This window comes from Ruegeria sp. G2, assembly GCF_056533505.1.
The window spans coordinates 110,946-167,361 of record NZ_JBQFON010000010.1; the positions used below are offsets into that span (position 1 = coordinate 110,946).

Annotated in this window: 56 protein-coding genes (2 of these 56 only partly in view); 32 read left to right on the top strand and 24 right to left on the bottom strand. The window is 57.0% G+C overall.

Annotated features, from left to right (window positions below):
* Positions 1–2,816, bottom strand: the 5' portion of a protein-coding gene (locus ACR0DU_RS17495; protein ID WP_480876227.1) for a [protein-PII] uridylyltransferase. Its footprint begins 4 nt before the window's first position; the window shows 2,816 of its 2,820 coding nt (coding positions 1–2,816); its start codon is at positions 2,814–2,816; its stop codon lies beyond the left edge, outside the window.
* The gene (locus tag ACR0DU_RS17500; RefSeq protein WP_010442869.1) at positions 2,776–3,948 is read right to left on the bottom strand and encodes a penicillin-binding protein activator; all 1,173 of its coding nucleotides are present in this window, start codon (positions 3,946–3,948) and stop codon (positions 2,776–2,778) included. Before ACR0DU_RS17500 ends, ACR0DU_RS17495 begins: the two co-directional genes overlap by 41 nt.
* A gap of 87 nt (positions 3,949–4,035) precedes the next feature.
* Here ACR0DU_RS17500 and rsmI point away from each other — a divergent pair, with 87 nt between their 5' ends.
* The 3 genes from rsmI to gshB all read left to right on the top strand — a co-directional run bounded on the left by rsmI (position 4,036) and on the right by gshB (position 6,260).
* Positions 4,036–4,893 (top strand): 16S rRNA (cytidine(1402)-2'-O)-methyltransferase, encoded by an 858-nt coding sequence (rsmI, locus tag ACR0DU_RS17505; protein ID WP_010442870.1) that lies wholly within the window; start codon positions 4,036–4,038, stop codon positions 4,891–4,893.
* 4 nt (positions 4,894–4,897) lie between these two features.
* Positions 4,898–5,266 carry a YraN family protein gene (locus ACR0DU_RS17510; protein ID WP_480876229.1) on the top strand — a complete coding sequence of 123 codons (369 nt, stop codon included), beginning with the start codon at positions 4,898–4,900 and terminating at the stop codon, positions 5,264–5,266.
* Between the two features lie 61 nt (positions 5,267–5,327).
* Positions 5,328–6,260: a glutathione synthase gene (gshB, locus tag ACR0DU_RS17515; RefSeq protein WP_480876231.1), complete on the top strand. Its 933-nt coding sequence runs from the start codon at positions 5,328–5,330 to the stop codon at positions 6,258–6,260.
* Here the strand turns inward: gshB and ACR0DU_RS17520 are convergent.
* Genes ACR0DU_RS17520 through cobU form a run of 4 tightly spaced genes read right to left on the bottom strand, consistent with a single transcriptional unit; the run spans position 6,257 to position 9,859 of the window.
* Entirely contained in the window at positions 6,257–7,771 is a 1,515-nt protein-coding gene (locus ACR0DU_RS17520; protein WP_480876233.1) for a YifB family Mg chelatase-like AAA ATPase, read from the bottom strand. The genes gshB and ACR0DU_RS17520 overlap by 4 nt on opposite strands.
* A 48-nt stretch (positions 7,772–7,819) precedes the next feature.
* Positions 7,820–8,704 (bottom strand): glutathione S-transferase, encoded by an 885-nt coding sequence (locus tag ACR0DU_RS17525; RefSeq protein ID WP_480876234.1) that lies wholly within the window; start codon positions 8,702–8,704, stop codon positions 7,820–7,822.
* Positions 8,705–8,762: 58 nt separating this feature from the next.
* Positions 8,763–9,341 carry a histidine phosphatase family protein gene (locus ACR0DU_RS17530; protein WP_480876235.1) on the bottom strand — a complete coding sequence of 193 codons (579 nt, stop codon included), beginning with the start codon at positions 9,339–9,341 and terminating at the stop codon, positions 8,763–8,765.
* Positions 9,338–9,859, bottom strand: coding sequence for a bifunctional adenosylcobinamide kinase/adenosylcobinamide-phosphate guanylyltransferase (cobU, locus tag ACR0DU_RS17535; RefSeq protein ID WP_480876238.1), 522 nt, complete (start codon positions 9,857–9,859; stop codon positions 9,338–9,340). Before cobU ends, ACR0DU_RS17530 begins: the two co-directional genes overlap by 4 nt.
* 101 nt (positions 9,860–9,960) lie before the next feature.
* Between cobU and ACR0DU_RS17540 the strand changes: the two genes are divergently transcribed.
* The 6 genes from ACR0DU_RS17540 (at position 9,961) to ACR0DU_RS17565 (ending at position 16,525) form a co-directional block, all read left to right on the top strand.
* Positions 9,961–10,839 (top strand): RNA polymerase factor sigma-32, encoded by an 879-nt coding sequence (locus ACR0DU_RS17540; RefSeq protein ID WP_480456213.1) that lies wholly within the window; start codon positions 9,961–9,963, stop codon positions 10,837–10,839.
* Positions 10,836–11,657: a ChaN family lipoprotein gene (locus ACR0DU_RS17545; protein WP_480876240.1), complete on the top strand. Its 822-nt coding sequence runs from the start codon at positions 10,836–10,838 to the stop codon at positions 11,655–11,657. Before ACR0DU_RS17540 ends, ACR0DU_RS17545 begins: the two co-directional genes overlap by 4 nt.
* Before the next feature lie 63 nt (positions 11,658–11,720).
* Positions 11,721–12,920 carry a bifunctional phosphopantothenoylcysteine decarboxylase/phosphopantothenate--cysteine ligase CoaBC gene (gene coaBC, locus ACR0DU_RS17550; protein WP_319546181.1) on the top strand — a complete coding sequence of 400 codons (1,200 nt, stop codon included), beginning with the start codon at positions 11,721–11,723 and terminating at the stop codon, positions 12,918–12,920.
* Between the two features lie 23 nt (positions 12,921–12,943).
* Complete coding sequence (dut, locus tag ACR0DU_RS17555; RefSeq protein ID WP_480876242.1) at positions 12,944–13,399, top strand: dUTP diphosphatase; 456 nt, start codon at positions 12,944–12,946, stop codon at positions 13,397–13,399.
* The gene (locus ACR0DU_RS17560; protein WP_480876244.1) at positions 13,399–14,457 is read left to right on the top strand and encodes a HesA/MoeB/ThiF family protein; all 1,059 of its coding nucleotides are present in this window, start codon (positions 13,399–13,401) and stop codon (positions 14,455–14,457) included. Before dut ends, ACR0DU_RS17560 begins: the two co-directional genes overlap by 1 nt.
* A 52-nt stretch (positions 14,458–14,509) precedes the next feature.
* Entirely contained in the window at positions 14,510–16,525 is a 2,016-nt protein-coding gene (locus ACR0DU_RS17565) for a M3 family metallopeptidase (RefSeq protein WP_480876246.1), read from the top strand.
* On the opposite strand, the gene ACR0DU_RS17570 is transcribed toward ACR0DU_RS17565, so the two are convergent.
* The 6 genes from ACR0DU_RS17570 to ACR0DU_RS17595 are packed head-to-tail and all read right to left on the bottom strand — an operon-like array spanning position 16,522 to position 23,081.
* On the bottom strand, positions 16,522–17,454 hold the full coding sequence (locus ACR0DU_RS17570; protein ID WP_010442883.1) for a 2-hydroxyacid dehydrogenase: 933 nt from the start codon (positions 17,452–17,454) through the stop codon (positions 16,522–16,524). The two genes, ACR0DU_RS17565 and ACR0DU_RS17570, sit on opposite strands and share 4 nt — an antisense overlap.
* A 10-nt stretch (positions 17,455–17,464) precedes the next feature.
* A complete protein-coding gene (rodA, locus tag ACR0DU_RS17575) occupies positions 17,465–18,604 on the bottom strand; it encodes a rod shape-determining protein RodA (protein ID WP_480876248.1) in 1,140 nt (379 codons plus the stop codon).
* Positions 18,601–20,550 (bottom strand): penicillin-binding protein 2, encoded by a 1,950-nt coding sequence (gene mrdA, locus ACR0DU_RS17580; RefSeq protein WP_170781191.1) that lies wholly within the window; start codon positions 20,548–20,550, stop codon positions 18,601–18,603. Before mrdA ends, rodA begins: the two co-directional genes overlap by 4 nt.
* Positions 20,547–21,083 carry a rod shape-determining protein MreD gene (locus ACR0DU_RS17585; protein WP_170781190.1) on the bottom strand — a complete coding sequence of 179 codons (537 nt, stop codon included), beginning with the start codon at positions 21,081–21,083 and terminating at the stop codon, positions 20,547–20,549. Before ACR0DU_RS17585 ends, mrdA begins: the two co-directional genes overlap by 4 nt.
* Positions 21,076–21,978, bottom strand: coding sequence for a rod shape-determining protein MreC (gene mreC / locus ACR0DU_RS17590; protein ID WP_170781189.1), 903 nt, complete (start codon positions 21,976–21,978; stop codon positions 21,076–21,078). Before mreC ends, ACR0DU_RS17585 begins: the two co-directional genes overlap by 8 nt.
* A gap of 56 nt (positions 21,979–22,034) precedes the next feature.
* Complete coding sequence (locus ACR0DU_RS17595; protein WP_010442888.1) at positions 22,035–23,081, bottom strand: rod shape-determining protein; 1,047 nt, start codon at positions 23,079–23,081, stop codon at positions 22,035–22,037.
* Positions 23,082–23,235: 154 nt separating this feature from the next.
* Here ACR0DU_RS17595 and ACR0DU_RS17600 point away from each other — a divergent pair, with 154 nt between their 5' ends.
* Entirely contained in the window at positions 23,236–24,021 is a 786-nt protein-coding gene (locus ACR0DU_RS17600; RefSeq protein ID WP_480876251.1) for a 23S rRNA (adenine(2030)-N(6))-methyltransferase RlmJ, read from the top strand.
* A 167-nt stretch (positions 24,022–24,188) separates the two neighbouring features.
* Here ACR0DU_RS17600 and ACR0DU_RS17605 read toward each other — a convergent pair whose 3' ends face one another.
* The gene (locus tag ACR0DU_RS17605; protein WP_480876253.1) at positions 24,189–25,757 is read right to left on the bottom strand and encodes a 2-isopropylmalate synthase; all 1,569 of its coding nucleotides are present in this window, start codon (positions 25,755–25,757) and stop codon (positions 24,189–24,191) included.
* A 276-nt stretch (positions 25,758–26,033) separates the two neighbouring features.
* Between ACR0DU_RS17605 and ACR0DU_RS17610 the strand changes: the two genes are divergently transcribed.
* The gene (locus ACR0DU_RS17610; protein ID WP_480876255.1) at positions 26,034–26,699 is read left to right on the top strand and encodes an SDR family NAD(P)-dependent oxidoreductase; all 666 of its coding nucleotides are present in this window, start codon (positions 26,034–26,036) and stop codon (positions 26,697–26,699) included.
* Positions 26,700–26,706: 7 nt separating this feature from the next.
* Here ACR0DU_RS17610 and ACR0DU_RS17615 read toward each other — a convergent pair whose 3' ends face one another.
* A complete protein-coding gene (locus ACR0DU_RS17615; protein ID WP_480876257.1) occupies positions 26,707–28,197 on the bottom strand; it encodes an MORN repeat-containing protein in 1,491 nt (496 codons plus the stop codon).
* A 147-nt stretch (positions 28,198–28,344) separates the two neighbouring features.
* On the opposite strand from ACR0DU_RS17615, the gene ACR0DU_RS17620 reads away from it, so the two are divergent.
* The 3 genes from ACR0DU_RS17620 (at position 28,345) to ACR0DU_RS17630 (ending at position 32,041) form a co-directional block, all read left to right on the top strand.
* Positions 28,345–30,003, top strand: coding sequence for an NAD+ synthase (locus ACR0DU_RS17620; protein WP_480876259.1), 1,659 nt, complete (start codon positions 28,345–28,347; stop codon positions 30,001–30,003).
* Positions 30,004–30,252: 249 nt separating this feature from the next.
* The gene (locus ACR0DU_RS17625; RefSeq protein ID WP_480876261.1) at positions 30,253–30,561 is read left to right on the top strand and encodes a hypothetical protein; all 309 of its coding nucleotides are present in this window, start codon (positions 30,253–30,255) and stop codon (positions 30,559–30,561) included.
* A gap of 148 nt (positions 30,562–30,709) precedes the next feature.
* A complete protein-coding gene (locus tag ACR0DU_RS17630) occupies positions 30,710–32,041 on the top strand; it encodes an NAD(P)/FAD-dependent oxidoreductase (protein ID WP_480876263.1) in 1,332 nt (443 codons plus the stop codon).
* A gap of 3 nt (positions 32,042–32,044) precedes the next feature.
* Here ACR0DU_RS17630 and ACR0DU_RS17635 read toward each other — a convergent pair whose 3' ends face one another.
* Positions 32,045–32,977 carry an MBL fold metallo-hydrolase gene (locus tag ACR0DU_RS17635; RefSeq protein WP_480607601.1) on the bottom strand — a complete coding sequence of 311 codons (933 nt, stop codon included), beginning with the start codon at positions 32,975–32,977 and terminating at the stop codon, positions 32,045–32,047.
* A gap of 140 nt (positions 32,978–33,117) precedes the next feature.
* Between ACR0DU_RS17635 and ACR0DU_RS17640 the strand changes: the two genes are divergently transcribed.
* Both ACR0DU_RS17640 and gltX read left to right on the top strand, forming a co-directional pair.
* Positions 33,118–33,528 carry a DUF1801 domain-containing protein gene (locus ACR0DU_RS17640; protein ID WP_480876265.1) on the top strand — a complete coding sequence of 137 codons (411 nt, stop codon included), beginning with the start codon at positions 33,118–33,120 and terminating at the stop codon, positions 33,526–33,528.
* A gap of 60 nt (positions 33,529–33,588) precedes the next feature.
* A complete protein-coding gene (gene gltX, locus ACR0DU_RS17645; protein WP_480876266.1) occupies positions 33,589–34,914 on the top strand; it encodes a glutamate--tRNA ligase in 1,326 nt (441 codons plus the stop codon).
* Positions 34,915–34,929: 15 nt separating this feature from the next.
* Here the strand turns inward: gltX and ACR0DU_RS17650 are convergent, their stop codons facing one another.
* The gene (locus ACR0DU_RS17650; protein WP_480876268.1) at positions 34,930–35,541 is read right to left on the bottom strand and encodes a gamma-glutamylcyclotransferase family protein; all 612 of its coding nucleotides are present in this window, start codon (positions 35,539–35,541) and stop codon (positions 34,930–34,932) included.
* A 94-nt stretch (positions 35,542–35,635) separates the two neighbouring features.
* Between ACR0DU_RS17650 and ACR0DU_RS17655 the strand changes: the two genes are divergently transcribed.
* A complete protein-coding gene (locus ACR0DU_RS17655) occupies positions 35,636–36,082 on the top strand; it encodes an RrF2 family transcriptional regulator (protein WP_010442480.1) in 447 nt (148 codons plus the stop codon).
* A 2-nt stretch (positions 36,083–36,084) separates the two neighbouring features.
* Here ACR0DU_RS17655 and ACR0DU_RS17660 read toward each other — a convergent pair whose 3' ends face one another.
* Both ACR0DU_RS17660 and ACR0DU_RS17665 read right to left on the bottom strand, forming a co-directional pair.
* On the bottom strand, positions 36,085–38,613 hold the full coding sequence (locus ACR0DU_RS17660; protein WP_480876269.1) for an ABC transporter permease: 2,529 nt from the start codon (positions 38,611–38,613) through the stop codon (positions 36,085–36,087).
* Positions 38,610–39,305 (bottom strand): ABC transporter ATP-binding protein, encoded by a 696-nt coding sequence (locus tag ACR0DU_RS17665; protein ID WP_170544437.1) that lies wholly within the window; start codon positions 39,303–39,305, stop codon positions 38,610–38,612. The genes ACR0DU_RS17660 and ACR0DU_RS17665 overlap by 4 nt, the downstream gene beginning before the upstream one ends.
* 30 nt (positions 39,306–39,335) lie before the next feature.
* Between ACR0DU_RS17665 and ACR0DU_RS17670 the strand changes: the two genes are divergently transcribed.
* Together ACR0DU_RS17670 and ACR0DU_RS17675 are read left to right on the top strand one after the other, a co-directional pair.
* Positions 39,336–39,995 carry an arylesterase gene (locus ACR0DU_RS17670; protein ID WP_480876270.1) on the top strand — a complete coding sequence of 220 codons (660 nt, stop codon included), beginning with the start codon at positions 39,336–39,338 and terminating at the stop codon, positions 39,993–39,995.
* Between the two features lie 9 nt (positions 39,996–40,004).
* A complete protein-coding gene (locus tag ACR0DU_RS17675; RefSeq protein ID WP_480876272.1) occupies positions 40,005–40,619 on the top strand; it encodes an SOS response-associated peptidase in 615 nt (204 codons plus the stop codon).
* On the opposite strand, the gene ACR0DU_RS17680 is transcribed toward ACR0DU_RS17675, so the two are convergent.
* On the bottom strand, positions 40,616–41,170 hold the full coding sequence (locus tag ACR0DU_RS17680; protein ID WP_010442475.1) for a L,D-transpeptidase: 555 nt from the start codon (positions 41,168–41,170) through the stop codon (positions 40,616–40,618). The two genes, ACR0DU_RS17675 and ACR0DU_RS17680, sit on opposite strands and share 4 nt — an antisense overlap.
* A gap of 166 nt (positions 41,171–41,336) precedes the next feature.
* The gene (locus tag ACR0DU_RS17685) at positions 41,337–41,543 is read right to left on the bottom strand and encodes a cold-shock protein (RefSeq protein WP_010442474.1); all 207 of its coding nucleotides are present in this window, start codon (positions 41,541–41,543) and stop codon (positions 41,337–41,339) included.
* Between the two features lie 327 nt (positions 41,544–41,870).
* Between ACR0DU_RS17685 and ACR0DU_RS17690 the strand changes: the two genes are divergently transcribed.
* Entirely contained in the window at positions 41,871–42,398 is a 528-nt protein-coding gene (locus ACR0DU_RS17690; RefSeq protein ID WP_480876274.1) for an REP-associated tyrosine transposase, read from the top strand.
* Between the two features lie 150 nt (positions 42,399–42,548).
* Positions 42,549–43,424, top strand: coding sequence for a hypothetical protein (locus tag ACR0DU_RS17695; protein ID WP_480876275.1), 876 nt, complete (start codon positions 42,549–42,551; stop codon positions 43,422–43,424).
* Between the two features lie 52 nt (positions 43,425–43,476).
* On the opposite strand, the gene ettA is transcribed toward ACR0DU_RS17695, so the two are convergent.
* Entirely contained in the window at positions 43,477–45,144 is a 1,668-nt protein-coding gene (ettA, locus tag ACR0DU_RS17700; RefSeq protein WP_170514038.1) for an energy-dependent translational throttle protein EttA, read from the bottom strand.
* Between the two features lie 138 nt (positions 45,145–45,282).
* Here ettA and ACR0DU_RS17705 point away from each other — a divergent pair, with 138 nt between their 5' ends.
* The 4 genes from ACR0DU_RS17705 to dacB all read left to right on the top strand — a co-directional run bounded on the left by ACR0DU_RS17705 (position 45,283) and on the right by dacB (position 48,546).
* Positions 45,283–45,768 (top strand): MOSC domain-containing protein, encoded by a 486-nt coding sequence (locus ACR0DU_RS17705; protein ID WP_480876277.1) that lies wholly within the window; start codon positions 45,283–45,285, stop codon positions 45,766–45,768.
* Between the two features lie 84 nt (positions 45,769–45,852).
* Complete coding sequence (locus ACR0DU_RS17710; protein ID WP_480876279.1) at positions 45,853–46,347, top strand: hypothetical protein; 495 nt, start codon at positions 45,853–45,855, stop codon at positions 46,345–46,347.
* Positions 46,348–46,379: 32 nt separating this feature from the next.
* Positions 46,380–47,000: a nicotinate-nucleotide adenylyltransferase gene (locus tag ACR0DU_RS17715; protein WP_480876281.1), complete on the top strand. Its 621-nt coding sequence runs from the start codon at positions 46,380–46,382 to the stop codon at positions 46,998–47,000.
* 67 nt (positions 47,001–47,067) lie between these two features.
* Entirely contained in the window at positions 47,068–48,546 is a 1,479-nt protein-coding gene (dacB, locus tag ACR0DU_RS17720; protein WP_480876282.1) for a D-alanyl-D-alanine carboxypeptidase/D-alanyl-D-alanine endopeptidase, read from the top strand.
* Here dacB and ACR0DU_RS17725 read toward each other — a convergent pair.
* Positions 48,543–48,965: a tellurite resistance TerB family protein gene (locus ACR0DU_RS17725; RefSeq protein WP_010442466.1), complete on the bottom strand. Its 423-nt coding sequence runs from the start codon at positions 48,963–48,965 to the stop codon at positions 48,543–48,545. The two genes, dacB and ACR0DU_RS17725, sit on opposite strands and share 4 nt — an antisense overlap.
* A 446-nt stretch (positions 48,966–49,411) precedes the next feature.
* Here ACR0DU_RS17725 and ACR0DU_RS17730 point away from each other — a divergent pair, with 446 nt between their 5' ends.
* From ACR0DU_RS17730 to ACR0DU_RS17745, 4 genes are all read left to right on the top strand, one after another.
* On the top strand, positions 49,412–49,546 hold the full coding sequence (locus ACR0DU_RS17730; RefSeq protein ID WP_010442465.1) for a hypothetical protein: 135 nt from the start codon (positions 49,412–49,414) through the stop codon (positions 49,544–49,546).
* A gap of 228 nt (positions 49,547–49,774) precedes the next feature.
* Complete coding sequence (locus ACR0DU_RS17735) at positions 49,775–51,349, top strand: lysine--tRNA ligase (protein WP_480876284.1); 1,575 nt, start codon at positions 49,775–49,777, stop codon at positions 51,347–51,349.
* Between the two features lie 48 nt (positions 51,350–51,397).
* Complete coding sequence (locus ACR0DU_RS17740) at positions 51,398–51,799, top strand: DUF4864 domain-containing protein (RefSeq protein WP_480876286.1); 402 nt, start codon at positions 51,398–51,400, stop codon at positions 51,797–51,799.
* 136 nt (positions 51,800–51,935) lie between these two features.
* A complete protein-coding gene (locus ACR0DU_RS17745) occupies positions 51,936–54,221 on the top strand; it encodes a glycosyl hydrolase family 28-related protein (protein WP_480876288.1) in 2,286 nt (761 codons plus the stop codon).
* Between the two features lie 38 nt (positions 54,222–54,259).
* Here ACR0DU_RS17745 and ACR0DU_RS17750 read toward each other — a convergent pair whose 3' ends face one another.
* Positions 54,260–54,925, bottom strand: coding sequence for a hypothetical protein (locus ACR0DU_RS17750; protein WP_480876290.1), 666 nt, complete (start codon positions 54,923–54,925; stop codon positions 54,260–54,262).
* Between the two features lie 154 nt (positions 54,926–55,079).
* On the opposite strand from ACR0DU_RS17750, the gene ACR0DU_RS17755 reads away from it, so the two are divergent.
* The 3 genes from ACR0DU_RS17755 (at position 55,080) to ACR0DU_RS17765 (ending at position 56,390) form a co-directional block, all read left to right on the top strand.
* Positions 55,080–55,406 (top strand): antibiotic biosynthesis monooxygenase family protein, encoded by a 327-nt coding sequence (locus ACR0DU_RS17755; protein WP_170771807.1) that lies wholly within the window; start codon positions 55,080–55,082, stop codon positions 55,404–55,406.
* Positions 55,407–55,471: 65 nt separating this feature from the next.
* Positions 55,472–55,879: a universal stress protein gene (locus tag ACR0DU_RS17760; protein ID WP_010442458.1), complete on the top strand. Its 408-nt coding sequence runs from the start codon at positions 55,472–55,474 to the stop codon at positions 55,877–55,879.
* A 67-nt stretch (positions 55,880–55,946) separates the two neighbouring features.
* On the top strand, positions 55,947–56,390 hold the full coding sequence (locus ACR0DU_RS17765) for an excalibur calcium-binding domain-containing protein (protein WP_480652916.1): 444 nt from the start codon (positions 55,947–55,949) through the stop codon (positions 56,388–56,390).
* A 3-nt stretch (positions 56,391–56,393) separates the two neighbouring features.
* On the opposite strand, the gene ACR0DU_RS17770 is transcribed toward ACR0DU_RS17765, so the two are convergent.
* Positions 56,394–56,416, bottom strand: the final stretch of a protein-coding gene (locus tag ACR0DU_RS17770) for an ORF6N domain-containing protein (RefSeq protein WP_480876292.1). It continues 685 nt past the right edge of the window; the window shows 23 of its 708 coding nt (coding positions 686–708); its start codon lies off the right edge, out of view; its stop codon occupies positions 56,394–56,396.

The following is a 56,416-nucleotide window of genomic DNA, read 5'->3' on the forward strand; positions in this document are numbered from 1 at the left end:
GAGGCGGCCCGCTCCGCACCTTCGACGATGGCTTTGCGAAGCTTGGCTTCCAAGCCACGCTGCTTGGCCTCAGAATGGTATTTCAGACCAAACATATCCTTGACATAGAACGTATCAACCACCTGTTCGCCATAGGTCGCGATCACCGCATTCGCGATGTAAACATTGGCCGCCGCCAATGTTCGGGCCAGATCATAAAGCAGGCCGGGCCGATCACGCGTGTCGACCTCGATGATCGTGTAGATTTCCGAGCCTTCATTGTCGAAGGTGACGTGTGTTGGGACGTTAAAGGCGCGCTCACGTTTTTTGATCTTGTCGCGTGACTTTAGGGCGTCCCTGGCCACCACTTCACCCTTCAGCGTCTTGTGGATCATCTGGGTCAGACGCGGAAGGCGAGAGGCTTCGAATGGATGGCCTTCGGCGTCCTGTATCCAGAACGCATCGGTCACATAACCGTCTTTTGTCGTATAGCTGCGTGCATCTACAACGTTGGCCCCAACCAAAGCCAGCGCCCCGGCAATCCGAGAAAAGATACCCGGGTGGTCACCCATGGCGAAGCAAGCGCGGGTCGCGTCGCGATCTTCATCCGGATGCAAGCGGATTTCGACCGCCGCGGGGTCACCGCTGTCTTCGAGAGATTTCAGCATCTCCGCAAATTCGACATGGGTCGCAAGGTTCAACCCTTGCCAATAAGGATCGTAGTGGCGCCCGGTTTCAGTCTTCAGATCGGCTTTGGACCAGTTTTCCAACTCAGCGCGCAACTGCTTTTTCGCCTCTGCGCCACGGTTGGCACGATTGAGAACCTCCATGCCGGATTCCAGCGCGCGCTTGGTGTCTGCGTGCAAGGCGCGCAGCAATGTGGCTTTCCAGTTGTTCCAGGTATTCGGCCCGACACCACGAATGTCACAGACCGTCAGCACCGTGAGCAAATCCAATCGCTTTACTGTTTCAACCGCTTTGGCGAAGTCGCGGATTGTGCGCGGATCAGAAATATCGCGCTTTTGTGCCATATCGGACATCAACAGATGGTATCGCACCAGCCATTCCACGGTTTCGGAATCTGCCTTGTTCAGTCCCAGACGCGGCGCCACCTTGCGAGCGATTTGAGCGCCGAGGATCGAGTGATCTTCAGGCCGCCCCTTCCCAATATCGTGTAGCAGCAAGGCAACGTATAAGACCTTGCGATTGACGCTTCGCTCAAGGATCGAGGACGCCAGCGGCAGCTCTTCGATTAGCTCTCCGCGTTCGATCTGGGCCAGATTTACGATGCACTGGATCGTGTGTTCGTCCACAGTATAGCTGTGATACATATTGAACTGCATCATCGCTACGATGTGTTCGAACTCGGGCAGGAAAGCCGACAGTACACCCAACTCGTTCATTCGGCGCAGGGCCCGTTCGGGGTTGCCGTGTTTCAGCATCAGATCAAGGAAAATGCGCCGCGCCTCTTTGTCGTTGCGCATGTCTTCGTCGATCAGGTTCAGGTTTGCCGTAACCAAACGCATGGCGTCAGGGTGGATCAACATGCCTGTGCGCAGGCCTTCCTCAAACAGCCGCAGCAGATTGACTTTGTCTGACAGGAATTTGTCGGGGTCCGCGATATCCAGACGGCCATGAACAACCCTGTACCCGGCCTTGATCCGACGTCGACGGCGAAAAATGCGTTCCAGTAACGGCGCGCCCTTCATATGGGACGCCTCCAGCTTGGTCAGGAATATGCGGGTCAACTCGCCCACACGTGTCGCCTCGCGGAAGTACCGCTGCATGAATACTTCGACGGCGCGCCGACCCGCGCGGTCTTCGTAGCCCATGCGATCCGCCACCTCGACCTGCAGATCGAAAGTCAGCTGTTCTGTCGCGCGACCGGTCACCAGATGCAGATGCGACCGGACAGCCCAAAGGAATTCTTCGGCCTGAACGAATTCACCGAACTCTTCCGGTGTGAACAAACCCATCGGGACCAGTTCGGCAACATCTTTCACGCTGTAGATATATTTTGCGATCCAGTAGAGCGACTGCAGGTCGCGCAGGCCGCCTTTGCCTTCTTTGACATTGGGCTCAACCATATAGCGCTCACCTTGTTTCAGGTGCCGCTCATCCCGTTCCTTCAGCTTGGCTTCGATAAATTCCCGCTCAGTACCCTTGAACAGCTCGCTTTTCAGGTGTTCTTCAAGCTCTTGCGCAAGCGTCTTATCCCCGACGAGATAACGCTGCTCCAGCATGGCGGTGCGAATGGTGAAATCATCTGCACCCAAGCGCAAACAGTCTTTGATCGTACGCGAAGAATGCCCGACCTTCAGTCGCAAATCCCAGAGGATGTAGAGCATGGATTCGATCACGCTCTCGGCCCAGGCGGTGATTTTGTAGGGCGTCAGAAACAGCAGGTCCACGTCGGAGGAGGGAGCCATTTCACCCCGGCCATAGCCTCCGACCGCCAATACGGCGATTTTTTCCCCACGAGTAGGATTGGCGAGCGGGTGCAAATGCTCGGTTGCGACCTGCATTGCGGTCCGCACCATCTGATCCGTCAGATAGGTATAGGAATGTGTCAGAGGGCGTGCATCGAATGGGCGCTGTGAAAATGAATCGGAAATCGCCTCGCGCCCAGCCTTTTGGGCGTCTCGCAGAATACGCACTGTTTCTGCGCGCAACGCTGCGTTGTCTGAGCTGTTTTTAATTGCATCGGACAATCTGGCATCGACGGAAACGCTGTCAAAAATCTCGTCGGCTGAACAGATTAGGTCGTCTTTAGACGCGGTGGCCAGCGCCGGTCGCTCAGAATCCGGCGCCAGAGAAGCTTTGTGGGGCAGGGTCAATCACAACCACCTGTTTGTTCTGGATCGTGGCAACCGCCAGACCGCGTTCATTCGTACCGTTAGGTCGCAGGCGGAAGATACCACCTACACCCTGAAATCCGGCGTTTTGGGTCAGAGCCGCCCCAGTCAGGGCATCGGATTTGCCTTGGCTCACCAACGCGCCAATGGCGGCAATCCCATCGTAGGCAAGCCCGCTGATCGGGTGCGGTGCTTCGCCATATGTATTATTGTACCGCTGGCGATAGGCCTGTGCCTTTGCAGGATCAGGTAGCGCGAACCATCCGCCTTGGACACCTGGTAATTCCAACGTCTGTGCCGGGATGTCCCAGCGCGTCAGGCCGATATATTGCGTTGTTGCCGGTGAAACGCCTGCCTCTGGTAGCAATTGGCTGTAGAGGGGCAGTGCGCCCGCCGTCGTTGCAGTCAAGAAGATCGAATCCGCGCCAGTTGAGTCGACTGTCGCCTTGATGGTCGGAACCGAATCGATCACTCCCTGCTGAGACCGGTCATATCCAACGGTACCCGCATTATTGACGCGGCTGTTGCTGAGCGCGGTGGCAATGGCAGACCGGCCCAACTGGCCTGCCGAGTCATTGCTATGCACTATGACAGTATTGTTCTTACCCTGCTGTCCGGCGTAGTTCACGAGCCTGTTGGCCGTGTTTTGGAATGTGGGCCCGAGCACATAAACATTGCCGCCCGCAATGCTGGTGTTGTTCGAGAAGGACAGCACGTTGACGTTGTTGCTTAGAACAGCAAGGCCCGCCGCATTGGCCGCCTGCGCATATACTGGACCAAGAATGATCTTAGCCCCATCCGCAACGGCTTGCTGTGCGACACTCGATGCTGTTCCTGCATTTCCAGCCGTGTCATATACCCGCAGGTCAATCTTGACGTTCGGCAAATCCGCGATCGCCAGACGTGCGGCATTCTCAAGGCTTCGCGCAAGGGCGGCATCACCAGATTGAGGCGATCCGCTTGGCACCAGAAGCGCAACCGGGACCGGGTCTGAGGCGTTGATCGAAGGACCTCCACCCAAGCCTCCGGCATCACAAGCAGCGAGGAATGCGGCCGTAGCCAGAGCGATGGCGGATTTCGCCAGTTTGCGTGCGGGCTTGCAAACGGTAAACATCTAAAAGAAAACTCCCTGATCCGGCGTCTGAGGGCACCTTGGTCTATTGATCCGCGATAATAAACGTCACGCTGTGAGGGTCCAGCTTTGAATTTCCAAAAGATCAGATTGGCCGCAGGGCTGTATTTTGTCGCCACTCCAATCGGGACAGCGCGCGACATTACGCTCAGGGCTTTGGATGTGCTGGCCTCGGCAGACATGATCGCTGCCGAGGATACCCGTAGTCTGCGTCGGTTGATGGAAATTCATGGCGTGCCGCTCGAGGGGCGTCGTATTTTGGCCTATCACGATCACAGCGGAGCTGGCGCACGTGGCAAGATCCTTGAGGCGCTCGCGCAGGGGCAATCGGTTGCCTATGCATCCGAGGCCGGAATGCCCCTGATTGCCGATCCCGGCTATGATCTGGGGCGTCAAGCAGCCGAGGCCGGGCATAACGTGACCTGTGCACCGGGCCCGTCTGCCGTATTGACCGCACTGACATTGGCCGGTCTACCGACCGACGCCTTCTTCTTTGCCGGTTTCCTGCCCAATGCTTCTGGCGCGCGGCGTTCGCGAATCGAGGCGCTGCGTAGTGTCCCCGGAACGCTGGTTTTCTACGAATCGCCGAAGCGTGTGGCGGGTTGTCTCGCGGATCTGGCCGCAGTGCTGGGTGGTGAGCGCCAGGCGGCGCTCTGCCGAGAACTGACGAAGAAGTTTGAAGAAACCCGAAGAGGGACGTTGGCGGATCTTGCCTCCGAGTATCAGGATGCATCCGTCAAGGGCGAAGTTGTCTTGCTTGTAGATCGCGCCCATTCGCAATCTGTTAAGGAAACCGACGTAGAAGAGGCCTTGATAAGAGCCTTGGAAACGCATTCGGTACGGGATGCAGCAGATCTGGTATCAGAGATGTTCAGCCTGCCGCGCCGTCCGATTTATCAGAAGGCCCTGAAACTGGGAAAAGGATGAAATCATGCGGCGATCTGTTCGGGGTTCGGTTTCATATCACGCCGGACGTTCGGCAGAGTTTAGCGTTGCCACTGAATACCAGCGCCGAGGGTATTCAATCGCACAGCGCAGATGGCGCGGCGCAGGTGGCGAGATTGATTTGATTGCGCGCAATGCGGATGGGTTGGTCTTCGTTGAGGTCAAGAAAAGCCGCAGTCTTGAAACCGCCGCCGCTCGCATCAACCGTCGACAGATGGATCGAATTTGCACATCTGCTGCGCAGTATCTTGAACAGGAACCCGGCGGGCAGTTGACAAACACGCGCTTTGACGCCGCTTTGGTGGATGATACCGGAACTGTTCAAATCATCGAAAACGCCTTCGGTATGAACTGATCACCATTGAACCCGTCGAGTCTCTGCGCCATGTATCAGGCGTGGAATTGAGGGATAGACCATGAAAATCGCCTTTCAGATGGACCCGATCGGGGCCGTGGATATCAATGCCGACAGCTCGTTTCGTTTGGCAGAAGAGGCTCAGGCCCGCGGCCATCAGCTTTTTTTCTATGGCCCGGATCAATTGGCGTATCAGGAGGGCAAAGTTACTGCGCGCGGGCACGACATGACAGTGCAAAGGGTCGCTGGCGACCCGGCTGTTCTGGGGCCAGAACGCGAAGTGGATCTAGCTGATTTCGATGTGGTCTGGTTGCGGCAAGACCCTCCGTTCGACATGCACTACATCACTTCGACCCATTTGCTGGACCGTCTCCGGGGGCAGACCTTGGTGGTGAATGACCCGTTTTGGGTGCGAAACTATCCGGAAAAGCTGCTGGTTTTGGATTTTCCTGAACTGACGCCGCCCACCACAATTGCGCGGGATCTGCACACCATCAAAGCGTTCAAAGAGAAACACGGCGATATCATCCTCAAGCCGCTCTATGGCAATGGGGGCGCTGGTGTGTTCCGCCTTGATGTGAATGATCGCAACCTGACATCGCTGCATGAGTTGTTCACGGGTTTCTCGCGTGAGCCGTTGATTGCACAGAAGTTTTTGCCGGATGTAAGAAACGGCGACAAACGTGTCATCCTCGTGGATGGCGAGCCGGTGGGGGCCATCAACCGCGTTCCAGCCGAGGGTGAAACCCGCTCGAACATGCATGTGGGTGGGCGCCCTGAGAAAATTGGCCTGACTGATCGCGATATGGAAATCTGCGCTGCAATTGGGCCGTTGTTGAAAGAACGTGGACAGATCTTTGTCGGAATCGATGTGATTGGCGACTACCTGACCGAGATCAATGTCACGTCACCCACCGGCATTCAGGAGCTTGAGCGGTTCAACGCTTTGAATATCGCCGAAAAAATCTGGCAGGCGATTGAGGCCAAGTTTTAAGCCCCTGCCTTTGCGCTGATGCGAAAGCTCAGCGCCTCGGCGACATGGGGGCGGCGCACGTCCGGCTCTCCATCGAGATCGGCGATGGTGCGGGCGACCCGCAGGATACGGTGGAAGGCGCGGGCCGAAAGGCCGAAACGCTCGGCAGCTTTTAGAAGCAACTCCTTGCCTTCGGAATCTGGCGCGGCGATTTCTTCCAATAGGTTGCCTTGAACATCCGCGTTTTGACGGGTCTCGGGGGTGTCGCGAAACCGGTCAGCTTGAACAGCGCGCGCGGCTTCAACGCGCGCAGCCACAGCGGCTGAACTATCGCCCGAAGGTGGCAAATCGAGATCGGTAAAACCTACAGGGGGTACTTCGATACGCAGGTCGAACCGGTCCATTAGTGGCCCTGAGATGCGGCCCAGATAATCCTCGCCACAAACCGGTGCGCGCGAGCAGGCACGGGACGGATCAGTCAGGTATCCACATTTGCAGGGGTTGGCAGCGGCCACCAGCATGAACCTGCATGGGTATTTCACATGGGCGTTGGCGCGGGCGACCATGACTTCGCCGGTCTCAATCGGTTGTCGCAAGGTTTCCAGAACGGTGCGCGGGAATTCGGGAAACTCGTCCATGAAAAGAACGCCGTTATGCGCCAATGAGATTTCACCGGGTTTTGCACCTTTCCCCCCACCGACGATAGCCGCCATTGAGGCGGTGTGATGCGGCTCTCGAAACGGTCTGGCACGGCTGATGCCGCCTTCGTCCAACAACCCACAAAGCGATTGGATCATCGAAGTTTCCAGCGCTTCGACCGGCGTCAGCGGTGGCAAAATTCCTGGCAAGCGCGCCGCCAGCATGGATTTGCCCGAACCCGGCGTCCCGATCATGATCAGGTGATGCCGCCCCGCGGCGGCGATTTCCAAGGCCCGTTTAGCGCGTTCCTGCCCTTTTACGTCTCGCAAATCACGCGCGCTGGGCGAAAGACTGACCTCGCCCGGCGTCGCGGCGGGCAACGCGGATTGGCCGGTGAAGTGCCGCACCACATCTCCTAATGAGCCAGCACCGATCACTTGCGTGGCATCTACCCAAGCGGCTTCCGAGCTAGAGGCGCTGGGGCAAAGCAAGCTACGATCTTCAGCGGCAGCCGTCATGGCGGCGGGCAACGCTCCGACAACCGGAACAAGCGAGCCGTCCAACGACAATTCGCCCAAAGCAACAGCGCCCTCGGCGGCGTCCGCAGGAATGATCTCTAGCGCAGTAAGCAACGCAACTGCGATAGGCAGGTCGAAATGGCTACCTTCTTTGGGCAAATCGGCGGGCGACAGGTTGATGGTGATCCGTTTCGAGGGCAGTGCGATGGCCATCGCGCTCAGTGCGCTGCGCACCCGATCCCGCGCCTCAGAAACTGCCTTGTCCGGTAAGCCAACGATGGAAAACGCTGGAAGACCCGGTGAAACGGCGCATTGCACTTCGACCGGGCGGGCATCGACCCCTTGAAAAGCGACGGTGTGGGCGCGGGCGACCATGGCAATCCTGTTTTTTGGCTAACAGGACGTTGCTGCCACGTCTGCGGTTTAGGAATCGTTAACGCCGCCGATCATCGCCGTAAAATTCGGCCAAGCCCCAGGGTCGGCAACAGTTTTGTCCCGGCAAAACGGATTGCAAAAGCCCCAAACCTTACCTTCGAGTTCTAAGTAATCCCTCACCGGTTTTCCGGAGTAGGGACAGGCGGAGTTAATGGATGGGCCGGTACTGACGGTTGCCGCTTTCGAGTTCTCGCCAATCGGCCAGTTATGGGCGGTAAGGTTTTGTGGATAGGGAAAGGGATCATACTCAATGGTCATGCCCATGGCACGCCATTGCCGAACGGAAATGTCTGAAAGAAGGTCCATGCAGTAGGTGCGATTAGCCTCAGTCACGGGTAGGTCGTAGCCGATAATCCGTGCTGCAACCGGAGTATAGAAGACATCAGCCAACGAGTACGCACCAAACAGAGGGCCCGACTCGGCACCCGAAATACTCCGAGCATGAGCCCAGAGTGTTTCGATCCGCTGCAGATCCACCAGCGTATCTTTAGAGGGGGTGAAACCTTCCCAGCGATATTTCAACTGCATGGGGCATTGCCCCCGCAGAGCTGTGAAACCGGCGACCATCTCAGCACAAAGCCACCGGGCTGTTGCACGAGCTGCCGGCTTTGTTGGCCAAAGTCCGGCGTCAGGGTGGTGTTCGGCCAAAGTCTCTGCCATGGCGAGGCTTTCACCGACCACAATTCCATCGGGTAGCCGCAATGTTGGTACCAGACGTGCTGGTGCCAGTGGCTTCATATCCGCTGCCATCGTCCCGGAGTAGAGGCCAATCATGTGGGTGCGGTAGGGCAGGCCGAATTTTTCGAGCATCAGCCATCCGCGCAAGGACCAGCTTGAAAACAACCGGTCGCCGATAAAGAGGTCATGGGTCATGCGCCAACGATGCAGGGTCGATGCGCGTTCGTAAATCAGTGATTTGTGCGCAGTCCTATCACGGTCGGTGATTGATCCGCCCCACCGACCAGCGTGTTTCGTGGCGTGTAATCTCGGTAACCGAAAGATTATCGATCCGGTGACTGAACGCCTCTTGCGCATCCACGTCCAAGGCACGTTGGATTTGAGTCAGGATTACGCCGAAATGCGCGACCACGACCAAATCGCGCCCTGAATTGTCGGCAATCAAAGTATCAACCACCGCATCGACCCGCGCGCGGACTTCATTCCAGCTTTCCCCATCTGGGGGTCTGACATCTCCGGGATTGTCCCAGTATGCAAAGCAAAGCTCGGGGTCTTCAGCCTCGATCTCAGCAAATGGGCGCAACTCCCATGTGCCAAAATTGATTTCGCGAAGATCAGCATGGTGCGGCAGACGCTGGCGTGTGCCTTGAATTGCACTGGCGGTGTCGGCGGCGCGTGACAAATCCGATGAAATAACTACGGCTTCGGAGGGAAGGTGCGTTTCGAGACGGCTGATTGCGGCGTGATCGCTCAAGTCAGCGGGCAGATCGGACCAGCCTACCATGGTTTTGGCATGTGTCGGGCCGTGCCGTACCAAATGTAGCCGGGTCACAGGGGTGGTCCCTTTAGAACCAATGGTAGCCCGGCCGTGATCTGCACCACCCGATCCGCCTGTGCAGCAAGTGCTATGTTCAGGCGCCCCTGTGCCTCGCGAAACCGACGGGACAGCGCATTGTCAGGCACGATGCCGTGGCCGACTTCGTTCGAGACGATAACGATTTGCGCTGAACAGGTTTTCAACGCGTTCAGCAGTTTGGTTTGCGCTTCGTTAAGATTGTTCTCAGCGAGCAGGTGGTTTGTCAGCCACATGGTCGCACAGTCGATCAGGCAAACCTGATCCCGCGTCAGTTTAGCGAGTTCTGGCGTCAGATCGAATGGTGTTTCAATCGTCGTCCACCCGCTGCCTCGTTGTGCAATATGGTGCCTGATTTTTAGGCGCATCTCGTCATCAAACACTTGTGATGTTGCGAGGTAAATGCGATTTTTACCTGTGGAAACAACAGTTTGTTCCGCAAAAAGGGATTTTCCGGATGCCGCGCCGCCCAAGATAAAGGTTAAATCGGCATGCACTTTTATTACCTTTCTGGTGATCCAACCGGTTTTGCCCTGCGTATCGACCCTAAGTCGGCAAAGCAAGCCCGACCAATCGCCTGTGAAAAAGGGAGATTTGCATGGCACTTGATAACGCACATGATTTTTCGATGTCCCGGCAGGCAATGAAGGCCGAATTGCTGGACGCAGAGACAGAATTGAAGCTGGCCTATGCCTGGCGCGATGAACGCGATGAGAAAGCTCTGCACCGCCTGATCACGGCCTATATGCGGTTGGCAATTTCAATGGCAGCAAAATTCAAACGCTACGGCGCGCCGATGAACGATCTGATTCAAGAGGCGGGACTGGGTTTGATGAAAGCCGCCGACAAGTTTGATCCAGATCGGGGCGTTCGCTTTTCAACCTATGCGGTGTGGTGGATCAAGGCGAGCATTCAGGACTATGTGATGCGTAACTGGTCAATGGTGCGCACCGGTTCGACTTCTTCCCAGAAATCTCTCTTCTTCAATATGCGAAGGGTTCAGGCGCGCCTTGAACGTGAAGCGGCGACCGAAGGCATGGATTTGGATCGCCACCAGTTGCACCAGATGATCGCGGCTGAAATCGGTGTACCGTTGCGTGACGTCGAGATGATGGAAGGGCGGCTCGCCGGGTCCGATTTCTCACTGAATGCGATTCAGTCGACAGATGAGGATGGGCGCGAGTGGATAGATGCGTTGGAAGATGACAGTGAACAAGCCGCGGAAGCGGTCGAGAACAATCATGATAGGCAGCAATTGCGCGAATGGTTGGTTACGGCCATGCAGGCTTTGAACGAGCGTGAGAGATTCATTGTGCGAGAACGAAAGTTGCGCGAACCCGCTCGGACCTTGGAAAGCCTCGGTCAGGAGCTTGGTCTGTCGAAAGAACGTGTGCGTCAGCTCGAGGCAGCGGCCTTCATAAAAATGCGCAAGAACCTTGAAGCTCAATCGCGCGAGGTGCAACACTTCTTCGCATGAAAGCACTTGCGATTCTTACAGCTTTTGTGTTGCTCGCCGCACTACCTCAGCCGGGCAGCGCCGATGATTATATTCCTCAGGATGTCTTAGACGATATGCAAGCGGCGGATGTCGTTATTCTGGGCGAAATACATGACAACCCGCGACATCATCTCGTGCAGGCCGAAGCGGTTGCAGCAATTGCGCCATCTGCGGTTGTCTGGGAAATGGTGACCGAAGAAGGCGCACAGCGACTGGCGCAGAAAGCGGCGAGTAATCCTGAAGAGCTGTCCAGAATTCTGCGCTGGGCTGAGTCTGGTTGGCCCCCACTCAGCATGTATTACCCGGTTTTTCGCGCGGCCAATGTGCCCGTTTATGGCGCGATGGTGCCTCGAGCTGCCGCGCGTGCAGCTATGGAGCGCGGAGCAGCGACCACATTAGGGGCGGACGCGGCCAGATATGGGCTGACAGTACCCTTGCCTGACGATGATCAGGCTGCGCGTGAGGCGGATCAACTCGCGGCCCATTGCGATGCTTTGCCTGTCGAGGCCCTGCCGCAGATGGTTGCAATTCAGCGCTTGCGGGACGCGGTGCTAGCGCGTGCCATATTACGGGCCGCAGATGAAACTGGCGGGCCGATTGCAGTGATCACGGGCAATGGCCATGCACGCAAAGATCGCGGAATACCAACCTTTTTGACGCGCTTGCGGCCCGGACTGAAAGTCTTTGTGCTCGGGCAATCTGAGGATGGGCTGATTGACGGAGACTTCGACGCCGTGATTGATAGCCCTACTGCAGAACGTGAAGATCCCTGCGAGGCCTTCGAGGCACAGAATTAACCGCTGGAACTGACCGGCGGCGTTGCCTAATGTCAGGGCCGACCGGGACGGGAAGGGCAAAACATGCTGTCATCCAAACGCATTCTGCTGATTATTGGTGGTGGGATCGCCGCCTATAAATCGCTGGATTTGATACGGCGGCTGCGTGAACGCGGTGCCGCAGTGACGCCTGTATTAACGCGCGCCGCGGAGGAGTTCGTGACTCCCCTTTCCGTATCCGCATTGGCCGGTGAGAAGGTTTACAGGGACCTTTTTGATCTGACCGACGAAGCCGAGATGGGTCATATCCAACTGTCGCGTTCGGCAGATCTGATCGTGGTTGCGCCCGCGACCGCTGATCTGATGGGCAAGATGGCAGGTGGCTTGGCGAATGATTTGGCCTCAACGCTGTTGATGGCAACCGATACACCCGTTCTGTGTGCACCCGCGATGAATGTTCGCATGTGGGAGCATCCAGCGACCCAACGCAACTTCTCGCAACTTGAAGCCGATGGAGTGCGATTTGTCGGCCCGAACGAGGGTGACATGGCCTGCGGAGAATATGGCCCGGGCCGCATGTCGGAACCGCTGGAGATCGTTGCTTCGATTGAAGCGCAATTTTCGGCCGGCCCATTGACTGGTAAGCGTATTTTGGTGACTTCGGGCCCGACATATGAACCGATTGATCCTGTGCGTTACATCGCAAACCGCTCGTCAGGTGCACAGGGCACGGCTGTGGCGCGTGCACTGGCAGCGCTGGGGGCTGAGGTTATTTTTGTTACAGGTCCGGCTGACGTTTCGCCCCCTGAAAGGGTGAATGTTGTACGGGTTGAGACGGCGCAGCAGATGTCAGATGCGGTGGACGCTGCACTTCCTGTTGATGCTGGTGTATTCGCAGCCGCTGTGGCCGATTGGCGGGTATCCAGCGCCTCGGACAAGAAGCTAAAGAAAAGTCGTGATGGCCTGCCTGCACTTGAATTCGCTGAGAACCCAGACATCCTGAAGCGCATTGCTCATATGGAAGATGGCCGACCCGTGTTGGTGGTGGGATTTGCGGCTGAGACGGACAATGTGATCGAACATGCCACTGCAAAACGCGCCCGTAAGGGCTGTGACTGGATCGTTGCGAATGATGTCAGTCCCGCGACGGGCATCATGGGCGGGTCAGAAAATGCCGTGATCGTGATTTCGGAAGAGGGTGCCGAAGAATGGCCGCGCATGGACAAAGACGAAGTGGCAAAGCGGTTGGCGGTTAAGATCGCTGATGCGCTGACCGAACAATAGCCGTTGAATTCCGAGGTGCAGTGATGGTGGCAATTCGTGTGATCCGAGAGCAAGGGGCTGATCATTCGGTGCCGTTACCCTCTTATGCAACGTCTGGTGCGGCTGGTGCGGATGTACGGGCCAACTTGCCAAATGGCACGCCAATTGTATTAGCTCCAGGTGAGCGCACCCTTGTGCCAACGGGCCTTAGGATCGAGATCCCGCTTGGTTTCGAAGTTCAGGTGCGGCCTCGCTCGGGCCTTGCGCTTAAACACGGGATCACCTTGCCGAATACCCCGGGTACGATCGACAGCGATTATCGCGGCCCGTTGGGGGTGATTGTGTTGAATGCGGGGCAGGAGCCTTTCGAAATCACCCATGGAGAGCGCATCGCGCAACTGATTGTTGCACCTGTGGTTCAGGCCATATTCCAGGACGCAGAGGTTCTGAGTGAGACCGACCGTGGCGCAGGCGGTTTCGGCTCGACCGGGCGGGGCTGATGCTTCTGGTTCTGATCTTGGCTGCCGCGCTATGGGGCGTTGGATATATCGCCGGTGTGCCGCGCGCCGCGCGGTTGGTTTCTGTTGGCGCCCTGCTAACGGGGGTGATCATTGCTCAACTTGTGCTGCCGGAGGGGAATCCGTTGCGTGAGGCAACTGGCGGGTCTGCAGCGATGTGGCTGATCCTCTCTGGCGTGGTTCTGCTAGCTCTGCTTTATGGGCGGGGCATCAAGGCGTTGCGTAGTCGCGCTGCGTCCAGCCCAACGACGGAACCTGCCATGCCATCCGATCATTTCAGCGAAACCGAACTTGAACGCTATGCCCGCCATATCGTTCTGCGCGAACTTGGTGGACCGGGTCAAAAGCGGATGAAACAGGCGCGCGTGCTGGTGATCGGGGCCGGGGGCCTCGGCGCACCCGCTTTGCAATATCTCGCTGCCGCCGGAGTTGGCACCATTGGTGTGATCGATGATGACGCGGTCGAGAATGCGAACCTGCAGCGGCAGGTGATCCACCGCGATGCGGATATCGGGATGCCCAAGGTATTTTCAGCCCAGCAAGCCATGGTGGCGCAGAACCCCAATGTCGTGGTTCTGCCCTATCATCGCCGCCTGACTGAAGAGATTGCTGCTGAACTGTTTGCTGATTTTGATCTGATCCTTGATGGTACAGACAATTTCGACACCCGCTATCTGGCCAACCGGACGGCTGTGGCGCTGGGCAAGCCGTTGATCTCGGGAGCGTTGTCGCAATGGGAAGGGCAACTGAGCGTGTTCGACCCAGCCACTTCCGGCCCGTGCTATCAGTGTATATTTCCCGAAGCCCCGGCCCCTGGTCTGGCACCCTCTTGTGCCGAGGCAGGTGTAATCGGGCCGTTGCCCGGTGTCGTCGGCTCGATGATGGCGGTTGAGGCGATCAAGGTGATCACCGGTGCCGGGCAGGCGTTGCGGGGTGAGATGTTAATCTACGACGCGCTTTACGGCGAAAGCCGCAAGATCACATTGGCGCACCGCGAAGATTGTCCGATTTGCGGGTCAGGAGCTCAAAGTTCAGACTAGCTCTGGATCATTGCGTCGGGCGGTCTTAGCTATGAGGTCAAAGGAGACCTCAATGACCAACCCGATCCTGTCTGACTGGAATACGCCCTTCGAAATTGCCCCATTTGCGACGATCTCGGATGATGATTTCACTCCTGCGCTGGAGCAGGCGATGCAAGTGCATGATGCTGAGATCGATGCGATTGCGGCAAATCAAGACACGCCGACTTTCGCCAATACGATTGAAGCACTTGAAGCCGCCGGAGAGCAGATGGACAAAGTCTTGTCGGTGTTCTTCACCGTCGCAGGCGCTGACAGCAACCCCAAGCGCGAGGAACTCCAACGCGCGTTTTCACCGAAACTCGCCGCACATTACTCACGCATTTCTTCGAACAAATCCCTATTTCAGCGGGTGGCTGATCTGTGGGATCGGCGCGACGAATTGGGTCTGACCGACGAACAGGCGCGCGTTCTGATGTTATCCCATCGAGGGTTCGTGCGGGCTGGGGCCGCGTTGACCGGAGATGACGATGCTAGGATGCAAGAGCTCAAGGCCCGTCTGGCCTCATTGGGCACGTCTTTCACGCAGAATCTGTTGGCAGATGAGCGGGATTGGTTCATGGAACTCGCCGAAGAAGATCTGCAGGGATTGCCCGGTTTTGTCGTCGATACTGCCCGGGCAGCCGGACAGGAAAAGGGCGCGGATGGGTCGGTGGTGACGCTGTCGCGATCGCTGATTGTGCCGTTTCTGCAGTTTTCACCTCGCCGAGATCTGAGAGAAAAAGCCTATCGTGCGTGGACGGCGCGTGGCGCAAATGGCGGTGAGACTGACAATCGCGAGATTGCTGCCGAAATCCTGAAACTGCGTGAAGAACGCGCCAAGCTGCTCGGCTATGACAGCTTTGCCGAATACAAGCTGGAAACCGAGATGGCACGGACACCTGATCGGGTGCGCGACCTTCTCATGCAGGTCTGGGAACCTGCGAAAAAGCGAGCAGATGCAGACGCCGATGAGTTGACACAAATGATGCAAGAGGACGGCATCAACGGCCCATTGGAAGCCTGGGACTGGCGTTACTATGCCGAGAAACGGCGCAAAGCCGAACATGATCTGGATGAGGCGGCGCTAAAGCCCTATCTGCAACTGGATCGGATGATTGAAGCCTCGTTTGCCTGCGCCAATCGTCTGTTCGGGCTGGAATTTGCTCCGTTGGATGTGCCTCTCTACCATCCTGATTGTCGTGCGTGGGAGGTAACCCGGAACGGCGAACATGTTGCGGTCTTCATCGGAGACTACTTTGCACGTGGATCGAAACGATCAGGCGCATGGTGCAGCGCAATGCGGGGGCAGGCAAAGTTTCCGAAGGTACAGGCGCCTGTCGTTATCAATGTGTGCAACTTCGCCAAGGTTGACCCGGCGCTGCTGTCTTATGACGATGCGCGAACACTGTTCCACGAATTCGGCCACGCCCTGCACCAGATGTTGTCCAATGTGACCTATGAAAGCATTTCTGGCACCTCAGTGGCGCGTGATTTTGTCGAGTTGCCCAGCCAGCTTTACGAACATTGGCTGGAAGTGCCGGAGGTATTGGCCGAGTTTGCCACGCACGCGGATACCGGTGAGCCGATACCGCAGGAAATGCTAAAAAAGGTTCTGAAAGCGGCCAATTTCGATCAAGGCTTTCAGACTGTGGAATATGTTGCCTCGGCGCTGGTTGATCTGGCGTTCCACGATGGGGCAGCGCCCGCTGATCCGATGGACAAACAGGCCGAGGTTCTTGCGGAAATTGGGATGCCTTCTGCTATTGGCATGCGCCATGCCACCCCGCATTTCGCCCACGTCTTCGCGAGCGACGGCTATAGCTCGGGCTATTACAGCTATATGTGGTCCGAGGTTATGGACGCGGATGCCTTCGCCGCCTTCGAAGAAGCAGGCGGGGCGTTCGATCCAGAGCGTGCTAAATCGTTGGAGGACAATATCCTGTCTACGGGCGGATCACGCGAGGCTGAAGATCTCTATCTGGCCTTCCGTGGCCGCCTGCCCGGCGTCGAAGCCTTGCTTAAGGGTCGCGGTTTGATTGCTGCCTAGTAACCGAGGTCTCTATCGACGAGGTGCAGGAAGGGCTCTCCTGCCTCACCTCGTCGGATGTTTTCGCATATCACCTGTGCTGCTGTGACGGGGCGCGTTTCCGAGGCAATGTGCGGTGTGACAGTTACATTAGGATGCACCCAGTACGGATGGTTGACCGGGAGCGGTTCGATCCGGAATACATCCAGTGTGGCATGTCCGATCTGTCCCGAATTCAGCGCATGCAGCAAGGCGTCGTCATCAATCAAAGGCCCACGCCCCGGATTAACGATCTGTGCGCCTTTGGGAAGCAGGGCGAGCGTGTCTGCATTCAAGATGTTTTCGGTGGCAGGTGTATCGGGCAACAGGAGCACAACGATTTCTGCCTGCGACAGCGCTTCTCGCAACCCATCCTGCCCGTGCAGGCAGGTCACTCCGGGGATATCTTTTGCGGTACGGCTCCAGCCGATGACATGAAAATTCAATGCGGCCAGAGCGAGGGCCGCGGCCTCACCCAATGCGCCCAATCCCAATATGCAGACCGTGCGCTGAGAGGCCAGCGGCGGAGCATCCGGTGTCCACGTGCCATCCTGCTGCGTGATGTGACAGTCCATGCCAAGGTGATAGCGCAGTACGTGCCCAACCACCCATTCGGTCATGCCCTGCGTCAATCCACCATCGACCATCCGCGCCAGCGGAACTGTGAGGGTTTCATTGCCCGAGATCTTCTCAACCCCTGCCCAGAGGCTCAGCACCGCTTTGAGCTGCGAGAAGGGAGTGAAATCCTGTACCCCTCCGTTCGGGGCATAGACGATGTAGTCAACCTGATCTGCTGGGATGTCTTTGGCTAAGTGAAAATCCAGCCCCGCGTCGGTCAGGTATTGGCGCATCAGAGGCTCATACTCTGGCCACAACTCAGGGCGCGCGGAAAACAGGATATTCACGGGCATGGGGAACCTTTCAGCGGGGGCGGTGGATATGAGCGCTTTGGACAATGCCAAAGGCGGCCATCAGGACCAGCATGGCAGAACCGCCATAACTGACCATTGGCAGAGGCACGCCAACAACCGGGGCAAGCCCCATCACCATCGACATGTTGACGGCAAAGAACAGGAAGAAGTTTAGCGCAATGCCCAGCGTTACCAGCGACGAGAACCGATCCTTGGTCGACAGGGCAGTGACCATACAGAAGATCAGGATCAGGCCATATAGGATCAGCAGGGTTATGCCACCGACAAAGCCGAACTCTTCCGCCAGCGTGGTGAAGATGAAGTCCGTGTGTTTTTCGGGTAGAAAATTAAGGCGTGACTGCGTGCCTTGCATAAAACCGCGCCCGTTCCAGCCGCCTGACCCCAATGCGATTTTGGACTGGGTGATATGATATCCCGCGCCCAGCGGTTCAGTAGAGGGATCGAGGAAGGTGTCGATACGTTTGAACTGATAGTCCTTCAGCAATTGCCATTCCGTCCCGCGACTTTTGAAAACGGCCGCAATCAGGCCGATGCCCGCCGCGATGACAGCGGCGAAATAGGCCCAATGGACACCGGCCAGAAACATAAGACCTCCACCAGCGGCAAGCAGCAGGATTGATGTGCCGAGATCGGGTTGTTTCAGAACCATAAATGTCGGAATCAGGATCAGAAGGACCGGGAAAATCACCCACAACGGTCGCGAGGTTTTATGGGCAGGCAGCCAATCGTAATAGGCAGCGAGGACCATCACCAACGCGACTTTCATGACCTCGGAAGGCTGGAGCCGCATGAACCCCAGATCAATCCAGCGCTGCGCGCCCATGCCGATGGTACCGAACAGTTCCACTACGATCAGCAATCCGATGGATCCCAGATAGGCCACGACCGACATATTGCGCCAGAACCAGATCGGAACGATGGCGACGATGAACATTGCCGCCAGCCCCAGGCCGAAACGCTCCATCTGAGGTTCGGCCCATGGCATCCAAGACCCGCCCGCCACCGAATACAGCATCAGGAACCCGGCGCTGGCGACGCTGATCAAAAGCAGCGTCAGCGGCCAGTTCATATAGAGGAACTTGCGGAAGCCCGAAGGCGTGGATTTGACGGCATATTCAAGATAACTCATGCGCGGTCCTTTTCATCAGGACGCGCTTTGGGGCGGCGATCCCCCTCAAGTCGCTTTTGTTGTTCCTTGATACGCTCGCGGTCACCAGCTGGGTAGGCTTCGAGCGGTGGAGTGCCGTTGTAAAGTGCCTGTAGCATGATGTCGCGCGCCACCGGTGCGGCTGCTTTGGAGCCGCCGCCGCCATGTTCCACCACCACGGCCACAGCGTATTTCGGATTGTCGTAGGGTGCGAAGCTTACGAACAGCGCGTGGTCCCGACGCTCCCACGGCAGGTCTTCGTTGCGGATTACCCCGGCGGCGCGCTCGGCTTTGGTGATGTTGCGCACCTGACTCGTACCCGTCTTACCGGCCATGCGAAACTCATCAGCGATGATCCGACTGCGGTATGCCGTGCCGCGCCGATTATTCGAGACCGAGAACATTGCCTTGCGCACTTGCTCAAGATTGTTGCGATTAACGGCCAGCGGTTCGCCTGCTCCCGAGGGCTGCTCGATCCCGTCAACCGAGCGCACCAGCCGTGGTTTTACCGCACGACCGGTCGCCAGTCGTGCAGTCATGACTGCCAGTTGGAGTGGTGATGCGAGCATGAAACCCTGACCGATCGAGGCATTCGCGGTGTCACCCACCAGCCAGTCCTGTCCGTGGATGCGTTGCTTCCATTCCTGATTAGGGGCAAGCCCCGCAGCTACCGCAGACATCGGGATGTCATGTTTGATACCCAACCCGAACGTGTTTGCCATCTCGGAAATCTTGTCGATCCCAACGCGGATTGCCACGTCATAGTAGAATACATCGCAGCTACGCTTCAGCGATGTTTCAAGGTCGACCGACCCGTGCCCTCCGCGTTTCCAGCAGTGGAAGCGGCGGCTGCCGACTTTCATGTGACCGGGGCAGTACACCGTGTTGGAGGGGCTGATTACTCCGGCCTCAAGCGCGGCCATGGCAGTGATCATCTTGAAGGTTGATCCCGGTGGATAGGTGCCCTGTACCGTTTTGTTGGCCAGCGGGCGGTATTTGTCGTTCGTCAAAGTGCGATAGTCGGCCACTGAGATGCCGCGCACGAACAAGTTCGGATCGAAACTCGGGGCCGAGCTGATGGCGCGGATGTCGCCAGTTTCGCAGTCCATCACGACGGCTGCGGCACTTTCGCCAGCCAGACGGGCCTGAGCATACTGCTGAAGATCGGCATCAACAGATAATTGCAGATCGGCCCCGGCAAGACCCTCTTGCCGGTCCAGTTCACGCATGACGCGGCCTGTGGCATTGACCTCGACCCGTTTTGCGCCTGCCTTGCCGCGTAAGCTGATTTCCTGCTTGGCTTCCAAACCAACCTTGCCAATCTGGAATCGTGGGATACGCAGAACCGGTTCGGGGTCTTCGATTTGGCTCAGGTCATAATCGCTGACCGGGCCGACATAACCGACCACATGGGCGAAATCCTCATAGCGCGGGTACTGGCGCGTTGAGCCTACCTCGGGAGTGACACCAGGCAAAGCCGGAGCGTTGACGGCAACTTTTGAGATATCCTCCCACGTTACTTGGTCAGCCAATGTAACAGGCAAGAACGGGGCAGAGCGACGCATTTCCGTTTTGGCACGCTCAATTTCATCTGCGGTCAGCGGGATCAGCTCCGAGAGCTTGGAAATGACCTTGTCGATGTCGCCGGCATCCTCACGCACGATGACGATGCGATAAGACGGTGAGTTTTGCCCAATGATCTGCCCGTTTCGGTCGTAGATCCGGCCCCGGGTTGGTGGAATCAGGCGAATATTGATGCGGTTTTCTTCGGCCAGCAAGCGATACTCATCAGCCTGATCAACCTGCATGAACCGCATTCGGGCAGCGAGGCCACCAACAAAGGCCGCTTGCAATCCACCTAAAATCAAGGCGCGGCGCGGTAGCCGCTTGTAAGCCAGACCCTGAGGTTTTGGTTTTCTCTGTTTCATGACCGCACTCGGGGCATTGTGCTGTCCGCGACCGATTTTCGTCGCACACCAAAGGCACTTTGGCTCATCAGGACCATTAAGGGATAGATTGCGATTGTCAGTACCACTTGCACTACCACTGGCCCCAATGACGCCTGTTGCACTGACAGGATAGCAAGAAGGAGGCGGTTAAGTACAAAAACAACTGTGATTACGGCTCCGACAGTCGTCCATTCGCCTATAAATCCCAAATCTTTCATGCCAACGGAGGCGGAATGGAGATAGGCCGCCCCCAATACTACTAATGCAGCCAGCAGACCGGGCGGGCGCTGTAACAACAAATCAGCCATGAACATGACGACGGCAATCGTCAGGATAGGAACGTATTCGGGTCGCCGCAATACCCACGCATAGGTAAGCGCGATCATGATATCTGGAAACGGTAGCCGATCAGGTTTCGTGTCCAGCGGCAATAAGTGCAGGAACATCACTATTATCGCCAAGGCGACATACAAGCTGCGTTTAGCCCAAAGAGAGGAGACAGACTTATCCATCGTTGACCCCTTGTGTGGTCAAAGCTGCCTCGGGCTGGCGCGGACCGACTATGTCTCCTGAATCGCTAATTGGTGGTGCGGACTGATAGCGTAGAACACGCAAGAATTCGAGACGCTCGAAATCGGCGGAAAGTCGTACGCGTAACCTGCCGCCCGGATCAACGCTGATCTGCCCAATCAACAGGCCGCCGGGGAACACTCCCCCATCGCCGGATGTCACAACACGGTCGCCGGGTCGAACCAGTTCCCGGTTTTCGAGAAATTCAACAGCGGGTGCAGAGGTATTATCACCGGTAATCAATGCAGTCTGACCCGATGGTTGTATGGTGGCGGGGATTGCGCTTGAGGCGTCGGTCAACAGGATCACGCGCGAAGTATCGGACCCAACACCCGAGATGCGCCCGACCACGCCAATCCCGTCCATCGTAGCCCAGCCATCCACGATACCATCCCGCTCGCCGACATTCAGCAGAACTGATTGCCGGAAGGGTGATCCGCTATCAGCCATTACGACGCCAGTAACGTAGGTCAGTCGCGGATCGAGGCGTACATTATTCAAATCCAGCAGGCGGGCGTTTTCCTGCTCCAGCTGTAATGCGGCCTCTTTCCAGGCGCGCATCAGGCGTAATTCGCTGCGTAGTTCCTGGTTTTGTTCGCTAAGGCGCTGGTAGCTTTGGAAATCACGCGACAGGTTGATCAACGCGGTAACCGGCACCATCGCCCACTCCATCGAAGGTACAACATTGTCTACCACCTGAGCACGGAAACGTTCGACACGCGGGCTGTCGATGCGCCAGACCAAGAAGATACCCAGCAGGCATAAAACAACGATCCCCACAAGCAATCGGCGCAGGGGTGTCGTGTATTCGTCGCGCTGTGATCGGTCCTTTGCCACAGGTTACCTTCCCGTGCTGCTCGTGCCCGAGTTTTCGTACCCTAAGGGTGCGCGCCTTAGCTTTCGTAGTCAATCGCGTGGCGCAGTTGTTTTTCGTATTCCAGCGCTTTGCCGGTGCCCAAAGCCACACAATTCAGGCTTTCATCAGCGATTGACACGGCCAGCCCGGTCTGTTCGCGGAGAGCCAGATCCAAATCGCCCAACAGCGCACCGCCACCGGTCAGCATGACGCCGCGGTCGACGATATCAGCCGCCAGATCGGGCGGTGTGGTTTCCAGCGCGGTCATCACCGCCTCGCAGATCGCCTGAACGGGCTCGGACAGCGCTTCGGCCACCTGAGCCTGGCTGATCTCGATTTCCTTAGGCACGCCGTTCAACAGATCGCGGCCTCGGATATGCATCGACTGCCCACGCCCATCATCGGGCATCCGTGCAGTGCCGATTGTGGTCTTGATGCGCTCAGCGGTCGATTCACCGACCAACAGGTTCTGCTGGCGACGCAGATACGAGATGATGGCCTCGTCCATGCGGTCACCACCCACGCGGACCGAACGAGCATAAACGATGTCGCCCAACGAAAGAACCGCGACCTCGGTGGTGCCGCCGCCGATATCAACGACCATGTTGCCAGTCGGGTCGGTGATCGGCATGCCCGCACCGATCGCAGCTGCAATCGGTTCGGCAATCAGGCCCGCGCGTCGCGCGCCCGCAGACAGAACCGATTGACGGATCGCGCGTTTTTCAACGGGTGTCGCGCCATGAGGGACGCAGACGATAATCTTGGGCTTAGAGAAGGTCGAGCGCTTATGTACTTTGCGGATAAAGTGCTTGATCATCTCTTCAGCGGTGTCGAAGTCAGCGATGACGCCCTCGCGCATCGGGCGGATCGCTTCGATCGAACCCGGGGTTCGGCCCAGCATCAATTTGGCATCCTCGCCGACGGCCAGAACCTTCTTCACGCCATCCTTGACGTGGTAGGCAACAACTGACGGTTCGGACAGGATCACACCGCGCCCTTTGACGTAAACAAGCGTGTTCGCTGTTCCGAGGTCTATAGCCATGTCCGCTGTGAACAGGCCGCCCAGAGTGCCAAAGATGCCCATATTTCCCTGATCCCGTTTGTCCGAATTTCCACTGCCCGCGACTCGACGGTTCCGGGACGGATGCCTTATAGGGTGCCAACTCGTCCGGTTAAAGGGCTGATTCCGCGATAGTCAGCACCTTTCCGCCTTATTGGTAGGGACTTTAGAAGGCAAAATGCTCTCATATCAACATATTTACCACGCTGGAAATCTGGCTGATGTACAAAAGCACGCTTTATTGGCGTGGACGCTGCGGTATCTGACCCAAAAGGACAAGCCGATCAGTTATATCGAGACGCATTCGGGGCGTGGTCTGTATGCACTTGACGCGGCTGAAGCAGTCCGGACGGGAGAAGCGGCTGCCGGGATCGCGCGTGCGCAGCGTGAGGGTTGGTTTGATCCTGATCACCCAATGATGCAGGTGCTGGGGGCCATGCAGGCCCGATATGGCACTCCTGCTTATCCCGGTTCCCCATTGATCGCGGCAAATCTGCTCAGAGAACAGGACAGTTTGCACCTTGCCGAGTTGCATCCTCAGGAACATGCGGCACTGGCTACTGCACTGTCGCCGTACAGGGCGAAGGTTTACCGGCAAGACGGGTTCGAACTTGCGCAATCTCTGCTGCCAGCGACGCCCCGGCGAGGGATGATGCTGATCGATCCCAGCTATGAAGTGAAGGCAGACTATGACCGTTTGCCCGGGGTGATCGCGAAATTGCATCGCAAGTGGAATGTGGGGGTGATCGCACTCTGGTATCCAATCCTGACGGATGCGCGCCACAAGGCTATGATTTCATTACTGAAATCCTCCGGATATCCCAAAGCAATTTGCCATGAGGTCATGTTCCCTCCGGCGCGCGAAGGTCATCGTATGGTTGGATCAGGTATGTTCATATTGAATGCACCCTTTGGAATTGAAGGCGAAACGCGCCGCCTTACGGAGATGTTCGCTCAACTCTGAAACGCATGAATTAGACAGGGAAAACACCCGTCCTGTTCGCCTGCATCAAAGATGCTCTCAAACGCGTTGGGCCCGGCAGCGCGCCATAGGCACGCTGCCGGGCCCAAAACCCAAGAAGGGTTGGCGAAGTCGAGCCGCCGCGGGTGCGGGAGCCTTTGACCCTTGGATCAGGTTAAGTCTTTGTAGCTGATTTCGCGTGTATCAGCACCAGGGCCAGCTTTTTCACGACGCATGATCAGGCGATTCAGCGCGTGGATATAAGCTTTGGCCGAGGCAACAACGGTATCCGTATTTGCTGACTGACCGGTGGCAATCATGCCATCCTCTTCCAATCGGACCGAAACCGTGGCTTGCGCGTCTGTACCTTCGGTCACTGCGTGAACCTGATACAACTGCAGATGCGCCTTGTTCGGGTAAATCGCTCGGATTGCTTTGAAAGTCGCGTCCACCGGTCCGTCGCCATGCTCGGTGGCGATAACATCTTTGCCATCGAACTCAAGCTCTACCGTCGATTCAGCCTGACCACCTGTACCACAGGTCACTTTCATTGACACCAATTGCAAACGATCGTCGTCGTCGTCCAGAGACATCAAGGCGATCAGATCGTCGTCAAACACCTCTTTCTTGCGATCTGCAAGATCCTTGAAGCGCACAAATATATCCTTGAGCTGGTTGTCTCCGACCTCAAAGCCCAGCGTCTCAAGCTTGTCGCGCAGTGCAGCCCGGCCCGAGTGCTTGCCCAGCGGCAATGACGTGCCTGAAAGACCAATATCCTCGGGCCGCATGATCTCAAAATTCTCGCGGTTTTTCAGCATTCCGTCTTGGTGAATACCGCTTTCATGGGCGAAAGCATTTTTACCCACAATGGCCTTGTTGAACTGGACAGGAAAGCCCGCCACCGTCGCCACTCTGCGCGAGATATGCATGATCTTGGTGGTGTCAATGCCGGTGTGCCAAGGCATGATGTCATTACGGGTGCGCAACGCCATAACAACTTCTTCCAACGCGGTGTTGCCCGCGCGCTCTCCGAGACCGTTGATGGTGCATTCGATTTGGCGCGCCCCACCCGCGACTGCGGCCAGAGAGTTCGCGGTCGCCATGCCAAGGTCGTTATGGCAATGCGTTGCAAAGACCACCTCATCTGCGCCGGGAACCGTTTCGATCAGGCGCTTGATCAAGTCGGCAGACTCGACCGGGGCGGTGTAGCCGACAGTATCGGGAATGTTGATTGTGGTCGCACCCGCTTTGATCGCAATCTCGATTACGCGGCACAGATAATCCCACTCGGTCCGCGTTGCATCCATCGGCGACCATTGCACGTTTTCGCACAGGTTGCGCGCATGGGTGACCGTTTCGTGGATCTTGTCGGCCATCTCATCCATCGTCAGGTTCGGGATGGTGCGATGCAGCGGCGAGGTGCCGATGAATGTATGAATCCGGTTCTTCTCGGCGTGTTTCACGGCCTCCCAACAGCGGTCTATATCGGCAAAATTGGCGCGGGCCAGACCGCAGATGCGGCTGTTCTTCGACCGTTCGGCGATCTCGGATACTGCCTTGAAGTCGCCTTCCGATGCGATCGGAAATCCTGCTTCAATGATATCGACGCCCATCTCATCCAAAAGCTCGGCAATCTCCAGCTTTTCATCGTGAGTCATAGTCGCGCCCGGGCTTTGCTCGCCATCGCGCAATGTGGTGTCGAAGATCACGACGCGGTCTTGGTCGGTCACGTTTGTCATGGGGTTCTCTTTCTTCTTCTGTCCTAAAGCCTCTTGGCGCGCGGGCGTCCTCCTCTGAGCGGGCGCGCCGGATGGCACGCTCAGAGGCGGATTAGGATCAGTAGACCACGCAGCGATGCACCGCAGGATGCGGCGTCGGCAAAAGCGATATCTGCGCGGTTGATCATGGGCTTCAGCTTATACAGGGCGCATGGCGAATGAAAAGCGGGAAAATGAACCCTAGTTGAAATTGATTGAGCTGTTGAAGGGACTTGGTTTCCTTCTAGCTCTGAAGTCATGGAAACCGCATTAATCATAGGTGCATCTGGTGGAATTGGGCGCGCGCTGAGCGATTTGTTGCAAGCGCGGGGCGTTGAGGTGACGCGATTGTCACGGTCTGTGGATGGGTTTGATCTGACGGACCCTGATGTGGTTGCGCGGATTTTGAATACTCTCTCTGATCCGTTCGATCTGATTATCGTTGCATCTGGCGCGCTTGAGATAAACGGGGCTGAACCTGAGAAGTCGATGCGCGCCGTGTCAGCCCGCGCGATGATGGACCAGTTTGCCCTGAATGCTATTGGCCCTGCATTGGTCCTCAAACAGGCTCACAGGCTGTTACCACGTGACCGGAAGGCAGCCTTCGTTGTGTTGTCGGCGCGCGTCGGGTCAATTGAAGACAATCGACTTGGTGGTTGGGTAAGCTATCGTGCATCGAAGGCTGCGGTGAACCAGATCGTGCATACAGCCGCGACTGAGCTGGCGCGCACGCATAAACAAGCTGCGTGTGTCGTGATGCACCCTGGCACGGTTAAGACTGCATTTACGAAAAAATATCTCGGTCGCCACCCTGCAGTCGAGCCCGAAGAGGCGGCGGAGAATTTGCTTGCCGTTATCTCAGGGCTCTCACCAACCGACACGGGCGGGTTTTTTGACTGGGCTGGCAAGCGCGTACCTTGGTAGGGCTTTTTTAGCCGTCACTCGTATCTGCGTTATCTGTATCGGTCTGAGGTTCTGAAGGTTCGGCCTCTGGTTCTGAATCAGATGTCTCAGCAGGGGTATCTGTTTCACGCGCCAGCGTATCATTTTCCCAGATCCCAGATTCAACTTCACCACCGGCGAAACGCATTGTGCCTTCACCGTGACGCTTATTGTTCAGAAAATTTCCTTCGTAGACGTCGCCTGTTTCATAGGTTGCTATGCCAGCACCGTTGATTTTTCCGTCAGACCATTCGCCCGTATAACTGAAACCGCCGGGGCGAGTGAGCGTTCCTAGTCCGTGGCGTTTGCCATCCTTAAACTCGCCTTCATATATAATACCGTCCGGGAACGTGGCTTTGCCCTTCCCTTGCCGGACACCATCGACCCAATCTCCGTCATAACGATAGCCGTTGGCGAAGGTCAGAACGCCTTTGCCATGACTGCGCGCGTTTTTAAACTGCCCCGAATAGACAGTTCCATTTGGATAGGTCGCTGTTCCGGTGCCTTCAAATACGCCTGCAACCCAGTCGCCGTCATACACAGTGCCGTTTGGATAGGTCGACCGCCCTTTGCCGTGTTGCAGGTCATCCAGAAAGTCACCGACATAAACGGAACCATCCGCATAGGTTACCTCGCCCAATCCCGCGATCTGACCATCTGACCATTCGCCGGTATAGCGAAAGCCGTCCGTGCCGGTAAATGTGCCTTGTCCCTGACGCAGGTCGTCGGCAAAATTACCTTCATAGACCGCGCCACTGGAGTACGTGACTTTGCCTTCGCCCTGACGCCGCCCATTGATCAGCGCGCCTTCGTAGACGTCACCATTGGGGTGTGTGAGCCGACCGGTTCCGGTCATATTGTCATCAAGCCAGTCACCGGTATAGGTCATTCCGCCAGTCAGATTCAGAGTGCCCGTACCAGCACGTTTCCCGGCTTTGACATCGCCATCATAAGTGCTGCCATCAGCGTAGGTGATCTTGGCCTTGCCTTCTTTTTGGCCGTCCAGCCAATCACCATCGTAGATATATCCGTCGGCACTGGTCAGCACGCCCTGACCGTGGCGCTTAGCTTCCTTGAACGTGCCCTCGTACCGCATGCCATTGGTGTACTCGGCAATACCATCGCCATTGATCGCACCTTTGGACCATTCACCTTCATAGGTTTGCCCGTCGGCGTAAACGATCTTTCCGAGTCCTTCAGGTTGGCCTTTTACGAAATCGCCTTCGTAGACCGAACCATTGGCGTATCGTGCCGTACCTTTACCCTGAATCTCTCCTTCGACCCACTCACCGGAATATTCGAATCCGCTGGGCAGTCGATAAGTGCCTGTGCCGTGCCGCAGGCCGTTTTCGAATGTGCCTTCGTAAACACCCCCGACGTCGTCGTCGGCTATGATGATCTGATCATTTTGCTGGGCCGCTGCAATTTGCGTCAGCATGGCTAATGTAGCAGCGGTAAGGGATGTGCGGATCGCGTTCATAATTGTACCTGCCTGCGGCTCTTATGAGATGTTGGCGCAAAACTAGGATACCGCAGGGGGCAGAGCAACGGGTTTTGCCGCATTTGCCTTTCACTCGCGCTGTGATCTGCTAAATCCCTGAGGGACTGACGAGGGCAAGAGGGCAAAATGGCCGACCGTTTCCGCATCACTCTGGCGCAACTGAACCCAACCGTTGGGGATATCGAAGGGAATGCCGCGAAGGCTGCTGCGGCCTGGCAGCAAGGGCGCGCGGCGCAGGCTGATCTGGTGGCGCTGCCTGAGATGTTCATCACCGGTTACAATACTCAGGACCTGGTGATGAAGCCTGTGTTTCATCGTGCGGCGATGCAAGCTGTGCACGCGCTGGCGGAAGACTGCGCCGAAGGCCCTGCGCTGGCAATCGGAGGCCCTTGGGTCGAGGATGACAAGCTTTATAACGCGTATCTGATCCTCAAAGGTGGGAAGATCGTAAGCAAGGTTCTCAAGCATCACTTGCCAAACGAAACCGTCTTTGACGAGGTTCGGCTCTATGACGCAGGTCCAATGGGTGGGCCCTATGCGGTCGGTAACGTTCGGGTGGGGAGTCCGATTTGCGAGGATGGCTGGCACGAGGATGTCGCAGAAACACTCGAGGAAACCGGGGCTGAGTTCCTGTTAATCCCCAATGGGTCGCCCTATTTCCGAGACAAATACGACATCCGGCTGAACCATATGGTGGCGCGTACAGTCGAGACAAGCTTGCCAGTGATCTATCTGAACATGGTCGGCGGGCAGGATGATCAGGTTTTTGATGGTGCCACTTTTGGTCTGAACCCCGGCGGAGAGCTTGCATTCCGTATGCCGGTCTTTGATGAAGCGGTGCAAAACATCGATCTGATGCGCACCGACGACGGCTGGCGAATCGATCTTGCAGAGGTGGTGCCGCAGCCAGATGCATGGGAGCAGGACTATCGCGCTATGGTGCAGTCCTTGCGCGACTACATGGCTAAAACCGGCTTTAAAAAGGCGGTGCTTGGCTTGTCGGGGGGTGTTGACTCAGCATTGGTTGCGACGATTGCGGTAGATGCCATCGGGGCGAATAATGTGCGCTGCGTTATGTTGCCATCAGAATATACCAGCCAAAGCTCTCTGGATGATGCCGAAGCCGTCGCCAAGGCGTTGGGTGTTCACTATGATTTCGTGCCGATTTCCGAAGGCCGGACCGCGGTGACCAACACGCTTGCGCCGCTGTTTGCCGGGCGCGATGAGGATTTGACCGAAGAAAACGTTCAGTCGCGCCTGCGTGGTTTGCTGTTGATGGCGATCTCGAACAAGTTTGGCGAGATGCTGCTGACGACCGGCAACAAGTCCGAGGTCGCGGTAGGATATGCTACTATTTATGGCGACATGAACGGGGGCTACAATCCGATCAAGGACCTGTACAAAACCCGCGTGTTTGAGACCTGTCGCTGGCGCAATGCCAATCACCGCGATTGGATGATGGGCCCCGAAGGAGAGGTCATCCGTCCCTCGGTCATCGATAAGCCACCGAGCGCTGAATTGCGTGAAGATCAGAAAGACAGCGACAGTCTGCCGGATTACCCAGTTCTGGACGCCATTCTTGATATATTGGTGGATCAGGATGGCTCGATCGCCGATTGCGTAGCGGCGGGTTTTGATGAAGGCGACGCGCGGCGCGTTGAGCACCTGATTTACATCAGTGAGTACAAGCGCTTTCAGTCGGCGCCGGGCACCCGGCTGACCCCGCGGGCCTTCTGGTTGGATCGTCGTTACCCGATTGTAAATCGCTGGCGCGATCAGGATTAAGAGCCGGATCAGTTTCTATCGCTATGATTGTTTCCAATTCGTCGGCAGTTGGCTTAAGTTATAATAATTGTCCATACATGACAACTGGTTATGGCGATCTGGCGCACGTTCGGCTTGTAATGGGGTCCTTTTTTTGCCACATTTATGTCAGGGGTTCGCCTTGTGTGGGGCGAATGTGACGTAATCCGGTAAGCCGCTCTGCTATTTCAGAAACTGCGACCGTGATTGTTGATCTGAGTTGGGGCATCCGTGTTTTTGGGTGTCGGTAAAGGTGATGGTGGTCAAATGACGAATGAATATGACAAATCGCTTCATGCTCCATTGCAATGGAAAACAATGGAGTCTGAGCCGCGCAAGCTGGATGAAGAAACGCTTGATGCTTCGATCGCAGAAATTCTGAACAAAGAGGATCTTGCGCCGCCGCCGGTTACAGACAATGAGCCGACGCGACCGGAATTTCCATCCTTGAAGTCGCAAGAAGTTCTTGCTGCAAAGCCTGTTACTGGCCGCAAATCTTTTCTGCGCCAAACATGGGCGCAACTGTCCGGCGCTGCCTGATTTAGAACAGCCAGTGCCGCGCGGTGCGTAATGTTCTGGCTGATAGGCAACAGGTTGTTGCCTTCAGTTGACCTACCTCCGTTTCTCATTGCCAGAAAACGCGTTCTCGGGCTGGATACCGCTTCGATAAACAACTTCCGAGCGGTTGATGCCAGGTCCTTCTCCGACTCCCGTCGAATCTGATATTACCCTTCCTAAATCAGTGGATGTCGTCGTTATAGGTGGCGGAATAATTGGTGTCTCGACCGCTCTGGAGTTGGCTGAGCGTGGCATTTCCGTCCTGTTGTGCGAAAAGGGCCGGATCGCCGGTGAACAGAGTTCGCGTAACTGGGGTTGGGTCCGGCTTGGGATGCGCGACCCACGTGAGATCTCATTGATGCAGGAAGCTCTGCGCATCTGGCGTGGGTTGGATGAACGCTTTGGGGGGAGCACGGGCTATGTTCAGTCGGGGATCGTATTTGGCGCATCGGGCACGCGCGACGTCGGTAACCTGACGCGGTGGTTGGAGCATGTTGAAGGGCGGCAGACGGGTGCCCGTATGGTATCGCACACTGAGTTGGCCTCACTATTTCCAAACTCCACCATGAAACCGCAGACTGGGCTCTACATGCCGCAAGACGGACGGGCTGAGCCGCAATGGGCGGCCCCCGCCATGGCCGAGGCGGCCCGCAATTGTGGAGCCGCGATCATGACACAATGCGCAGTGCGCAGCGTCGATCTCGAGGCAGGTCGGATTGCAGGTGTCTTCACCGAACGTGGGCGAGTTCGTTGCAGTCAGGTGGTGTTGGCGGGTGGGGCATGGTCGCGTCTTTTTGCGGGGAACGCAGGTATCGCTCTGCCCCAACTCAAGGTGTTGAATACAGTCATGCGGACCTCACCGGTAGAATCCGGGCCGGAGGTATCGCTTTGGAGTGATGATTTCGCCATTCGCAAACGCGCGGATGGGGGCTACACGATAGCGTCGGGGCACGAGAATACCGTGGATATCGTTCCTGACAGTTTTCGACTCGGCCTTCAGTTCTTGCCAGCGTTTCGGCAAGAGTGGCGTTCCTTGCGGTTTCGCCTGTCGCGCCGCTGGATGGTCGAGGCAAAAGAGGACAGAACTTGGCTGCCCACCGATGTGACGCCGTTTGAGCACTGCCGGGTGCTGGATCCCGAGCCCTCTCGAAAAGTGTTGCGACAGGCCTGGTCCAACGCTTGCAAAGCGATGCCAATACTTGAGGAGGCAGAGATCGTCCAAAGCTGGGCCGGGCTGATCGATGTGACCCCGGATGCGATTCCAGTTATCTCAAAGGTAGACGAATTCCCGGGTTTGCATATCGCAACCGGGTTTTCCGGCCATGGTTTTGGGATTGGGCCAGGCGCAGGTCGGCTGATGGCGGATATTGTCACCGATAGCACGCCCTGCGTTGATCCAGCCGCCTTTCGCCTGTCCCGTTTCACGGATGGTTCAAAAGTACGGCCAGATCCTGGTTATTAGGCCCTAGCCCATCATTTGATAGCTGACCGGTACGAACCGGAACCCCTCGCCGCGTGTTTCAACGTACCCGGCAGCTGGGAAAGGCATGTGATAGCCGATCATGGGTATTTTATCTGCGGCCAGCATACCCAGCACATTCCGACGCGACGCGGTAGCCGCTGCAGCGTCCATATCGAAGCTAAAGGGCCATTCCGGGCGCGCAAATGACCAGACGTAGTGATTTGCCAGATCGGCCGTCAGAACCAATCGTTGTCCATTGCTTTCCAGATGATAAACCGTGTGACCAGGCGTATGTCCGTGAGCCGCCATCGCTGTTATTCCCGAAGTGACCTCTCCACCATCGTCAAGGAACGTCATCTTTTCGGCTTGGGGTGTGACCTTCGCTGCAACCATATCTCCGACGCGGTTGCCCGCATCCATCGCAGACCAGAAATTATATTCCGGCGCGGCGGTTACAAATCGGGCGTTCGCAAATGTCGGAGCGTCATTCGTTGTCATGCCTCCGATATGGTCGGGGTGCATGTGCGTGATCACGACCACATCAATTTGGTCAGGTGAGACTTCTACGTCAGCCAGCGCGGCTTGGATACCGCCTTGACCCAAGCCTGTGTCGAACAACACCAGTTCAGAGCCGGTATGGACCAGTGTCGGAGTAAAGAAGAATTGCGCAACATCAGTTGGAATGAAGTTTTCCGCAGAGATTGCTGCAAATTCGTCGTCAGATACTTCAGCTGCGAATAGTGCCTTTGGCTCATCACGTGGCACGCTGCCGTCGAGCAGGGTGGTAACTGTGAAATCGCCCAACTGGAATGATTTTGCGATGGTCGAATTTGCTTTGCTCGGCTTACCAGCTGCGAAAGCCGGCATCGCGGCAGAGGCAAAAGGCAATGCGGCAGCGGCACTCAGAGCAGCCCTGCGAGTCAATTTGATCGTCATATCTAAGTCTCCCTGTCAGAACGCCAGTAGTAGAAATAGGTCAGAGCGTTTCTCTTGCCAGTTATAGACCCAATACATGGGCTGCATGGATGAAAATTACGTGTTAATTTTTGTTCATGCCGCGATCTGAGAACAAAACAATGCCCACCGGGCAAAATATTGCTGAATTTCTGGCGACCGTTCAGCCGCTGCGTAAGGCGGACGAGGCGCAAGTGCTGGACAGGCTCTTTCAGGATACCACCGGGTTTGCCCCAGTGATGTGGGGTCCGTCGATCATTGGCTATGGCCGATATCACTATCGCTATGCTTCCGGGCGGGAAGGCGATTTTTTGGCGACCGGGTTCTCTCCGCGCAAGGCTGCGCATTCCATCTACATCATGCCGGGTTATGCTGATTTCGGAAATATCCTGTCTCGACTGGGTAAACACAAGCTGGGGAAATCCTGCCTCTACGCGAACAAGTTGTCAGACATCGATCTCGACGTGCTTCGTGAGCTCATCAAGGCTGGGCTCGAACATCTGGATGGTATGTGGCCGGTAGAGCCGACCTGAAAGCCTCTTCTGGACAAAAACGCGCCCATGTGACATGAGCCGCGCCAACAGGAGACTTCCATGACCACGACCCGTTTCGCCCCGTCGCCCACCGGTTACATCCATGTGGGCAACCTGCGCACCGCCCTGATGAATTATCTGATCGCCCGCAAAGCAGGCGGTACGTTCATCCTGCGTATCGATGACACCGATCCCGAGCGGTCGAAGGAAGAATATGTCGATGCGATCAAACAAGATCTGGAGTGGCTTGGCCTGCATTGGGACCGGGTCGAGCGTCAGTCGGAACGGCTGGACCGTTATGCCGAGGCTGCGGACAAGCTGCGCGCGATGGGTCGGTTCTATGAGGCGTTTGAAACGCCAACCGAACTTGACCTCAAGCGCAAGAAACAACTGAACATGGGCAAGCCGCCGGTCTACGACCGTGCCGCGCTGAACCTCAGCGATACCGAGAAAGAGGCGCTGCGCGCCGAGCGCGGCAATGGCGTCTGGCGGTTCAAACTGAACCACGAGCGTATCGAATGGAACGATGGCATTTTGGGCGACATCTCGATCGATGCCGCCTCGGTATCCGACCCGGTGCTGATCCGGGGTGATGGTCAGGTTCTCTATACGATTGCGTCCGTGGTCGATGATACCGAGATGGGCGTGACCGACGTGGTGCGTGGTTCGGACCATGTCACCAACACAGCGACGCAGATTCAGATCATCGAAGCATTGGGCGGCACTTGCCCACGCTTTGCGCATCACTCTCTGTTGACAGGCCCGCAGGGCGAGGCCCTATCTAAACGACTTGGCACACTGGCCTTGCGTGATCTGCGAGAGCAGGGCGTCCAACCAATGGCGCTGCTGAGCCTGATGGCGCGTCTGGGTTCCTCCGATCCGGTTGAGCTGCGTGCTGAGATGTCCGAGCTGATCGACGGGTTCGACATCAACCGTTTTGGCGCGGCACCAACCAAGTTCGACCTGCAGGACCTGTTCCCGCTGACGGCGAAGCACCTGCAATCGCTGCCTCTGGCCGAAGTTGCGGATGCCGTTGCAGAGGCGGGTGTTCCGGATGAACTGGCAGAACCATTCTGGACCATGGCGCGTGAAAACATCACCACCTTGAGCGATCTCAATGGCTGGTGGGATCTTTGCCGCGATGGGGCCGAACCTCTGATCGCAGATGAAGATCGTGAATTCATAGCAGAGGCGGTGGCCCTGCTGCCCGAAGGTCCGTTCGACGCGGATACCTGGGGGAATTGGACCAAGGCGGTGAAAGAGGCCACGGGCCGTAAGGGCAAAGGCCTGTTCATGCCGCTGCGCAAAGCGCTGACCGGAATGGAGCGCGGGCCAGAGATGGCGACCTTGCTGCCGCTGCTTCAGGTGATCCGCGCGCGCGGGTAATCCGCAGAGAGTATCTTAAAACACGAAGGAGGCAGGCAGTTCGCCTGCCTTTCTTTGTTCTCCGGTCTGCAATACGCGGGCCGATAGGCGCTGCAGACGGTCGTCCACGAATTCCGTCTCGGTGGGCTTTAGTTGCTGACGACGCGGATATCGCGGTTCGGCACGATCATTCAAAATCGGCGCGTCCCAGCCATCGGTTGTGGCAAAGAAGCGATCAGCGCCGTCTGATCCAAATGCCCTCAGGTACCCCTGCACCACGACATCGATATAGCTCAGCAGCAGCGGATGGTGGTTGCTGGGCGCTGTATGGCGGTCATGGGGCACGGCGTAGACGGCGATTTCTGCCTCTTGCGTCAGCGTATGGGTGACTGATCGCGTGGCAGGCACGCGTTCATAGGCCCATTCCCGTTCATCCAGCGCGGCCCAGTCGTTTTTGGGCACGTGAGCGATCATGCCGTCGATCTCGGATGCGGGATCCGGCACAGCGGTCAGAAAGGCGACCGGGCGCAGATCGGTGTGCCGCCACGCCCTCCGCCAGCCCTTCAGACGCGCTGGGCGCGGGTCGGGAAAATCGTGCGTCGACAGGTTCACGAGGCTGCCATAGCCGAAGAAATAGGGGTCTGCCATGCGGGTCGTGTCCTTCTTTGACGATTGATGTATGTCAAACAGTCTTTTTACAGAACATGCAATAAGGCTTCATCTTGAGATTCGGGAGGCCCTCATGCGGATTACCAAACGGACGAATATCGCGGTGCGCGTATTGATGTATTGTGCCGCGCATCAGGATCGGCTGGTTACTAAGGCTGAAATTGCAGAAGTCTGCAACATCTCCGAGAACCATCTGGCGCAGGTGATCAACCAGCTTAGCCAGTTGGATTATCTCAGTACCCAACGTGGCCGCAATGGCGGCATGACGCTGGCCCGCTCGGCAGATCAGATCCGGGTCGGGTCTGTGTTCCGCCATGTTGAAGGTGGATTGCCGATTGCCGAGTGTTTTGCGGATGCAGACAATACATGCCCGCTGACCGATGCCTGCCGCTTGCGATTGGCGCTGCAGGATGCGGCTGAGGTGTTTTATGCGTCCTTAGACGAAATCACGCTTGATGCGTTGGTTTGTGACAACGACCAGTTGCTGAAGATACTACAGCCCGTCGCGTGCGTGCGTTGAACTTAGTCACTGGCGCGAAGAATGCGCGCCGGACGCACTGAAAGCGGGCGCAGCGCAAAGAGCATCCCCGCGCCAAGCGTTACCGCGACGCCCGCGATAACGATCCCGAGCGCGGATGACCAGATAATCGCGAAATCTGTATCGAAGATATATGTGGCCACGGCCCAGCCGCCCAAAATACCGGTCAACAGGGCGACACATCCGGCAGCGGCTCCCAACAGAATAGCTCGCAAGGCAAAACTGCGCAGGATGCGGCCCCGGTCCGCGCCCAGAGTTTTGAGGATCGCCGCTTCATATCTGCGCGCTGGCTCTCCTGCGGCGGCAGCACCGATCAACACCAGAAAACCGGTCAGCAGGGACACGCCTGCGCCATACGAGGTAGCTGCTGCCAGGCCCGCCAGCAAACCAGAGACCCGGTCGATGGCATCGCGGACGCGGACCGCCGTGATGTTAGGATATTGCCCCGCCAGATCGCGCAGGATGGCGGCTTCGGCCTGCTCTTCGGCATAAACCGTTGCGATGAAGCTATGCGGCGCGCCCGCCAGCGCGGAGGGATTCATCGACATGACAAATCCCATTCCAGCGGTCGAAAAATCAACTTCGCGTAATGAGGTCAGTTCAGCAGTGATATCGCGGCCAAGGATATTGACCGTGAGTTCATCCCCAAGTTTAAGCCCCATCTCAGCAGCCTCTTCGGCGGCAAAGCTGACTTGTGGAGGGCCGCTGTAATCCTCTGGCCACCAAACTCCGTCTGTCACACGGGCATTCTTCGGCGGCTGGGCGGAGTAGGTTACACCCCGGTCACCTTCCAGAACCCAGTGATCGCCTGCAATCTCTCGCGCGGGTTGTGCATTGATCTTGGTAATGATCCCGCGCAGCATTGGAGCGCTTTCTACCCGACTGACGGCGGGGTCAGAGTCGAGACGTTCGCTGAACCCGAGCATCTGATCCTTCTGGATATCGACGAAGAAATATGAGGGTGCCACTTCTGGCAGGTTCCCCGAGATCGCATTGCGCAGGGTGCCGTCGATTTGTCCCACCGCTGCAAGGACCGACAGGCCGAGCCCAAGGGACAGAACCACCGACGCTGCCCCTTCGCGCAGGTCAGAAATGGCGGACAAGGCCCACCGCAGGGCAGGGCGGCCTCTGGCCCAAGGGGCGCCCGCGCGGGCCAATTTGCGAATGGCAAAGGCAGAAAGGGCCAGCAAAGTAAGCGCCCCGGCCAACCCCGCGCTGGTCCAGAGGGTCAATCGGGTTGAACCACTGAACCATGCAGCGGCTCCGATCAGTGCGGCCAAGCCAATAGCGGTCGCAACGACATAGATCAGGCGCGGGAAACTGCGCGCCGATGTTAGCGCATCCCGAAACAAGGTTGCTGCGCGCACCTCCTCGGTTCTGGCCAGCGGCCAGAGTGTGAACAGGAACGCGGTCAGCACACCATAAAGTGCGGCCTCGAACAGTGGCTGCGGATAAAGCGAGAAGACTGCGGGGATTGGCAATTGCGTTTCGATTACGGGGGCCAGTAGCAGCGGCAGCACCCCGCCCAGGACCAAGCCCATGATAATACCGATGCTCGACAGAACGGCGATCTGAATCATATAGGTCTGAAAGATTGTCGCCCGATCAGCGCCCAACGTGCGCAATGTCGCAATCGTCTCCGTCTTTTGGGAAAGATAGGCTCGCACGGCAGCAGACACCCCGATCCCGCCAACGGCCAATCCCGACAGGCCCACCAGAACCAGAAACGCGCTGAGGCGGCCTACGAATTCAGATATTCCCGGCGCACCGTTGCGAGCGTCGGTCCAGCGCATGCCGGTCCCCTCGAAGGCCTGCTTCGCTTCCAGCGACAGCGCATCCAATTCGGCAGCCTGAGGCAGGTCCAACCTGTACTTAGTTGAAAACAAAGTGCCCGGCGCCAACAGGCCCGAAGACTGCAGATCTTTTGTCCGGACCAATGTGCGCGGCCCAAGCGAGAACCCATCAGCTGCGCCGTCAGGTTCGTGCTCTAACGAGGCCATCAGAACAAATCTCTGCGTGCCAAGTTCAAACTGCTCGCCAACCATCAGGTTTAGGCGGTCAATCAGAGAGGGGGCCATGACTGCACCAGGCAGCCCATCGGCACCTGCAAAGGCATCGGTCAGAGTAAGTTCAGGTTCAAGGATCGCCGAACCTAACAGCGGATAAGCGTCATCCACAGCCTTAACCTGGGTCAGCCCACGTTGCGTGTTCGTCCCGTTTCCCGTTACGGCCATAGACCGAAAATCAACAACCTCTGAAACCGCATGTGCGGTTTTTTCCATCCACGCGCGTTCCTGATCATTGGCAAAGCGATAGGTGAATTCCAGTTGCGCATCCCCGCCCAATAGCGATGCGCCCTCTTGCTGAAGGCCGGTCTGGATTGCTTGGCGGACCATGCCGACCGCGGCAATCGCTGCAACGCCCAAGGCCAGACAAGCCAGAAACACCCGAAATCCACGCAGCCCACCGCGGAGTTCGCGCCGTGCCAGTCGTCCTGCCAGACGCAGGCTCATTCGGCCGCCTCGCGCTGCGACTCTTCAGCGATGCGTCCATCCCGCAACCGCACGACGCGGTCGCATTTCTGCGCCAGCGTGTGGCTATGCGTGACCAGAACCAGCGTGGCACCATGCCGGTCGCGTAGACCGAACAACAGATCTATAATCGCCGCACCGTTGGCTTCGTCCAGATTTCCTGTGGGTTCGTCTGCCAGCAAAATCTTAGGGCGTGGGGCCGACGCGCGGGCCAGCGCCACACGTTGCTGCTCGCCACCTGACAATTGCGCCGGGTAGTGATCGCTTCGATGTGACAGCCCCACAGCCTCTAGCTCGGCCTCAGCGCGCTTGAAAGCATCCTTGTGCCCTGCAAGTTCGAGCGGGGTGGCGACGTTCTCAAGTGCGGTCATCGTCGGGATCAGGTGAAAATTCTGAAACACCACACCCATTGATTCACGACGAAACCGGGCAAGTGCATCCTCACTCATTTCCGTCAGATCATGGCCCAATACCGTGACGCGGCCGTCGGTCGCCTGTTCCAACCCGCCCATCAGCATTAGCAGTGAGGATTTCCCTGAACCGGAAGGGCCGACCAACCCCAGCGTCTCGCCCTGTTTCACAGACAGAGAGATGTCGTGCAGAATATCCACCCTTCCGGCATTGCCATCCAGCGATAATGCGGCATCTTGGAGCGTAAGAACAGGTGTCGTCATTGATCAGGCCATCGAGAGGGGTACAGTCCATTGGGATATGGCGTGAAACAGAAGCTACACAAGGGTTTGATCTCAGGCGCGTTCATCTGTTGCGGAATTGCAGCGATGGCAGAGCCAGTTGTGATTGCTGCGCTCGGAGATTCCCTAACACAAGGATATGGGCTGCCGGAACAAGACGGGTTCGTGCCGCAACTGCAGCGTTGGCTTCAGGAAGAAGGTGCGGAGGTTCGGTTGATCAACGCCGGTGTTTCCGGGGATACGACCGCAGGGGGCGCCGCCCGAGTTGACTGGACCCTGACACCAGAGGTCGACGGCATGATTGTTGCACTTGGCGGCAATGATCTGTTGCGTGGCATCGATCCGAGCGTTGCCCGATCAAACCTCGAGACAATACTGCGTGCTGCAGAGACCGCGGATGTCGAGGTACTAATAATTGGAATGCAGGCGCCTGGTAATTACGGAGCCGATTACAAGCAGAGTTTCGACGCCATGTATCCAGAGCTGGCAGAGCAATATGATGCACTTTATGCGGAAAGCTTTTTTGACGGGCTCACAACCAAAGGCGATCCGGCGGCCGCGCGCCAGTTCATGCAATCTGATGGTATCCATCCAAGTGCCCAAGGCGTCGCGCTGATCGTTGATACGCTGGGCCCCTTTGTCTTGGCGCTTGCGGAGCGCGTTGCCGAATAGGAGTACGCGATGCCCGGCCGGTTTTTCCTCACACGACCCATTGGCGAGATCGCGAGGTTGCTGAATGTGAAAGACAGTCTTGGGCCTCAGCCAGCACGCAGAAACATTCAGCCGGGTCAAGAAGTGGTCGTACTGACTGGTGATGGGTTAAAGGCCATGCGATGGGGGATTATCCCGGTCGGCAGGGTCAATGCGCGTGGACGACCGGTGATGGAGACCATCGTAAACGCGCGCTCCGAGACGGTTTTTGACAAGAGCGCCTTCGAAGGGGTCGGTCGCGCCATAATCCCGGTGGATGGCTGGTACGAATGGACCGGTGAGAAGCGACGCAAAACGGCCTGGCGGATTGCCGCCAAAGACGGGGCTCTACTGCTATTTGCTGCGATCACCGACACTTGGGAAGCCCCGGGTGGGCTACGCGTGGATCAGGTTGCAGCGGTGACATGCGAACCCAATGCTGATGTAAAGCCGATCCATCACCGAATGGGAGTGCTGCTAGAGGCGCGGGACGTTCAGCGCTGGTTGCATGGGTCTGAAGACGAGGCGCAGAGTTTGGCGCGCCCTTGGCCCGAAGGTCGGTTGATGATCGAAGAAGCTGACGACGTCGATTGGTCAGGGGCTTAGACCACTGTGACCACCGTGCCGATAGGAACTCTGTTATACAGATCGATCACATGCTCATTCAGCATCCGAATGCATCCATTTGACACTGCATGACCGATGGTCTGCGGCTGCGTTGTGCCGTGAATGCGGAAATACGTGTCCACCCCGTTCTGAAACAGATACAGCGCGCGCGCACCCAGAGGATTGTCTCCGCCGCCGGGCTGGACATAATCATTGTCTTTGAACTTGGCATAGGTGACAGGGTCCCGCTCAATCATCTCTTCGGTGGGTCGCCAGGTCGGCCATTCTTTCTTGACGTCTATGGTGGCCGATCCGGTGAACTCCAGTCCGGCTTTGCCGACGCCGCAGCCATAGCGGATCGCTTTGCGCGGCTCGGTTACATAATAAAGGTAAAAGGATCGCGGCGCGACCAGCAGCTGACCGGGCTGAAATTGCTTTTTGATGCGCACGAATTGCGGCGTCGGATCATACTCGACCGCTTTCTTGGCGCTGGCAACACCCGGCAACAGGCTGGCAGCAGTACCGGCCAGAAAAACACGGCGTGTGAACATGGTGACATCCCTCAAATGACCAAAGAAATCATAACGCTAGTTTTGGAATGATAGCCGATTTGGTCAATCACCGGGGAAGGATAACCCGATTGTGATGTATTCCCTTTGCCACACACTCAATGCGGGCTTATGGGATGGGCGGGAAAAATCCCGCCCTTTTAACGGCTTAGGCCAGTTCGATATTGTCGGCGCTTTCGCGACCATCACGACCAGCGCGCAGCTCGTACGTGACTTTCTGGTTGTCGGCCAGACCGGTGAGGCCCGAACGCTCGACAGCCGAGATGTGTACGAAGATGTCTTTGCCGCCATCTTCGGGTGCGATAAAGCCGTAGCCTTTGGTGGTGTTGAACCATTTTACGGTGCCTGCGGGCATATCCGTTGTCTCCTGTTTGGTGCTGCCCACGGAGTTGCGGCAGCCTGGCGTCGTAGTCTGGATCGAGTGACTGAGCGCCGTAGAAGGAGACAGTGGGTCGAAATAGAAAAACGTAAGCCTCTTGGATATGGCATCGGTCAGGCCGTGTGGCAAGGGCGGATTGTACGGTTTGTACAGGGGTTTGAGGGGCAATCGTCCGACTTGTACAAGAATCCGCCGATGGTTTTGGTTATTAGTTTGCGGAGCTTTGATAAGGCCCAGTTATTTATCTGGCGCGTCGGAGCGGAATTCAGAATCCGTTAACCCTCGTCATGATCAAGTTACAGCATGAGCGATTATCGACGCGTCCGCATTCCCGGAGGCAAGTATTTTTTCACCGTGTCTTTGGCCGACCGGTCGTCGGATTTGCTGGTGCGAGAGGTGGCGCATTTGCGGGCCGCCTTTGCAGTGACCCAGAGGGAGCGGCCGTTCTGGTGCGATGCGTTTGTTGTGTTGCCGGATCATTTGCACGCGGTGTGGACCTTGCCGCCGAGGGATGCGGATTATTCGACGCGGTGGCGGTTAATCAAAAGCCGATATGTGCGAGCCGTCGGAGAATTCGGTCCGCGAAGCGATTCCAAGGTTGTCAAACAGGAGCGCGGGATTTGGCAGCGCAGGTTTTGGGAGCATTGTATCCGCGACGAACGAGATTATCGTAATCATATGGCATATTGTTGGGGCAATCCGGTCAAACATGGGTTGGTGGAGCATCCAACCAATTGGCCGTATTCGTCGATCCATCGTGATATCCGCGCGGGCCGGGTAGATCCGGAGTGGAGCGGCGTTGTCACCGAAGGGGCGTTTGGGGAATCGTAGGATGGGTGATTTCACCCATCAATTTTGTGTTGGGATATTGGAGAATTGAGGAGCGATGGGTGCAAGCACCCATCCTACGCTTGCTCACTTTTTAATGGAAATCGATATGATCGTGTGCAATTTCAGGGCGAATAATTTTTGAGGTAACTAATGACAAAGAAAAATGAAACCACTGGCAAATCAAGCTCGACCGAAGTGAAAGGTGAAGTGCCACCAGTTTGCGGTATCGTTATGCCAATTTCGGAAATTGATGAGTGTTCTGCAGCACATTGGAAAGATGTGCGTTCGATTATTGAGGAAGCCGCGCGGAACGCAGGTTACGAAGCCCGCTTAGTCAGTCAGTCGGACGATGTAGGCGTGATCCAGCAGAGGATTGTTCAAAACCTCTATGATTGCGAAATTGTTGTATGCGATGTGAGCGCAAAGAATGCGAATGTCATGTTCGAATTGGGGCTCAGGCTCGCATTTGATAAGCCGGCAATCGTACTAAAAGACAACAAAACTACATATAGTTTCGATACATCTCCGATTGAACATTTAGAATACCCCAGAGACCTTCGTTATTCAGCAATCCAGCAATTCAAAGTCGACTTGGCGAATAAAATAACGGCTACTGTCAATGCTGCGAAGAAACCCGACTACACGACATTTCTGAAGCATTTTGGTAAGTTCGAAGTTGCGGGTTTAGAGACAAAACAAGTTTCTGAAGTGGAGTATCTGTCAGAAGAGTTGAAGGAAATAAGGCAAGGGCTCAGTGGCGTTAAAGCAGCCGTACGAGATATGAGCAGAAAAATGTTGGCTCCAAGCATTTCCGCAAAAGTAGGTGGATCGACTCCGTCCCGAGCGATAACGAGCGGCCTGTTGCAAGCTCTCGACAATGGCCAACTGCGTCCAAAGGAAATTGAAACAGGTAGTGGTGTCGTCTATGGCCTCCTCGCACCAAAATTCCTTGACGACTACGCATCGACTACTGCATTCGAAAATGCTGTCGATCGCGCTGTAGAAGAACTACAGAGAAGCCTCTAAGCTCACCTTGCAAAGTGGAACGACAATTATTGTGCCGTTCCACTCTTATACGCTACCGCGCAAACTTCTTATGCTTCAACCGTTTGGGCTCCAGCGCATCCGGTCCCAGACGGCGCTTTTTGTCTTCTTCGTAATCCTCGAAGTTGCCCTCAAACCACTCCACATGCGCGTCGCCCTCAAAGGCCAGAATATGCGTGCAAATCCGGTCGAGGAAGAAGCGGTCGTGGGAAATTACAACGGCGCAGCCGGCGAAATCGACCAGCGCGTCTTCCAGCGCGCGCAGGGTTTCGACGTCGAGATCGTTGGTCGGTTCGTCGAGCAGCAGGACGTTGCCGCCCTCTTTCAGCAGGCGGGCCATGTGGACGCGGTTACGTTCACCACCTGACAGCAGCGAGACCTTCTTCTGCTGGTCGCCGCCCTTGAAGTTGAAGGACGAGCAATAGGCGCGGGAATTGACCTGTGCGTCACCCAGTTGGATGATCTCGGCCCCGCCGGTGATCGCCTCCCACACGGTGTCGTTGTCTTTCAGGTCATCGCGGGACTGGTCGACATAGGACAGCTCGACCGTGTCGCCCAGCGTGATGGTGCCGCTGTCGGGTTGTTCCTGACCGGTGAGCATCTTGAACAGGGTCGATTTACCGGCACCGTTGGGGCCGATGACGCCGACGATGCCACCGGGGGGCAGGGCGAAGTCCAGCCCTTCGATCAGTTGCTTGTCGCCCATATGTTTCGACAGCCCCTCGACCTCGATCACCTTGCCGCCAAGGCGCTGGCCGTTGGGGATGACGATCTGGGCGCGGGTCAGCTTTTCGCGTTCAGACTGGTCTGCCAGTTCGTTATAGGCGTTGATCCGGGCCTTGGATTTGGCCTGACGGGCCTTCTGGCCCTGACGCATCCATTCCAACTCGCGCTGCAGGGTCTTCTGCTTGGACTTGTCCTCGCGGGCTTCCTGCTCCAGCCGTTTGGCCTTTTGTTCCAGCCATGCGGAGTAGTTGCCCTCGTAAGGAATGCCGCGACCGCGGTCGAGTTCGAGGATCCATCCCGTAATATCATCCAGGAAATAGCGGTCGTGGGTGACGATCAGGATGGTGCCTTTGTAGTCGATCAGGTGCTGTTGCAGCCAGGCGATGGTCTCGGCGTCCAGGTGGTTGGTCGGTTCATCAAGCAGCAGCATGTCGGGCGCTTCCAGCAGCAGCTTGCACAGCGCCACGCGGCGTTTCTCACCACCCGAGAGGTTGGCGATGTTGGCATCGTCCGGCGGGCAGCGCAGCGCCTCCATCGAGACGTCGATCTGGCTGTCGAGGTCCCAGAGGTTCTCGGCGTCGATGGCGTCTTGCAGGGTGGTCATTTCCTCCATCAGCTCGTCCGAGTAGTTCTCGGCGATCTCCATGGCGATTTCGTTGAAGCGGTCGACCTTGGCCTTTTTCGCGGCCACGCCCAGCATGACGTTTTCGCGCACGGTGAGCGATTCATCCAGCTGCGGTTCTTGCGGCAGATAGCCGACCTTGGCGCCCTCGGCGGCCCAAGCCTCACCGGTGAAATCGGTGTCGAGGCCGGCCATGATCTTCATCAGCGTCGACTTACCCGCGCCGTTGACGCCGACGACGCCGATTTTCACGCCGGGCAGAAAGCTCAGGTGGATGTTTTCAAAGCACTTCTTGCCACCGGGATAGGTCTTTGAGACACCCTGCATGTGGTAGACATATTGATAGGCGGCCATGTCGCGTCCTCTGGGTCGGGGAAATTGAGTTGGGACGCTGGATATCCGAGGCGAGCGGGCGGGGCAAGCTGGTGGTATTGTGATTTTTGTTTGGTCGTTTGGTCCGGTAGGACCCAGACGAAATGGAGTGGTGAGGCTTTGACAGAACTTGCGGAACTGATTGCCGGTTGGGCGCAACCGGGCCGGGTGACATGGATCGGTGTACGTTCTGGCCGCAGAGTAGAAATGGATGGGCGCAACGAGGATTGGATCTCAAACGATGGACTCGACGGTGACCGCGCCCGAGCAGGCAAACGGGCGGTGACGTTGATCCAGCAGGAGCATCTGGCGGCGATTGGGTCTTATCTGGGGCAAGAACCCGTGGCGCCTGAAATCTTGCGGCGTAATCTGGTGGTTTCGGGGATCAATCTGGCGGCGTTCAAGGGGCGGGAAGTGCAGGTGGGGCAAGCCATTTTGCGCTTTAGTGTGATCTGCGCGCCCTGTAGCCGGATGGAAGAGGCGTTGGGCACAGGCGGTTATTCTGCCGTGCGCGGACATGGCGGCTGGTGCGCCGAGGTGGTGCGGCCCGGGCGGGTGGCATTGGGTGATGCGGTTAGGCCGCTGCCGCATGCTCGTGAAGTTTGAAATACTGCACATGCTTAGATCGCAAGTAACATCGGCAATATGTAACCTAGGGCCCATATTCAATTTGAGCTACAAGTAAATTTTATGAAGCCTTTTGTATTGCGAATACTATGCGCTGTAGTTTTTCTGGCTCCCGGGGCGCTATTTGCCCAGACTTTTACTACTGGCAATTCTAAAGGAGTTTGGGGTGTTTTTGAGGATGGTGACTATTGCTGGATGGCTACCAAATTCACCGGTAAACCCACGCGACAGATGTTGCTGATGATCGATACAAATGGTGAACCAGTGGTATTGCTACGTGCAGATGCGGCGGAGCGATTTAGCCAATGGGATGGATTGCTTCTGCGAGCTGGTTCTCAGACCTTTCCGATGGTCCCTGACGACGGATGGGCTTTGGCGGTATCGAAGTCTGATCATAAGAAAATCGTTTCAGCAGTACTGAATTCAGAAAGAGTTTTCTTTGAAGGTACGGCGACCAATTCCAAACGAACACGCAAGTTCGAAGGTTACTTCAAGACAAAACACGCCAGTAAGGCGATTGCCGCAATGAAGAAAAGATGCGTTTGGCGCGCTGATTGACAAGCCGCCTCAGTTCTGAACATCAGCAGTATATGGAACGCTACGACATTCCATATGCGCGGCCCGGGCAGGTCGTGGGGTTGTTCGGGGGGTCGTTTGATCCTCCGCATCCAGGCCATGTGCATGTGACGCGCGAGGCGATGAAGGCGTTCGGACTGGATCGGGTGTGGTGGCTGGTATCTCCGGGAAATCCGTTGAAGGAACGCGGGCCTGCGCCTCTGGCGCGGCGGATGATGGCGGCACGCGCAGTGATGCAGCATCCGCGCGTTGAGCTGACGGATATTGAGGCGCTGACGGGGACGCGGGCGACGGCGGATACGTTGGCGGCGTTACGGCACCTTTATCCTCAAGTGCGGTTCGTTTGGCTGATGGGTGCGGATAATTTGGCACAGTTTCACCGCTGGAAAGACTGGCGGCAGATTATGGACAATGTGCCGGTGGGCGTCGTGGCGCGGCCGGGGGATCGGATCTCGGCCCGGATGTCACCGGCGGCGCGGCTTTATGCCAAATACCGCATAGACGGGCAGGCGCGGCATTTGCTGGGACGGGCGGAGGCTCCGGCCTGGTGTTTTGTGAATGTGCCGATGGTCGATCTCAGCTCGACCGAGTTGCGCAAGCGCGGAGGCTGGAGCGATGAGGTGTTGCCGGAATGACTCCTCTTGGCGCATAATCTTAATCTAGTGATTGTCTGCATTTAAGCTCTGGGATTCTATTAGACCCATGGTTGATCGTATTTCGCGTCGTTTGTTTCTGGGTGGATTAGGGGCGTCTCTGGTTCCGGGCACGGGTCTGGCCGAGGCGCCTTTAGTATCCTTGCGTCCTGTGCTGCGCGGGCCGCAGCCCAGCGGGGCCGAGCGGCTGGTTAAAGCGGCGGGGCTGAGGGGCGAAGTTGTCTTTGCCGTGGCCGACGTTGAAACCGGAACCCCGCTGGAGGTATATGGCGAAGGCCAAAGCCTGCCGCCCGCCAGTGTCGCCAAGGCGTTGACCGCGCTTTACGCGCTGGATGTGCTGGGGTCGGAGCATCGGTTTGAAACCACCTTGATCGCGGATGGACCGATCGAGAATGGCATTCTGAAAGGCGACCTGATCCTTGCAGGTGGTGGGGATCCACTGCTGGATACAGACGCACTGGCCACCATGGCAGCCAATCTGCGCAAGGCCGGAATCACCGAGGTTCGGGGCGCGTTCAAAGTCTATGATGGTGCGCTGCCTTACGTCTTCAGCATCGATCCGGGGCAGCCGGATCATCTGGGCTATAGCCCGTCGATCAGCGGGATTTCCCTGAACTTCAACCGCGTGCATTTCGAGTGGAAACGCGAGGGCACCGGCTATGGCGTGACCATGGATGCGCGCAGCGCAAGTTACACGCCGTCGGTGGATATGGCGTCGATGCGAGTCGAGAATCGCAGTCTGCCGATTTACACCTATCAGCCAAGCGCGCGGCAGGATCGTTGGACCGTCGCCAAAGGGGCGCTGGGCAATGGCGGGGCACGCTGGCTGCCGGTGCGCAAGCCTGCGCTTTATGCTGGGGACGTGTTCCGCACGCTGGCACGGGTGAACGGGATCGTGCTGGGCCGGGTGCAGGTAACGCGGCAAGCACCGCAAGGGACCACGCTGGTGGTGCATCAGAGCGATCCGTTGGAAAGCATCCTGAAGGGAATGCTGAGATATTCGACCAATATAACCGCTGAAATGGTGGGCCTGGCGGCGACCAAAGCGCGCGGGGTTGCACCGCAGAGCCTTGAAGAGTCCGCCACTGAAATGAACCGCTGGGCGGCCGCGCGCTTTGGTGCGAATGGGATCGCGATGGTCGATCATTCCGGCCTTAGCGGAGCGTCGCGCATGGCCCCCGCCGGTCTGGTCAAGACGCTGGTGGCTGCGGGGCAATCAGAGGAGCTGCGACCATTGCTTCGGTCCTTTACGCTGGCCGACAAAAATGGGCAGCCGGTCAAGGATCATCCGATCAAGGTCGACGCAAAGACGGGGACGTTGAACTTCGTCTCGGGTCTTGGGGGTTATATGACAACGGCAGATGGAGTTGATCTGGCCTTTGCGATCTTCACCGCCGATACCGCGCACCGCGCCACGATCCCGCGAGCATCGCGCGAGCGCCCAGACGGCGCGCGGCCCTGGAACCGGCGATCGCGCACGTTGCAGCGTAATTTGATTGAGCGCTGGGGTACGCTCTACGGCAGTTAGGTTGTATGCCGCGCCCGGGCTCCGCGTTCGATGGCGGCGGCGTGCAGGCGGTCGATGCTCAGCTCGTACCGGATTTCTTCCAGCAAGCGCAGTTCGGTTTCGGCCAGTGTGCCATCAGCGGCGGCGACGTCACAAGCCAGCGCATACGCAGTTTCGTTCAGGCGTTCAGGCAGGTTGTCACGGATCAGTCCGAACAGGGCATCCAACCCGTCTACCTGTTCAAACAGATCAAATACGATTTGCGAGACGCGGCGGGTACGGTCGATATCGTAGCCTGCAAACACCGGCAGCATGTTGACCGCGCCTTCGATTTTGACCAGCTCGGCGGTTCGGATGTTCTCGTCCGAGGCGGAAACCGCCACCATGATCGCCACAAGGCAATCCTGCGGAGACATCGGGTGTGGGGTTTGCTCGGTCATGGTGTCGTCCTGAATGATACGTCTGTTGCCGCACGATAGGAGGGGGTGCGGGGAGGTTCAACTGATAGTTTTGGCATGCGATGATTGCGATCGGGCAGGGTGGGTGATATCGGCTGTGATGCGTATGTCCGTTTAGAGCCCAAAGTTACCGGAGATTACACTGTATCCTCCGCTCGCTTGACATGCGTCCGCCATTGGGCAAATTAACTAATATTTTATTTGTGGAGGGTAATTCTTTGAGAAAACTACTTGCAGGGATAGCAACAGCAATCTTCACTACAGCGACCCCGACCTTCGCTCAGGATATCACAGCTGGTTCACGAATTACTGTGACTTCAGAGTGGCACTCACAGAACGGCGGGCCATACAGTCCAAATATCGTATCTTGCAATTCGAATAGTAGTTTGTGCCTGCGAGACACCAATACTTCTCCTGCAAACAATCCTATGACAAAAACTAAAAGTGGATTGCAGGTCGTCTTCTCGGATTTTGGGGTTGTCTATATGTTCAAACCGGATGGAAAAGGCACTTTTCACGATATGTCGGGTAAGCAGACTGGAAAATTCAAGTGGACACAGTGACGATTTGATTACTGGATGGTTCGCTCCAGTGCGCAACTTTGATGAATGTCCGCTGTGTCCGCGTTGCGGACATTCGTAGTCCAGAGCAGATTTTGATTGCACGACGTTCATGCGCATAGAGACATGAAAATCACCACACTTCATTGACTCATACTGCACCTGCACAATAACAGGGGCCGGTCCGGGCGCATGGGGTGTCTGGCACGTTTCCCGATGGAGTATCTATCAATGTCTGACCTGCGTGAAACCGCGATGACGTCCAAGGCGTGGCCGTTTGAAGAGGCGCGGCGGTTGCTCAAACGGTATAAGCAGGGTGCTCCGGAGAAGGGATATGTGCTGTTCGAGACGGGCTATGGCCCCTCGGGCCTGCCGCATATCGGCACATTTGGCGAGGTGGCGCGGACCACGATGGTCAAGCGCGCGTTCGAGGCGCTGTCGGATATCCCGACCAAGCTGATCTGTTTCTCGGACGATCTGGACGGGATGCGGAAGGTGCCGAGCAATGTGCCGAACCCTGAGGCGCTTCAGGATTATTTGCAATGCCCGCTGACCTCGGTGCCGGATCCGTTTGGCACGCATGACAGCTTTGGTGAACATAACAACGCCATGCTGCGCCGGTTCCTCGATACCTTCGGGTTCGAATATGAGTTCTATTCGGCGCGTGAGTTCTATCGCTCGGGCCAGTTTGACGAGATCCTCAAGCGCGCCGTTGAGAAGTATGACGACGTGATGGCGATCATGCTGAAAAGCCTGCGTGAAGAGCGTCAGCAGACCTATTCGATCTTCCTGCCGATCCACCCCGAGACCGGGCGGGTTCTGTATGTGCCGATGAAGAAGGTTTGCGCCGAAACCTACACTGTCACTTTCGACGACGAGGATGGCAAGGAATGGACGCTGCCTGTGACGGGTGGCAACGTCAAGCTGCAGTGGAAACCCGATTTTGGCGCGCGCTGGGCCGCGTTGGGCGTTGATTTCGAGATGTATGGCAAGGAACACGCCACCAACGAAAAGATTTATGACGCGATCTGCCGGGCTTTGGGCGGTCGTGCGCCTGAGCATTTCAGCTATGAACTGTTCCTCGATGAGAACGGTCAGAAGATTTCGAAATCGTCGGGCAATGGAGTGTCGATTGACGAATGGCTGACCTATGCACCGACCGAGTCGCTGGCCTATTTCATGTACCAGAAGCCCAAGACGGCGAAGCGGATGCATTTTGATGTGATCCCGAAGGCCTATGATGAATATCATCAGCAATTGCGGGCTTATCCGGGGCAGGACCTGAAGGCGCAGTTGAACAACCCTGTCTGGCATATCCATGGCGGGGATGTTCCTGAATCCACTCTGATGGTGCCCTTTGCGATGCTGCTGAATTTGGCGTCCGTGTCGGGGGCCGAGGACAAAGAGGCGCTGTGGGGGTTCATCCGCCGGTACGCGCCTGAAGCGACCGCCGAGACGCATCCCGATCTGGATCAGGCGGCGGGCTTTGCCGTGCGGTACTTCAACGATTTCGTCAAGCCGACGCGCAAACATCGCGCGCCGACGGATCAGGAACGCGAGGCGCTGGAGGCTTTGAAGGCGGCCCTGGAAGCCTATGATGGGCCGATGGAAGATGAGGCGTTGCAATCGGTGGTCTATTCCATCGGGCGCGAGCGGTTTGATCCTATGCGCGGCTGGTTCACGGCGCTGTATGAGGTGCTGCTGGGAGCGTCGCAGGGTCCTCGGTTCGGCGGATTCATCGCGCTTTATGGCGTGCCGGAAACCATTGCGCTGATCGACAAGGCGCTGGCCGGAGAACTAGCCTGATTTGACCTGATCCCCTGTGGGGCTACCCTTGCATCAGGAGGTAGCCCCATGCGTCGACTATTGCTTGCTGTATCCCTGAGTGCCGGACTAGCATCCGGAGCCTTCGCGCAGAATGCGGAGATCGAGGCCAATATCTCGGCCCAGATACAGGCATTCAAGGCGGATGATTTTGCCACCGCTTTTACCTTTGCGAGTCCAAACATTCAGCGCTTATTTGGCGACCCGGACAATTTTGGGGTGATGGTGCGCCGCGGTTATCCGATGGTCTGGCGACCGGCGGAGGTGCGATTTCTGGAGTTGCGCGAGATGAGCGGTGCCTTGTGGCAGAAGGTCATGATCACCGATGGCGACGGACGGGTGCATCTGCTGGATTACCAGATGATCCGACAAGAGGGCCGTTGGAAGATCAACGGCGTGCAGTTGCTGGGTAATTCTGACCCGGCGGCCTGAGGCAACACCACCGTCACGGTGGTAAGAGCAGCGCTTAATTCCTTTTCGATACTCAGACCCATGCGCTTGGGCCACGGCCCGGGGCGATTTCGGGTTTTGGCGCGCGAGCTTGGCGCGATTGGGAAAGGGATTTTACATGAACAAGGCAATCACCGATGGCATCGTGTTCATGCCGCCCGCCTATGCGGCTGGTCTTGGGGTCTGGTCCAGTGGCGACGGCACACCGGGTTCTCCGACCTATGAGGGATCGGGCACGGGGGTGTTCGTTCCGGCGGATGCGGATTTTGCGGGCTGTTTGGAGATTTACAAGACGGCAGAGCCACAGCGGCTGCGCTATATGGGGCAGACGCCCTTGTTGCCGGGTTGCTATTTGCAGATCAAGGCGCGGGCCAAGGCGATCAGCGGGCCGCTGCCCGAGGTGCGGATCGCGGGCTGGGCCGGTGGTGCCGGAGATGCGCATGTAGACGGGTTGGTCGAGCAGGGTCCGGCGGTACAACTGACCGGCTATGGTACTGTGCATGAGGTGACGGCCATCGTAGGCACGGGCCTGCGCCCCGGTGTGGACATGTCCTGGGGCAATGCGGCGCTGTATGGCCATTTTGGTCTGGATATCGAAGGCACCAACGGCGCGGTAGTCCGGGTGGATGATATTGAGATCACCGATGTGACCTCAGTCTTCCTGCGTGATATGATCGGTCTGGTCGATGTGCGTGATTTCGGGGCGGTCGGGGATGGTGTCACCGATGACTCGGCAGCGTTTGAGGCGGCGGATCAGGCAGCGAATGGGCGCAAGGTTTATATTCCGCAAGGTGAGTTCCGGCTGGAAGAGAATACCAACATGGCGTCCGAGGTCTCGTTCGACGGCACCGTCACGATGCCGGTCGACAAGATGCTGCTGCTGACCAAGAATTTCGATCTGCCAACCTATATCACCGCTTTTGGCGATGAGATGTTGGCCTTCAAGAAGGCGTTTCAGGCGCTGCTGAACAGCTCGGACCATGAATCGCTGGATCTGGGCGGGCGGAAGATCGCGGTGACCGAGCCTATCGATATGGCGGCGGCGGTGCCGAACCGGACGGGCTATGCCACCCGTCGCGTGGTGCGTAACGGGCAGTTTGACGTCAAAAGCAGCTCGAACTGGGATACCGAAACCTTCACCTCGGTCGCGACCTATAGCGCGTCTGATCCCGATACACTGACCAATGTGACCAATGTGGCCAATATCCCTGTGGGCTCGCTGGTCACCGGCAGCGGTGTTGGGCGCGAGGTTTATGTGCGGTCGAAAAACGAAAGCACGGGTGAGATCACGCTGAGCGCGCCGACTTATGATGCCGCAGGTACGCAGACCTTTACCTTCACATCGTTTAAATATCTGTTGGATTTCAGTGGCTTCAGCGCGTTGCAGAAGTTCAACATCGAAGGGATCGAGTTCCAGTGCAACGGGCGGTGCAGCGCGATCCGGCTGTCTCCGGGCGGCAATACCTTTGTGCTGAAGGACTGTTTCATCAGTCGTCCGAAGGATCGCGGCGTCACCTCGATTGGGCGCGGATGTCAGGGGATGCTGATTGATGGCTGTCAGTTCCTGTCGACCGAGGAAAGTCTGGATGTGCCGGATCGCAGTTCGATCGCACTGAACGCCAATGCCAATGACGTCAAGCTGCGCCATAACCGGGCGACCCGGTTCCATCATTTCGCAGTGCTGAGCGGCGACAACAATCTGGTCCTGGGCAACCACTTTTTCCAGGGCGACAACGTGGCCAATGGGGTGCGCAATGCTGGCTTGGTGATCATCGGCGGCTATAACAGTTCGTCCATCGCTGAGAACTATGTCGACAACTGTTTTATCGAGTGGACCAACGAGCATGACGCGAACCCGGACTATTTCACCAGTTTCTCGTTCAGCGCGCTGAGCATCACGGATAACATCTTTTACGCAAGCGATGTTGCCCCCTGGTTCAGCTATCTGGTGATCCGCCCCCATGGCACGGGTCATTTCCTGAACGGGCTGACCGTGACCGGGAACAAGTTCCGCGTCAACAATGTGCGGATCGACCGGGTGGATCGGGTCGATACCAGTTTTGCCGATCTCGACCCGGAACGGCACAAGAGAGTGTGTTTTGAGAATAATACGTTTCACGGCATCGATACGCCCTGCGCCAATCCGTTGAGATTGCAGCATACGCAGAGTTCTCCGTCTTCGGCCTGGACCGTCAGTTCGCAGGGGCAGTTACCGTTTGGGGGCCGCGCTCGCGGATGTGATTCGGTTGTGGCCCTGGGCAATCTCAGGAACGCATCGAACGCGATACGATATACCGCGCCATATGTTGAACTGAGACAGGGTGCGAGTCAAAGCGATATACGCCTGCGCTGGTCCGAAGGCTTGCGCGGGGCGATCTCGACGATCCTGCGGATCGATACCTGATTGACGTGGCGGGCTGCCCAGTTATGGGCGGCCCATCTTCAATGGCTGCGCCACAGGGCGAATTTGATTCCGATATTGTCATTGGCTGAATTGCGTTCGGCACCCAGAATCCAGGTGAGGTTGCCTTTTTTCGGGCGATACATCAGCGAGGGACGTACCCGCCAATACCAAGGGCGATCTGAAATATACGAGGTTTCGATCTGTAAGAGCGGGTCAATGCGTCGTCCCGAGGACAGGCCAGCCGTGAAATCCAGCTTACGGATTAGAGCCTCATGCGTGCGGTTTTCGAGCGCGGCGTCGATATTGAACCATCCGCCCCCCAATCCGGTTTGAATCCCTTTGCCATATGAGAGTGTTGTTTTGTACATCGCCCAGGCATCGTATTGACGGTGATGTGCGCCCAGTCCGAACTCGATGGAAAATCGACCTGCTTGCCCAAAATCAGCGACGGGAATGCGGGCGAAAACCAACGCATGCCCATACAGATCCTGGTGCTCCTCGGCATCCAGCCCGATTGTGAGTTTCGGCCTCAGACCCCACTCGGAATAGAGAGCGGATTTGTATCTATAAATGTTGTCGTCGTCTTGGAAAGCGGTTACTGAGAGCGCGTTGAAGCTTGAGCCTTTTTCGCGCAGCCAAGCCCCGGCGAAGGCCGGAGTGCTCAGCAAAGCGAGCAGCAGATAGATAAGAACCTGACGCGCCATGGCCGCAGCATCGGCAGACTTGGTTAACGGATGGTTAGAATCTTGTTCATCTCCGAGAAAGTTTTTTGACCCTTGCCGCCTTGTATGTGCAGGAAAAGCGTGGCGTTTTCAAAAGCTGTGATAGGCTTGGGGTAGCAAATTAAGGAGAAGCCAGATGCCGCAGATTTCCAAGACCAACAGTTATCAGACCGTCATCACCACATTCGAGATGACCCCCGGAACCTGCCAGGATCTTCTTGAAGCGCTGACGGATGCCTATGCCGAGTTCATCTCAAAACAGCCGGGGTTCATTTCCGCCGGGCTGCATGTGAATGACGCCCAAACCCGGATTGCAAATTACTCGCAATGGGAGCGGCGCGAAGACTTTCTGGCAATGCTACGCACGCCGGAAATGCGGGAACGAAACCGCCGCATCAACGAGCTGTGTAAGAGCTTTGAGCCGGTGATGTATGACGTTGCCGAAACATTCGGCGGTTCCTGACCTGAATCAAGGCGCGCTGTGGCGAGGCAGGGCAAGATGCGGGCGCAACCACGGAGGCACAAGCCATGTACCACAACATCCTTGTCCCTATTTCATTTGATGCCGAACGCGACAGTTCGGCGGCGATGAAACTGGCAAAGTTGCTGGCAACCCCACAGGCGCAGATCACTCTGCTGCATGTGGTCGAGCACATTCCGGATTATGCGATCTCATACATGCCGGCGGAATATCTTTCAGAGACACGCAAAGCGCTTCAGGCTGAGCTTGATACGCTGGCTGCTCGATTACCAAATGCCCAAGGACAGGTGATCGAAGGTCACTCTGGCAGAACAATTCTGGATTGGGCCGAAGTGAACAAGCCCGACCTGATAATTCTGGCCTCGCACCGGCCTGGCATGCAGGATCTGCTGTTGGGGTCAACCGCGACCCATGTGGTACGGCACGCAAAATGCGCAGTGCATGTGGTGCGGTGACGGAGTAGGTTTTTTTTAGCTCGGTATGGCCATGGCTTTGCCACATACAGGGTGTATAGCTGCCTCAATGACGACCGGAAATACAAATGATGAGATTGGCCTTAGTCCGCGGATGACAAGGCGGCAACGGCGTGCGGATGAGATGCGTCGGAAAGCTCTGTCGCCGCTGCGTATTCTGCTGATGGTGCTTGCGCTGCCGTTGACAATCGGAATGATCACGATCGGGGTGTATTTGCGCATCTCGGACTACGAGCGTCATGAGGCTGTGATCCATCTGGTGGCGCTCGCGGGCTGTGACACGGTGCAGCGGCTTGTTCCGGGGCCATTTTTTGAAGGCCGGCCGGGCTATCACAAGCGAAATGACCCCGACGGTGACGGTGTTGCCTGCGGCACCCGTGGTCTGCAACGGCAACGAACGACTGCGATGCCGGGAACTGCCGGGAACGCACCGCGGCAAACTCAGGCACCGCGTGAGCGTACCGTTGGAACCGCGAAGTTCCTCAAACCCTGATGATTATCCCTTCATGGCTTGCAATA

Coding starts and splice junctions, on each gene's coding strand:
- ACR0DU_RS17500 (WP_010442869.1), bottom strand. CDS start 3,948: ATGTTTACCGTTTGCAAGCCCGCACGCAAACTGGCGAAATCCGCCATC.
- ACR0DU_RS17510 (WP_480876229.1), top strand. CDS start 4,898: ATGCGGCGATCTGTTCGGGGTTCGGTTTCATATCACGCCGGACGTTCG.
- gshB (WP_480876231.1), top strand. CDS start 5,328: ATGAAAATCGCCTTTCAGATGGACCCGATCGGGGCCGTGGATATCAAT.
- ACR0DU_RS17520 (WP_480876233.1), bottom strand. CDS start 7,771: ATGGTCGCCCGCGCCCACACCGTCGCTTTTCAAGGGGTCGATGCCCGC.
- ACR0DU_RS17525 (WP_480876234.1), bottom strand. CDS start 8,704: ATGACCCATGACCTCTTTATCGGCGACCGGTTGTTTTCAAGCTGGTCC.
- ACR0DU_RS17540 (WP_480456213.1), top strand. CDS start 9,961: ATGGCACTTGATAACGCACATGATTTTTCGATGTCCCGGCAGGCAATG.
- ACR0DU_RS17545 (WP_480876240.1), top strand. CDS start 10,836: ATGAAAGCACTTGCGATTCTTACAGCTTTTGTGTTGCTCGCCGCACTA.
- coaBC (WP_319546181.1), top strand. CDS start 11,721: ATGCTGTCATCCAAACGCATTCTGCTGATTATTGGTGGTGGGATCGCC.
- dut (WP_480876242.1), top strand. CDS start 12,944: ATGGTGGCAATTCGTGTGATCCGAGAGCAAGGGGCTGATCATTCGGTG.
- ACR0DU_RS17560 (WP_480876244.1), top strand. CDS start 13,399: ATGCTTCTGGTTCTGATCTTGGCTGCCGCGCTATGGGGCGTTGGATAT.
- ACR0DU_RS17565 (WP_480876246.1), top strand. CDS start 14,510: ATGACCAACCCGATCCTGTCTGACTGGAATACGCCCTTCGAAATTGCC.
- ACR0DU_RS17570 (WP_010442883.1), bottom strand. CDS start 17,454: ATGCCCGTGAATATCCTGTTTTCCGCGCGCCCTGAGTTGTGGCCAGAG.
- rodA (WP_480876248.1), bottom strand. CDS start 18,604: ATGAGTTATCTTGAATATGCCGTCAAATCCACGCCTTCGGGCTTCCGC.
- mrdA (WP_170781191.1), bottom strand. CDS start 20,550: ATGAAACAGAGAAAACCAAAACCTCAGGGTCTGGCTTACAAGCGGCTA.
- ACR0DU_RS17585 (WP_170781190.1), bottom strand. CDS start 21,083: ATGGATAAGTCTGTCTCCTCTCTTTGGGCTAAACGCAGCTTGTATGTC.
- ACR0DU_RS17595 (WP_010442888.1), bottom strand. CDS start 23,081: ATGGGCATCTTTGGCACTCTGGGCGGCCTGTTCACAGCGGACATGGCT.
- ACR0DU_RS17600 (WP_480876251.1), top strand. CDS start 23,236: ATGCTCTCATATCAACATATTTACCACGCTGGAAATCTGGCTGATGTA.
- ACR0DU_RS17605 (WP_480876253.1), bottom strand. CDS start 25,757: ATGACAAACGTGACCGACCAAGACCGCGTCGTGATCTTCGACACCACA.
- ACR0DU_RS17610 (WP_480876255.1), top strand. CDS start 26,034: ATGGAAACCGCATTAATCATAGGTGCATCTGGTGGAATTGGGCGCGCG.
- ACR0DU_RS17615 (WP_480876257.1), bottom strand. CDS start 28,197: ATGAACGCGATCCGCACATCCCTTACCGCTGCTACATTAGCCATGCTG.
- ACR0DU_RS17620 (WP_480876259.1), top strand. CDS start 28,345: ATGGCCGACCGTTTCCGCATCACTCTGGCGCAACTGAACCCAACCGTT.
- ACR0DU_RS17630 (WP_480876263.1), top strand. CDS start 30,710: ATGCCAGGTCCTTCTCCGACTCCCGTCGAATCTGATATTACCCTTCCT.
- ACR0DU_RS17635 (WP_480607601.1), bottom strand. CDS start 32,977: ATGACGATCAAATTGACTCGCAGGGCTGCTCTGAGTGCCGCTGCCGCA.
- ACR0DU_RS17640 (WP_480876265.1), top strand. CDS start 33,118: ATGCCCACCGGGCAAAATATTGCTGAATTTCTGGCGACCGTTCAGCCG.
- gltX (WP_480876266.1), top strand. CDS start 33,589: ATGACCACGACCCGTTTCGCCCCGTCGCCCACCGGTTACATCCATGTG.
- ACR0DU_RS17650 (WP_480876268.1), bottom strand. CDS start 35,541: ATGGCAGACCCCTATTTCTTCGGCTATGGCAGCCTCGTGAACCTGTCG.
- ACR0DU_RS17655 (WP_010442480.1), top strand. CDS start 35,636: ATGCGGATTACCAAACGGACGAATATCGCGGTGCGCGTATTGATGTAT.
- ACR0DU_RS17660 (WP_480876269.1), bottom strand. CDS start 38,613: ATGAGCCTGCGTCTGGCAGGACGACTGGCACGGCGCGAACTCCGCGGT.
- ACR0DU_RS17665 (WP_170544437.1), bottom strand. CDS start 39,305: ATGACGACACCTGTTCTTACGCTCCAAGATGCCGCATTATCGCTGGAT.
- ACR0DU_RS17675 (WP_480876272.1), top strand. CDS start 40,005: ATGCCCGGCCGGTTTTTCCTCACACGACCCATTGGCGAGATCGCGAGG.
- ACR0DU_RS17680 (WP_010442475.1), bottom strand. CDS start 41,170: ATGTTCACACGCCGTGTTTTTCTGGCCGGTACTGCTGCCAGCCTGTTG.
- ACR0DU_RS17685 (WP_010442474.1), bottom strand. CDS start 41,543: ATGCCCGCAGGCACCGTAAAATGGTTCAACACCACCAAAGGCTACGGC.
- ACR0DU_RS17690 (WP_480876274.1), top strand. CDS start 41,871: ATGAGCGATTATCGACGCGTCCGCATTCCCGGAGGCAAGTATTTTTTC.
- ACR0DU_RS17695 (WP_480876275.1), top strand. CDS start 42,549: ATGACAAAGAAAAATGAAACCACTGGCAAATCAAGCTCGACCGAAGTG.
- ettA (WP_170514038.1), bottom strand. CDS start 45,144: ATGGCCGCCTATCAATATGTCTACCACATGCAGGGTGTCTCAAAGACC.
- ACR0DU_RS17710 (WP_480876279.1), top strand. CDS start 45,853: ATGAAGCCTTTTGTATTGCGAATACTATGCGCTGTAGTTTTTCTGGCT.
- ACR0DU_RS17715 (WP_480876281.1), top strand. CDS start 46,380: ATGGAACGCTACGACATTCCATATGCGCGGCCCGGGCAGGTCGTGGGG.
- dacB (WP_480876282.1), top strand. CDS start 47,068: ATGGTTGATCGTATTTCGCGTCGTTTGTTTCTGGGTGGATTAGGGGCG.
- ACR0DU_RS17725 (WP_010442466.1), bottom strand. CDS start 48,965: ATGACCGAGCAAACCCCACACCCGATGTCTCCGCAGGATTGCCTTGTG.
- ACR0DU_RS17730 (WP_010442465.1), top strand. CDS start 49,412: ATGACAAAAACTAAAAGTGGATTGCAGGTCGTCTTCTCGGATTTTGGG.
- ACR0DU_RS17735 (WP_480876284.1), top strand. CDS start 49,775: ATGTCTGACCTGCGTGAAACCGCGATGACGTCCAAGGCGTGGCCGTTT.
- ACR0DU_RS17740 (WP_480876286.1), top strand. CDS start 51,398: ATGCGTCGACTATTGCTTGCTGTATCCCTGAGTGCCGGACTAGCATCC.
- ACR0DU_RS17745 (WP_480876288.1), top strand. CDS start 51,936: ATGAACAAGGCAATCACCGATGGCATCGTGTTCATGCCGCCCGCCTAT.
- ACR0DU_RS17750 (WP_480876290.1), bottom strand. CDS start 54,925: ATGGCGCGTCAGGTTCTTATCTATCTGCTGCTCGCTTTGCTGAGCACT.
- ACR0DU_RS17755 (WP_170771807.1), top strand. CDS start 55,080: ATGCCGCAGATTTCCAAGACCAACAGTTATCAGACCGTCATCACCACA.
- ACR0DU_RS17760 (WP_010442458.1), top strand. CDS start 55,472: ATGTACCACAACATCCTTGTCCCTATTTCATTTGATGCCGAACGCGAC.
- ACR0DU_RS17765 (WP_480652916.1), top strand. CDS start 55,947: ATGACGACCGGAAATACAAATGATGAGATTGGCCTTAGTCCGCGGATG.